This is a genomic window from Streptomyces sp. NPDC058051, assembly GCF_042885475.1.
In the GTDB taxonomy this organism is placed as follows: domain Bacteria; phylum Actinomycetota; class Actinomycetes; order Streptomycetales; family Streptomycetaceae; genus Streptomyces.
In genome coordinates this window covers 115,343-156,326 of record NZ_JBHVRW010000020.1, presented here as the reverse complement: position 1 = coordinate 156,326, position 40,984 = coordinate 115,343, and the positions used below count along the sequence as shown (strand labels likewise).

38 protein-coding genes (1 of these 38 only partly in view) are annotated in these 40,984 nt (G+C 69.8%); 8 read left to right on the top strand and 30 right to left on the bottom strand.

The genetic code is table 11. The features are described from left to right. Positions 1–89: 89 nt before the first annotated feature. The 7 genes from ACFVUT_RS27570 to ACFVUT_RS27540 form a co-directional block, all read right to left on the bottom strand. Positions 90–2,195, bottom strand: coding sequence for a putative T7SS-secreted protein (locus ACFVUT_RS27570; protein ID WP_389654651.1), 2,106 nt, complete (start codon positions 2,193–2,195; stop codon positions 90–92). After that, positions 2,195–2,842, bottom strand: a complete 648-nt coding sequence (locus ACFVUT_RS27565; protein WP_389654649.1) for a hypothetical protein — start codon at positions 2,840–2,842, stop codon at positions 2,195–2,197. The genes ACFVUT_RS27570 and ACFVUT_RS27565 overlap by 1 nt, the downstream gene beginning before the upstream one ends. Further along, positions 2,839–3,285 (bottom strand): SseB family protein, encoded by a 447-nt coding sequence (locus tag ACFVUT_RS27560; RefSeq protein ID WP_389671062.1) that lies wholly within the window; start codon positions 3,283–3,285, stop codon positions 2,839–2,841. Before ACFVUT_RS27560 ends, ACFVUT_RS27565 begins: the two co-directional genes overlap by 4 nt. Before the next feature lie 812 nt (positions 3,286–4,097). Continuing rightward, on the bottom strand, positions 4,098–5,426 hold the full coding sequence (locus tag ACFVUT_RS27555; RefSeq protein ID WP_389654645.1) for a class I SAM-dependent RNA methyltransferase: 1,329 nt from the start codon (positions 5,424–5,426) through the stop codon (positions 4,098–4,100). 271 nt (positions 5,427–5,697) lie between these two features. Then, complete coding sequence (locus ACFVUT_RS27550) at positions 5,698–7,746, bottom strand: APC family permease (protein ID WP_389654643.1); 2,049 nt, start codon at positions 7,744–7,746, stop codon at positions 5,698–5,700. 113 nt (positions 7,747–7,859) lie between these two features. Further along, positions 7,860–8,915, bottom strand: coding sequence for a 1-aminocyclopropane-1-carboxylate deaminase (locus tag ACFVUT_RS27545; protein ID WP_389654668.1), 1,056 nt, complete (start codon positions 8,913–8,915; stop codon positions 7,860–7,862). Between the two features lie 176 nt (positions 8,916–9,091). Then, on the bottom strand, positions 9,092–9,805 hold the full coding sequence (locus ACFVUT_RS27540) for a GntR family transcriptional regulator (protein ID WP_389654641.1): 714 nt from the start codon (positions 9,803–9,805) through the stop codon (positions 9,092–9,094). Positions 9,806–10,076: 271 nt separating this feature from the next. Between ACFVUT_RS27540 and ACFVUT_RS27535 the strand changes: the two genes are divergently transcribed. Together ACFVUT_RS27535 and ACFVUT_RS27530 are read left to right on the top strand one after the other, a co-directional pair. Beyond that, positions 10,077–10,745 (top strand): potassium channel family protein, encoded by a 669-nt coding sequence (locus ACFVUT_RS27535; protein ID WP_389654639.1) that lies wholly within the window; start codon positions 10,077–10,079, stop codon positions 10,743–10,745. After that, the gene (locus tag ACFVUT_RS27530; protein ID WP_389654637.1) at positions 10,745–11,422 is read left to right on the top strand and encodes a potassium channel family protein; all 678 of its coding nucleotides are present in this window, start codon (positions 10,745–10,747) and stop codon (positions 11,420–11,422) included. Before ACFVUT_RS27535 ends, ACFVUT_RS27530 begins: the two co-directional genes overlap by 1 nt. A 199-nt stretch (positions 11,423–11,621) precedes the next feature. Here the strand turns inward: ACFVUT_RS27530 and ACFVUT_RS27525 are convergent, their stop codons facing one another. The 12 genes from ACFVUT_RS27525 to ACFVUT_RS27470 all read right to left on the bottom strand — a co-directional run bounded on the left by ACFVUT_RS27525 (position 11,622) and on the right by ACFVUT_RS27470 (position 24,444). After that, positions 11,622–12,386 (bottom strand): DUF3159 domain-containing protein, encoded by a 765-nt coding sequence (locus tag ACFVUT_RS27525; protein ID WP_389654635.1) that lies wholly within the window; start codon positions 12,384–12,386, stop codon positions 11,622–11,624. A 3-nt stretch (positions 12,387–12,389) separates the two neighbouring features. Beyond that, the gene (locus tag ACFVUT_RS27520; RefSeq protein WP_389654633.1) at positions 12,390–12,806 is read right to left on the bottom strand and encodes an OB-fold nucleic acid binding domain-containing protein; all 417 of its coding nucleotides are present in this window, start codon (positions 12,804–12,806) and stop codon (positions 12,390–12,392) included. 273 nt (positions 12,807–13,079) lie between these two features. Next, the gene (locus ACFVUT_RS27515; protein WP_389654666.1) at positions 13,080–13,772 is read right to left on the bottom strand and encodes a response regulator; all 693 of its coding nucleotides are present in this window, start codon (positions 13,770–13,772) and stop codon (positions 13,080–13,082) included. Between the two features lie 130 nt (positions 13,773–13,902). Then, positions 13,903–16,446, bottom strand: a complete 2,544-nt coding sequence (locus ACFVUT_RS27510; RefSeq protein WP_389654631.1) for an ATP-binding protein — start codon at positions 16,444–16,446, stop codon at positions 13,903–13,905. A gap of 251 nt (positions 16,447–16,697) precedes the next feature. Beyond that, entirely contained in the window at positions 16,698–17,447 is a 750-nt protein-coding gene (locus ACFVUT_RS27505) for an ABC transporter ATP-binding protein (RefSeq protein WP_389654629.1), read from the bottom strand. 173 nt (positions 17,448–17,620) lie between these two features. Continuing rightward, entirely contained in the window at positions 17,621–18,289 is a 669-nt protein-coding gene (locus ACFVUT_RS27500; protein WP_389654627.1) for a potassium-transporting ATPase subunit C, read from the bottom strand. Positions 18,290–18,295: 6 nt separating this feature from the next. Further along, a complete protein-coding gene (kdpB, locus tag ACFVUT_RS27495) occupies positions 18,296–20,434 on the bottom strand; it encodes a potassium-transporting ATPase subunit KdpB (protein ID WP_389654625.1) in 2,139 nt (712 codons plus the stop codon). Beyond that, positions 20,431–22,104 carry a potassium-transporting ATPase subunit KdpA gene (gene kdpA, locus ACFVUT_RS27490; RefSeq protein ID WP_389654623.1) on the bottom strand — a complete coding sequence of 558 codons (1,674 nt, stop codon included), beginning with the start codon at positions 22,102–22,104 and terminating at the stop codon, positions 20,431–20,433. Before kdpA ends, kdpB begins: the two co-directional genes overlap by 4 nt. A 7-nt stretch (positions 22,105–22,111) precedes the next feature. Further along, complete coding sequence (kdpF, locus tag ACFVUT_RS27485) at positions 22,112–22,201, bottom strand: K(+)-transporting ATPase subunit F (protein ID WP_037701211.1); 90 nt, start codon at positions 22,199–22,201, stop codon at positions 22,112–22,114. Positions 22,202–22,548: 347 nt separating this feature from the next. Further along, positions 22,549–23,325, bottom strand: a complete 777-nt coding sequence (locus ACFVUT_RS27480; RefSeq protein WP_389654621.1) for a DUF3710 domain-containing protein — start codon at positions 23,323–23,325, stop codon at positions 22,549–22,551. Position 23,326: 1 nt separating this feature from the next. Beyond that, a complete protein-coding gene (dut, locus tag ACFVUT_RS27475; protein WP_389654619.1) occupies positions 23,327–23,860 on the bottom strand; it encodes a dUTP diphosphatase in 534 nt (177 codons plus the stop codon). Next, positions 23,860–24,444: a PaaI family thioesterase gene (locus ACFVUT_RS27470; RefSeq protein WP_389654617.1), complete on the bottom strand. Its 585-nt coding sequence runs from the start codon at positions 24,442–24,444 to the stop codon at positions 23,860–23,862. Before ACFVUT_RS27470 ends, dut begins: the two co-directional genes overlap by 1 nt. A 58-nt stretch (positions 24,445–24,502) precedes the next feature. Here ACFVUT_RS27470 and ACFVUT_RS27465 point away from each other — a divergent pair, with 58 nt between their 5' ends. Further along, positions 24,503–24,958, top strand: coding sequence for a DUF3093 domain-containing protein (locus tag ACFVUT_RS27465; protein WP_389654615.1), 456 nt, complete (start codon positions 24,503–24,505; stop codon positions 24,956–24,958). Positions 24,959–25,114: 156 nt separating this feature from the next. Here ACFVUT_RS27465 and ACFVUT_RS27460 read toward each other — a convergent pair whose 3' ends face one another. The 4 genes from ACFVUT_RS27460 to ACFVUT_RS27445 form a co-directional block, all read right to left on the bottom strand. Continuing rightward, positions 25,115–26,098: a hypothetical protein gene (locus tag ACFVUT_RS27460; protein ID WP_389654613.1), complete on the bottom strand. Its 984-nt coding sequence runs from the start codon at positions 26,096–26,098 to the stop codon at positions 25,115–25,117. 12 nt (positions 26,099–26,110) lie between these two features. After that, positions 26,111–26,407 carry a DUF4193 domain-containing protein gene (locus ACFVUT_RS27455; protein ID WP_003965732.1) on the bottom strand — a complete coding sequence of 99 codons (297 nt, stop codon included), beginning with the start codon at positions 26,405–26,407 and terminating at the stop codon, positions 26,111–26,113. Positions 26,408–26,811: 404 nt separating this feature from the next. Further along, the gene (locus ACFVUT_RS27450; protein ID WP_389654611.1) at positions 26,812–28,041 is read right to left on the bottom strand and encodes a sensor histidine kinase; all 1,230 of its coding nucleotides are present in this window, start codon (positions 28,039–28,041) and stop codon (positions 26,812–26,814) included. A 6-nt stretch (positions 28,042–28,047) separates the two neighbouring features. Then, positions 28,048–28,701 carry a response regulator transcription factor gene (locus tag ACFVUT_RS27445; RefSeq protein WP_389654609.1) on the bottom strand — a complete coding sequence of 218 codons (654 nt, stop codon included), beginning with the start codon at positions 28,699–28,701 and terminating at the stop codon, positions 28,048–28,050. Between the two features lie 370 nt (positions 28,702–29,071). On the opposite strand from ACFVUT_RS27445, the gene ACFVUT_RS27440 reads away from it, so the two are divergent. Next, a complete protein-coding gene (locus tag ACFVUT_RS27440; protein WP_389654670.1) occupies positions 29,072–29,248 on the top strand; it encodes a hypothetical protein in 177 nt (58 codons plus the stop codon). An 83-nt stretch (positions 29,249–29,331) separates the two neighbouring features. On the opposite strand, the gene ACFVUT_RS27435 is transcribed toward ACFVUT_RS27440, so the two are convergent. Both ACFVUT_RS27435 and ACFVUT_RS27430 read right to left on the bottom strand, forming a co-directional pair. Further along, the gene (locus ACFVUT_RS27435) at positions 29,332–30,150 is read right to left on the bottom strand and encodes an inositol monophosphatase family protein (RefSeq protein ID WP_389654607.1); all 819 of its coding nucleotides are present in this window, start codon (positions 30,148–30,150) and stop codon (positions 29,332–29,334) included. Between the two features lie 38 nt (positions 30,151–30,188). Continuing rightward, complete coding sequence (locus ACFVUT_RS27430; RefSeq protein WP_389654605.1) at positions 30,189–31,316, bottom strand: ferrochelatase; 1,128 nt, start codon at positions 31,314–31,316, stop codon at positions 30,189–30,191. Between the two features lie 153 nt (positions 31,317–31,469). Here ACFVUT_RS27430 and ACFVUT_RS27425 point away from each other — a divergent pair, with 153 nt between their 5' ends. Together ACFVUT_RS27425 and ACFVUT_RS27420 are read left to right on the top strand one after the other, a co-directional pair. Further along, positions 31,470–32,717 (top strand): MFS transporter, encoded by a 1,248-nt coding sequence (locus tag ACFVUT_RS27425; protein ID WP_389654603.1) that lies wholly within the window; start codon positions 31,470–31,472, stop codon positions 32,715–32,717. Continuing rightward, positions 32,674–33,996: a D-arabinono-1,4-lactone oxidase gene (locus ACFVUT_RS27420; protein WP_389654601.1), complete on the top strand. Its 1,323-nt coding sequence runs from the start codon at positions 32,674–32,676 to the stop codon at positions 33,994–33,996. The genes ACFVUT_RS27425 and ACFVUT_RS27420 overlap by 44 nt, the downstream gene beginning before the upstream one ends. A gap of 13 nt (positions 33,997–34,009) precedes the next feature. Here ACFVUT_RS27420 and ACFVUT_RS27415 read toward each other — a convergent pair whose 3' ends face one another. Further along, the gene (locus tag ACFVUT_RS27415) at positions 34,010–34,957 is read right to left on the bottom strand and encodes a hypothetical protein (protein WP_389654599.1); all 948 of its coding nucleotides are present in this window, start codon (positions 34,955–34,957) and stop codon (positions 34,010–34,012) included. Positions 34,958–35,454: 497 nt separating this feature from the next. Here ACFVUT_RS27415 and sepH point away from each other — a divergent pair, with 497 nt between their 5' ends. After that, positions 35,455–36,516 (top strand): septation protein SepH, encoded by a 1,062-nt coding sequence (gene sepH, locus ACFVUT_RS27410; protein WP_389654597.1) that lies wholly within the window; start codon positions 35,455–35,457, stop codon positions 36,514–36,516. A gap of 134 nt (positions 36,517–36,650) precedes the next feature. Here sepH and ACFVUT_RS27405 read toward each other — a convergent pair whose 3' ends face one another. Beyond that, a complete protein-coding gene (locus ACFVUT_RS27405) occupies positions 36,651–37,478 on the bottom strand; it encodes a sulfurtransferase (RefSeq protein ID WP_389654595.1) in 828 nt (275 codons plus the stop codon). Positions 37,479–37,711: 233 nt separating this feature from the next. Between ACFVUT_RS27405 and ACFVUT_RS27400 the strand changes: the two genes are divergently transcribed. After that, positions 37,712–38,488, top strand: a complete 777-nt coding sequence (locus ACFVUT_RS27400) for a VOC family protein (protein ID WP_389654593.1) — start codon at positions 37,712–37,714, stop codon at positions 38,486–38,488. A 14-nt stretch (positions 38,489–38,502) separates the two neighbouring features. On the opposite strand, the gene ACFVUT_RS27395 is transcribed toward ACFVUT_RS27400, so the two are convergent. The 3 genes from ACFVUT_RS27395 to ACFVUT_RS27385 form a co-directional block, all read right to left on the bottom strand. Then, a complete protein-coding gene (locus ACFVUT_RS27395) occupies positions 38,503–39,402 on the bottom strand; it encodes a PaaX family transcriptional regulator C-terminal domain-containing protein (RefSeq protein ID WP_389654591.1) in 900 nt (299 codons plus the stop codon). 20 nt (positions 39,403–39,422) lie between these two features. Further along, positions 39,423–40,073: a thymidine kinase gene (locus tag ACFVUT_RS27390; RefSeq protein ID WP_389654589.1), complete on the bottom strand. Its 651-nt coding sequence runs from the start codon at positions 40,071–40,073 to the stop codon at positions 39,423–39,425. A 66-nt stretch (positions 40,074–40,139) separates the two neighbouring features. Continuing rightward, a protein-coding gene (locus ACFVUT_RS27385; RefSeq protein ID WP_389654587.1) for an alkaline phosphatase family protein crosses the window boundary here: on the bottom strand, positions 40,140–40,984 show its 3' portion. Its footprint extends 343 nt past the window's final position; the window shows 845 of its 1,188 coding nt (coding positions 344–1,188); the start codon falls outside the window, past its right edge; its stop codon occupies positions 40,140–40,142.

The window sequence follows — 40,984 nt, the reverse complement described above, 5'->3', positions numbered from 1 at the left end:
CGGTCGAGTACCCACACCTTCTCGAACGGCCGAATCATCACACCGGTTACGGCCCACCAGGACGTTTCAGCAAGATCGTGTTATGAGCTCTAAGGATCGTATTCGAAATGGGTAGCTGCACCCAAGGCGTCGACCTCGGTAACGACCTGAGAGCGGTCGTTGATCACATATCGCGTGGTGCGGCCCATGCCGTCCGTCATAGACGTCATGTGCAGGCCAGTTTCGGGGTCGGTGTCGTCCCAGGTGAAGTGGGCTTCGAGGTGACCGTTGGTTCCTGCCTGGTACACGCAGCGGTCGTGCTCGTCGTAGACGTACTCGTACCGGCTGCCGTTGGTGTCCGTCCACGACGTGATGCGGCCCTGCTCGTCGCAGCCGAAACGCAGGGGCCTGCCTGAGGAGTTGGTGACTTCAGTGAGGTGGCCGTCGGTGTAGCCGTAGCGGAGGATTTCCTGATCGGTGCCGTCCGGTGCGGCGCCGGCAAGGTGCAGGGCGGTGATCCTGCCGTCGTTCGTGGTGAGTTTCAGGTGGTAGCCGCCGTGATGCACGATCGACGTCGGAGCACCGGTCTCGTCGTACTCGAAGGTGATCCATCGGCCGTTGCGGTCATCGATCTGGGCCAGAAGCGCCAGCTCCCCGTCCGCATGGTCGAGGAAGTGCCGGACCCTGCCGGTTTCCGGTTCGGTGACGGTGTAGCCGTCCTCCACCCGGTCAAGCGGCCAGCGCCGACCATGCGTCGGCATGACAGGAACGCCGGGCGCGGGATGCGGATAGGCCAGCAGGCTGCCCTCGTCGCAACTGAACACCACGCCTTCCGCGTCGATCTCAAGGCGCTGGTCGACCGTGCTCGACCAGCCGGTACCGAACCAGCGGCCAGATCGGGAGGAGGAGTCGAAGACGCGCGCGAAGACCAGGGGCAGCAATCCGGGCAGCGTGATGTCCGTCTGCGGGAGCAGCATGCGCCCGGTGGCGACGTCGACGGGGTCTCCGGCGCACTTGACCTCGCTGCACTTCCTGGCGTTGGAGTCGGGGTTCTTCTCGTGTCCGTGCCGGTTCTTGCCCTTCGGGCGTTCGAGGAGATCCTTCATCCCGGCGCGCAGACCGCTCTTGATCAGGCCGCCGCCCTTGGTGCCGGCCAGTTCGGGGACGAGTCGGCCGATGAATTCGGAGGGGTCTCCCTTGGCCGCGTCCCAGGCGTTCTTGAGGGCGCGGTCGGGGTTGGCGGCGGTGGAGACGAGGCCGGCGAGCGTCATGTTGACGCCCTTGTAATACTCGGCCGGGTGCGTCAGGTTGTACGGGTCTTGCGGGTTGACCGAGCGGACGAAGTTCACCAGGCCCGCGGTGCCCTTGATGACACCACCACCGAAATGGGCCAGCTCGATGCCCCGGCCGACCCCGTAGTCGAGGAACTCCTGCTTGGCGCGATCCAGGCCGGTGGGTTCCTTCGGCGCGTGCGCCATCGCAGCGGTGATCGCGCTCTTGGCCGCTTCGGCAGCCTCGTTCCGCGCCCGGCGGGCGTTCTCCAGGATCTCCTGAGCATGCTGCCGCTTCACCACACCCGGATCGCAGAAGGTCCCCGGATGCGGGAGCGAATGATCCGTGTCGCGGACCGCGTTGTACGCCGCCGCCTTCTCCCGGAACGCGGCCGCGGCCGTCTCGTAGTCCTGCTTGCCCTCCTTGTAGAGGGCGATCGCCTCACCGGCCTTGGCCTGCGCACTCGTGACCGTACCGGTGTACGTCTCCAACGCCGCGGCCGCGTCCCCGAACGCATCCGCCGCACGCACCCAGTCCGTGGGCAACGTCTGGAACTTCTCCCGGAACGTGTCGGCGGCCTCACCCTTCCAGTGACCGGAGTCGAGCTTCTTCATCCCGCCACCGACGAGATCGAACGCACGCTGGAAGTCCCGGAGGTTCTTCACCGTGGCGGCGATCTTCTCCGGCCTGCCATGGATCAGCTCGTTCGCTTCCTCGCTCTGCCCGAGCTGCTGCTCACCGACCTCCGCACCCAGCGAGGACGCGGTCTCGTCCCCCCAGTCCTCGACCGCATCCGCCCACCCATCAGCGCCGACCTTCTCCAGACCCGAGCCGACGAGATCGGTGCCCTTGTCGATCCCCTCGCCGACGATCTCCTTGCCCTTGTCGACCAGCTCGCCCGCACCGTCGTAGAGATCTCCGCCGAGCCTCCCCCAGTCCACCATCAGCGGCTCTCCCCCCACCGCGGCTGCTCGGCCCGATCAACCGTCTCCTGCGACGGATCAAGCTGCTCCTTCAGCCGCTCATCCGCAGCCGCCCGCACCGCCGGATCCACCAGCCCCGACCGTTGCATCGAGTCGAGCGCGGCGTCCTCCACGTCGTAGGCGGTGTCCTTCCAGTTCTGCTTCACCTCTTCATTCGCCTTCGTCATCGACTCCCCACTCCAGTCCGGGTCGTCATACGCGGACTGACTGCGGATCGTGTCCCAGCCCATGACCTTCACCTCGTCCTCCGACAGATGCGGATTCCCGTTCAGGGAATTCACGCCGACCTTGAACGAGTCCTTGACGTACTGCTCCTGCTCCGCGAAGGCACCCGCCGACAACCCGACCCCCAGCGCGAAACCATTCCCCTTCTGCGTCAGCGCCCGCACACCCCACTCCCACCGGCTACAGAACGTCTCGAACTCCGACGCCAGCCCGCCGTGCCCCAACTCCAGCCCCGACAAAGCCAGATCCGAGAACCCCCGGCCCGTCGATGCCTGCCCGACCATGCCCAGATCCTTCAACTCCGCATGCGCCAGACCGATCCCCTTCGCGATCGCGGCCAAGGCCTCCGGCGGCACATGAAGATCAGAACCATCCCCGCTCATCGCGTCTCACCAAGATCGACCGCCGCAGCATCCGGCACGATGCCCGTCACCGGCGGGAACAACATCCCGTCCACACTGCCCGCATCCAGCGCCACCCCCGCCGGCCCCGGCAACATCGGCACGATCACATCCAACAAACGTGCACCCAACACCGCCCGATACACCCACTCCCGCCCGCCATCCCCACGAGCCCCCGCGAACCGGGCCAACGCCTCCTCATCCGAGAACGCACAGATCCAACGCACACCGTTCTGCTCCGCCGACCACAGATCCCCGGCCCCATCCAGCGGCACCAGCACCGCCGTACGCCGGAATTCCCCCAGCAACACAGCAAACTCATGCTGCGCCGGAGCTGTCCGATCTCCTTCCAGCGTCACGGCAAGGGCCGGCTCCAGCGCCTCAGGCGGTTTCGGCCGCACCTCGGGAGCATGCCAATCGGCCAAGTCCGCAAGCTTCGAACGCCTGACAGGCCGCTCCGCTATGTCATCCCCGTCATCGAACACGCGCCGAATGCTGTCACGGCACACTTCCCAGGAGCAACGAACAAAAATGGCCAGCCAGTCATGGTCCGGACTCGGCCCGACTCCACGCACGCCAGGGCGGGCCCGTACACGCCCCCCAGCAATGCTCCGCTGAGCCCCTCGGCTCGCATTCGCCCGGGAAACCGGGCAGAAAGTGACGCGTCGAAGCCCGGGGGACTGCGCCCGGACTGTTGTTGGCCCTCCGGGGTCAGGCCGCTGGGGTCGGGCAGGATGGTGGGGCATTCGGCGACAGTTCCCTGCACAGGCTGCAGATGCGCTGCGATTTCCTCGGCGACGTCTACGCCGCCGTCACCGGCCAGAACGGCGACGCCCGAACCTTCGTCGACAGGTGACTCGCCGTCTACCCCGCACACTGCGTCTACGATGCGCGCCGACGCCGACGGCCACGACCTCGCCCCGCCCACGACGCGGCTCACCGGCCGCCCGACCCGAAGCACATCAAGGGCTCCTGGAACTGAGCTGCCCGTCCTGGTCCCGATGCCCACATCGCCTCGTGATCGCCCCAGTGACCAGGGCCATGCGGCGGGGCCAGTACCTCATAGCAAGCGTCATCCGAGCGTCAACGTCTTCGAGCGAGGACCTGAAATCACCGACGCCGTGGTCGCTTCCGTCATGAAACCGCAGGTCAAGTCACGGACAGGGGACGATCTGTTCGCTCGACCGCTGCGCAGCCGAAAACAGGCCGAGCGGCTGACTCGCCACGAAACCGCAGGTCAGGCACCCTTAGCCATCGGCTCCAGAATCGCCACGCACTCCACGTGGTGCGTCATCGGAAACAGATCGAACGCCCGCAGCGTCCGCACCCGGTACCCGCCCTCGCGGAAGTACGCCAGGTCGCGAGCCAGGGCCGCCGGGTCGCAGGCCACGTAGGCGATGCGTCGTGCGCCCAGGTTCGCCAGGTGCTTCACCGTCTGCTTGCCCGCTCCCGCGCGCGGCGGGTCGAGGACGATCAGGTCGCACTCGGTGATGCCGGTGCGGGGCAGGATCTGGTCGACCTTGCCGTGCTCGATGCGGACCCGCTCCAGGTCGTTCAGGTTGTGCCGGGCGTCCTCCACGGCGCGCTTGCCGGACTCGATGCCGAGGACCGCGCCCTTCTCGCCGACGCGCTGGCCGATGGCGCCCGCGAACAGGCCGACGCCGCAGTACAGGTCGAGTGCGGTGTCACCCTTGCGGGGCAGCAGGCCCTGCATCACGGCGCGGACGAGGGTGTTGGCGGCCTGCGGGTGGACCTGCCAGAAGCCGCCCGAGCCGACCCGGTACGTACGGTCGTCTGCGCGCTCGCGGACGAACGCGCGGCCGTGCACCCGGTGGACGCCGCCGTCGCGCTCGTCGACGCGCATCACCGAGACGGGCCTGTCGAGTTCGACGAGGGGCAGCCGGCCGCCGGGCCTCGGGGTGAGGATGACCTGGCGGTCGTGGGAGCCGGTGGCGGCGATGGCCTCCACCGAGGCCATGCCGGGCCATTCCCGCTTCTCGATGCCGAGCTCGGTGACGCCGGGCGCCGCGATCAGGCAGCGCTCGACGGGCTCCACGTCGTGCGAGCGGTGCTTGCGCAGGCCGACCCGTCCGTCCTCGTCGATGGCGTACTGGACCCGGGTGCGCCAGGCCGGCACCTCGCCCGCCGGGAGCTTGTCGCCCTCGGCCGGCATGACGGTCCCGTCCCAGCCCGCCTCCTCGGGGGTGAGACCCGCCAGGTGCTGGAGCTGTTCGGCGATCACCTCGCCCTTGAGCCTGCGCTGGGCGCCGGGCTTGACGTGCTGCCAGTCGCAGCCGCCGCACTTGCCGGGACCGGCGTACGGGCACGGTGCCTCGACACGGTCCTTGGACGCCTCGATGATCCGTACCGCGTCGGCACGCAGGAAGCGCGAGTCGCTCTCGCCCTCGGTGACCTTGGCGATGACCTTCTCGCCGGGAAGCGTGTGCCGTACGAAGAGGACTCGTCCCTCCGCGGTACGGGCGATGCAGTGGCCGCCGTGTGCGACGGGCCCGATCTCGACCTCGTACTCCTCCCCGACCAGCGACGACGTGGGTTCGTTCTGCATGAGGGGGTGGCTCCAGGGGTCAAGAGACAAAACGGCCGGACAACAACCTACGAGTCTACGTGTGTGTCGTCCGGCCGTTCACCACGAGCGGGCGTGCGTGGTGAGCACATGCCCGTTCAGCGCACGTCGGCCAGCCCACGTCGGCCAGCCCACGTCGGTCAGCCCACGTCGGTCAGCCCATGCCGGTGAGCCCACGTCGGTCAGCCCACGTCGGTCAGCCCACGTCGGTGAGCCCATATCGCAGCAGCCCATGCCGGTGAGCCCATGCCGGTCAGCCCTTGTCGGCAGGTTCCCTGGGCCTGCGCTCCACGGGGCCCCGGCGCACCGAGCCCGGTGCGCTCCACTCGGCGCGCTTCCTGGCGCGCTTCTTCGCCGCCTCGGAGGACTCCAGCTGGTACGGCACGGACGTCACCATGACACCGGGCGTGAACAGCAGTCGCCCCTTGAGGCGCAGGGCACTCTGGTTGTGGAGCAGATGCTCGTACCAGTGGCCGACCACATACTCCGGGATGTACACGCTGACGACGTCGCGGGGGCTCTCCCGGCGCAGGCTCTTCACATAGTCGATGACCGGGCGGGTCACCTCTCGGTACGGGGAGTCGAGGATCTTCAGCGGGATGTCGATGCCGCGCCGCTCCCAGTCCTCCCTGAGCGCCTTGGTCTCGGCCGGGTCGACGCTGATGGAGAGCGCCTCCAGACGGTCGGAGCGGATCAGCTTGGCGTAGGCGAGGGCGCGCAGCGTCGGCCGGTGGAGCTTGGAGACCAGAACGATCGAGTGGACCCTGGAGGGCCGCATCGTCTCGTCGGCCGGAGTCTCCTCCGCGGCGATCTCCTCGGCGACCCGGTCGTAGTGCCTGCGGATCGCGGTCATCGTCCCGTAGAAGATCACCATGCCCAGCAGTGCGACCCAGGCACCGTGGGTGAACTTGGTGGCGAGCACCACGACGAGCACCAGGCCGGTGAAGAAGGCACCGAAGGTGTTGATCGCCCGGGAGCGGATCATGTGGCGGCGCTTGACCGGATCCCGCTCCGTCGCCAGGTGGCGGTTCCAGTGCCTGACCATGCCTGTCTGGCTGAGGGTGAACGAGACGAAGACGCCCACGATGTAGAGCTGGATGAGCCGGGTCGAGTCGGCGCCGTAGATCCAGACCAGCAGGATCGCCGCGCCCGCCAGCAGCACGATCCCGTTGGAGAAGGCGAGCCGGTCACCGCGGGTGTGGAGCTGACGGGGCAGGTAGCGGTCCTGGGCGAGGATCGAGCCGAGCAGCGGGAAGCCGTTGTACGCGGTGTTGGCGGCGAGGAACAGCACGAGTGCGGTGGCCGCCGCGAGGATGACGAAGAAGAACGTGCCGTCGCCGAAGACGGCGGCCGCGACCTGTGAGATCACCGGATCCTGCACGAAGCCGGAACCGACCGGGACTCCCTTGCTGATCAGGTCCTTGGCCGGGTTCTCCGCCATCTTCACGTCGGTGGCCATGGCCAGGCCGATGATGCCGCAGAACATGGTGACCGCCAGCAGGCCCATCATGGCGAGTGTGGTCGCGGCGTTCTTGCTCTTCGGCTTGCGGAAGGCGGGCACACCGTTGCTGATCGCCTCCACTCCGGTGAGGGCGGCACAGCCGGAGGAGAAGGCCCGCAGCAGCAGGAAGACCAGTGCGAAGCCGGCCAGTCCCTGGTGCTCGGCCTTGATCTCGTAGCCCGAGGTCGGGGCGTGCATGGTGTCGCCGAGGACCAGTCCCCGGAACGCCCCCCAGATGATCATGATGAAGACGCCGGCCACGAAGAGGTACGTGGGGATGGCGAAGAGCTTCCCCGATTCCTTGACACCGCGCAGATTCATCAGCGTCAGCAGCACGATGGCCGCGATCGCGCAGGTCGTCTTGTGCTCGACGACGAAGGGGATCGCGGACCCGAGGTTCTCCACCCCGGAGGCGATCGACACCGCGACGGTCAGCACGTAGTCGACCAGCAGGGCGCTGGCCACGGTCAGTCCGGCCTTGGGCCCGAGGTTGGTGGTGGCGACCTCGTAGTCGCCACCACCGCTCGGATACGCGTGCACGTTCTGTCGGTACGAGGCCACGACGGTGAACATCAGGACCACGACCGCGAGCGCGATCCAGGGGCTGAAGTGGTAGGCCGACACGCCCGCGACGGAGAGCACCAGGAGAACCTCACCGGGTGCGTACGCCACCGAGGACAGCGGGTCGGATGCGAAGACGGGAAGTGCGATGCGCTTGGGGAGGAGTGTCTCCCCCAGCTTGTCGCTGCGCAGCGCCCGTCCGATCAGAATCCGTTTGGGCAGGTCGGTCAGTTTGGACACGCTGAGGATCGTAAGCGTTCCGTATGGAAGCCGCAGACCCGCACATCGCGTGGCCCCGCAATCTCCTGCGCTCGGCCGAAAACGCCACGAAATCCTTAACGAAATCCTTGCGCTCAGGCGTCCGCGAACAGGGCGCTGTAGCCGTTGAGAGCAGGCTGACCACCGAGATGGGCGTAGAGCACGGTGGAGTCGCGGGCGATCTCGCCGCGCGCCACGAGGTCGATGGTTCCGGCCATCGACTTCCCCTCGTACACAGGGTCGGTGATCATGCCCTCGGTACGGGCGGCGAGCCGCATCGCGTCAAGGGTGGTGTCGTCGGGGATACCGTACGTGCCCGCGTGGTAGCGGTCGTCCAGCTCGATGTCGTCCACGGTGAGTTCGCGACGGACGCCGATGAGCCGTCCGGTGCCGGCCGCGATCCGGGCGATCTGCTCGCGGGTACGAGCGGGGTCGGCGGAGGCGTCGATGCCCAGCACACGCCGCGGACGTCCGCCCGCTTCTTCGAGCGCGGCGAAGCCGGCGACCATGCCGGCCTGGGTCGAGCCGGTCACCGAGCAGACGACGACGGTGTCGAAGAACACGCCGAGTGAGCGTTCCTGCTCGGCCACCTCGTACGCCCAGCCCGCGAAGCCGAGCCCGCCGAGAGGATGGTCGGAGGCGCCGGCGGGGATGGCGTACGGCCGGCCGCCGCTCTCCTCGACCTCGCGCAGCGCCTGCTCCCAGCTCTCCTTGACACCGATACCGAACCCGGCGCGCACCAGGCGGACGTCGGCACCGGCCAGGCGACTGATCAGGATGTTGCCGACCTTGTCGTACACGGCGTCGGGCCACTCGACCCAGCTCTCCTGGATGAGCACGCACGTGAGACCGGCGCGGGCGGCGACCGCGGCGACCTGACGGGTGTGGTTGGACTGGACGCCGCCGATGGAGACGAGCGTGTCACAGCCCTTCGCCAGGGCGTCGGCGACGAGGTATTCGAGCTTGCGGGTCTTGTTGCCGCCGTAGGCGATACCGGAGTTGCAGTCCTCCCGCTTGGCCCAGACGGCGGCGCCGCCGAGGTGCTCGGTGAGCCGGTCCAGGCGGTGGACGGGAGAAGGGCCGAAGAGGAGCGGGTAGCGGTCGTACGAGGAGAGGGACGGTGAGGCGGGAGAGGGGTCGGGGGTGGAGATGGAGGTGGGGAGGGACTGGGCTGCGGGCTGTGTGGGTGTCACGTGGGCTTCCTCGGTCGGGGGCGGTGGGACAACAGGGCCGGGGGTGGCGGGGAGAGGTCGGGGCGTGGCGGGAGAGGTCAGGGTCGGCGGGAAGGGGCAGCTCGCACGGACCCGGGGTCGGGTCCGTGGCCCCCTCACTCGACGCGCGGCCCGGCGGCACGTCCGCTACCGGACCGGGCTCGGGTCGGTGGCTGGTCGGACGGTTCGTCGGCGAGCTCTTCGAGCGCCCGCCAGATCTCGGCGGTGACCCGCGCCGCCGCGTCGGCGTCGCGGGCCACGCACGCCTCGATCAGCCGGTCGTGCAGCTCCGCCGAGCCGTGCGCCGCGCTCGCCGTGCCGAACTGCCGCCATTCCAGGCGCCGGATCAAAGGGGTGTAGCGCTCGGCGGTGGCGGCCACGGCACGGTTGCCGCAGGCGGTGACGAGGACGTCGTGGAGCCGGTCGTCGGCGCGCAGCGCTTCCGCCACGTCCCCGCGGCGGGTCGCCTCCCGGAAGCGGTCGTTCGCCTCGCGCATCGCGGTGATGTCAGCGTCCGCCAGAAGGGGTACGGCGGTCCTGGCGGCCAGTTCCTGCATGGCCCGTACGACCGCCGCAGCGTCCCGGACATCGCGTGGCACCAGCCGGGTCACCCGGGTGTAGCTCTGCGGCTTGGACTCGACGAGGCCCTCGCCGGAGAGCCGGGACAACGCGTCGCGGACCGGGGCCCGTGACAGACCGAGGCGTTCGGCGAGATCGGCATCGCGGACGGGGGCACCGGGCGGAATGTCGCCGCGGACGATGGCGTCACGGATCGCCTCGTACGCGGTGTCCCGCAGCAGGGTCCGTCGGACGGGGCGCAAGGTCTCCATGAACTGACATGTTAGATGTCTGTGCTCGGCTTGCTCAAGGGCCCGTACCGCGGTGGTCCGCAGTGGCTGTGGCTCGCGGCCGCTCCGCCGCACCGCTGAGCGCGGCGAAAGCACACGCGGATGAGGCTTCGCATTCCCGGCCGCATAAGCTCATCCTGGGCAACGGGACGGACCGTTGCCCCGTTGTTTGCCCCGGCAAGCCGAGGAAGAAGAGTGAGCAGGGTGTTTTCGCAGGTCAGCCGGACGACCAGGACTGCGAGGTAGGCGCAAGGTGCACATCGTCATCATGGGCTGCGGGCGAGTAGGAGCCGCTCTCGCTCAGACCCTGGAGCAGCAGGGGCACACGGTCGCCGTCATCGATCAGGACCCCACGGCGTTCCGGCGCCTCGGGGCCGGATTCGGTGGGCGGCGCGTCACCGGTGTCGGCTTCGATCAGGACACCCTCCGCGAGGCGGGGATCGAGGAGGCCGGTGCGTTCGCCGCGGTGAGCAGCGGCGACAACTCGAACATCATCGCCGCCCGGGTCGCCCGGGAGATGTTCGGCATCGAGAACGTCGCGGCGCGGATCTACGACCCTCGGCGCGCCGAGGTCTACCAGCGTCTCGGTATCCCCACGGTCGCCACCGTCCGCTGGACCGCGGACCAGATGCTGCGTCGGTTGCTGCCTTCGGGCGCCGAGCCGCTGTGGCGGGATCCGAGCGGCGGTGTACAGCTGGCGGAGGTGCACACCACGCCGTCCTGGATCGGCCACAAGATCAGCACGCTTCAGGAGGAGACGGGCGTTCGCGTGGCGTTCCTCACCCGGTTGGGCGAAGCCATACTGCCCACCTCGCAGACGGTGCTGCAGGAGGGCGACCTGGTCCACGTGATGATGCGTACGGACGAGATCGCCAAGGTCGAGGCGGCCTTCGCCGAGGGCCCTGAGGAGGGCGGTCACTGATGCGTGTCGCGATTGCCGGGGCCGGTGCGGTGGGCCGCTCCATCGCGGGCGAACTGCTGGAGAACGGGCATGAGGTGCTGCTCGTCGACAAGGCACCGACGGCCATTTCCGTGGAGCGGGTGCCGATGGCCGAGTGGCTGCTGGCGGACGCCTGCGAGATCACCTCGCTCGACGAGGCGGCACTTCAACGCTGCAACGTCGTGATCGCCGCGACCGGCGACGACAAGGTGAACCTGGTCGTCTCGTTGCTGGCCAAGACCGAGTACGGCGTGCCGAGGGTCGTCGCCCGGGTCAACAACCCGAAGAACGAGTGGCTGTTCAACGAGGCATGGGGCGTCGATGTGGCGGTCTCCACGCCGCGCCTGATGTCGGCCCTGGTCGAGGAGGCGGTGAGCGTCGGCGATCTGGTCCGGTTGCTGCGCTTCAGTCACGGCGACGCCAACCTGGTCGAGCTGACCCTGCCCCCGGAGTCGGCACTGGCCGGCACCCAGGTCGGCGAGGTGGCCTGGCCCGAGGACACCTCGCTGGTCACCATCATCCGCGGGCAGCGCGTGCTGACGCCGGGTACCGAGGAGACGTTGGAGGCCGGTGACGAGCTGCTGTTCGTGGCCGCACAGGCCCGCGAGGAGCAGTTGGAGGACCTGCTGTCGGTGCGCCGGGGCGATACGGAGGACTGACCGCTGACCGGAGCAGGCGCCGCGGGCAGATGAAGACGCGGGTGGATGAAAAGGGGCCCGGAACCGTTGCACACGGTTCCGGGCCCCTTCCGTTCCGCCTGCGGACCCTCCGGACAGTGGACCTTCCGGGCCGGCCCAATGAGCCCTTCCGGGCCGGTGGGCCCTCCGGGCCCGGTGGCCCGTCCGGCCCACGGGCGGTTCAGAACTCCTGTTGGCGCGCCGCGCCGACGGCCGCTTCCGCCGTACGGGCCTTCTCGGCCTGTTCCTCCGCCTCCATCTCGGCGAAGACATCGATGGGCGGCGGCGCCTTGGCGAGGAAGACCCAGGTCAGATAGACCGCGAGCAGGAACGGCGGGATCTTCAGAGCGACCAGGACCCAGCCGAACTGGGTGGTGTCGGCCCACCAGTAGAGCGGGAAGAGGATGGCGCACTTGGCGAGCAGGATGAGCCCCCAGGCGTAGCTGGCCTTGGCGTACGCCTTCTTGCGGCCGGGGTTCCTGGTGCGCCAGGAGAGGTTCTCCTTGAACACCGGGCCCAGGATCAGTCCGATCAGCGGCACCCCGGCGAGGGTGGTGATCAGGTAGGCGAGGGCCAGGCCGAGCGTGTAGAGCATGCCCGGAAGATAGAAGTCCTTGGCATTGCCGGTCATCATCGCGAAGACGACACCGAAGGCCACACCGAAGACGCCGCTGAAGGCGTGCTTGACGGTGTCCCTGCGGATCAGCCGTACGACGACGAGGACCAAGGACACCGCCAGGGCCGCGATGGCCGAGCTGTGCAGATCCTTGTTGACCGTGAAGATCGTGACGAAGAGCAGCCCGGGAAGGACTGTCTCCACCATCCCCCGGACGCCGCCGAACGCCTCGAAGAGCGCTGCCTCCGTGACCGCCCTCGCGGCGGCCTCCTGCTGATCTGTGTGGGTGGTGCGGTCCGTGTCGGACGTCGGCTTGTCGAGAGACGTCACCGGCTACTCCTTGCCGAGCGGTCGGAGTTCGTATTTGGGGTTGAACAGCACCCGGCGTCCATGACTCATGGCGATCCGGCCGGAGGCGATGAGCTTGCGACCCGGTTCTATGCCCACGATGGAGCGTCGGCCCAGCCAGACCACGTCCAGCGGCGCGGTGCCGTCGAAGAGCTCCGCCTCCAGAGCGGGAACTCCGGCGCGCGGCCGCAGGGTGACGGTCCGCAACGTACCAGTCACTTTGACGATCTGACGATCGGTGCACTCGGAGATCCGCGTGCACCCCGAAGCCTGCGAGTCCTCCTGCAGCTCCTCGGACTCCAGGTCCTCCTGGGAACTGGACAGCCGGTCGAGCATGCGCCGGAAGCGGCCTGACGGCTTCGCCGCCTTGCCTGGCTTCTCGAATCGAGGAACATCACTCATAACCGAAGGGTACCGGTCTCCCGTGCTCCGAGCGGGTGTCCCGAGTCTCACTCGAACGGATTACTCACCACGAGCGCGGGGGCCGAGCACGACGATCGCGGGGGCCGAGCACGACGGTCGCGGGGGCCGAGCACGACGGTCAAGGGGCCCAGCCCGAAGATCGCGGGGCCCAGCCCGACGGGCGCGCGGCTGAGCCCGACGGCCAGGTAACCGGGTCCGCCCCGCAGGTACGACGCGCGTCCTGCGCGGCGCGAGTCCGGCGATCCGTTGCGATCAGCCGCGTTCGAAGCGGTAGCCCATGCCCGGCTCGGTGACGAAGTGCCGGGGATGGGAGGGATCGGCCTCCAGCTTGCGCCGCAGCTGCGCCATGTAGACCCGCAGGTAGTTGGTCTCGGTGCCGTAGGAAGGCCCCCAGACCTCCTGGAGCAGCTGCTTCTGGCTGACCAGTCGGCCGCTGTTGCGGACGAGGACCTCCAGCAGATGCCATTCGGTGGGCGTGAGGCGTACGTCGCGTCCCGCGCGGTGCACCTTCTTCGCCGCCAGATCGACGGTGAACTCCTCGGTCTCGACGATCACGACATCGTCGGAGCCGTGCTGTCCGACCGGTTCGGCGCGGCGGACGGAGGCGCGCAGCCGGGCCAGCAGCTCGTCCATGCCGAACGGCTTGGTGACGTAGTCGTCGGCTCCGGCGTCCAGCGCCTCGACCTTCTCGTCGGAGGTGTGGCGGGCGGAGAGCACCAGGATCGGTACCCGGGTCCAGCCGCGCAGCCCCTTGATCACCTCGACGCCGTCCATGTCGGGCAGGCCGAGGTCGAGAACGACGACGTCGGGGTGGCGGGCCGCGGCGAGCTGGAGGGCGGTCGCGCCGTCGGGCGCGGCGTCCACCTCGTACTTGCGTGCCTTCAAATTGATCACGAGGGCACGTACGATCTGCGGCTCGTCGTCGACCACAAGCACCCGGGTCATGGGAGCCCTGCCTTTCTCCTGTACGGCGATCTCCTGGGACGGTGCGGAGATCATGAGGTGACCTGCGAGATCACGGGGTGGCCCACGAGGCCGTCGGACGACCGGCGAAGCCGTGGGACGGTCTGCGCGGTCATGAGACGACCTGCGCGGGCAGGTCGGGGCTGACGGGAACGTGCCCCGGCGCCGCCTTGAGGGTCAGCACCATGGTGAGGCCGCCGCCGGGCGTGTCCTCGGCATCCAGCGTGCCGCCCATGGACTCCACGAAACCGCGGGCGACGGCGAGGCCCAGTCCGACGCCCGCGCCGCGCGGTGCGTCGCCATGGCGCTGGAAGGGCTCGAAGATGCGCTCCTTGGCTTCGTCGGGGACGCCGGGGCCGCAGTCGACCACGCGGAGCTCGACGCGTGCGCCGAGCGCACTGGCGGCCACACTGACGCGTTCTCCGTAGGGGCTGTACTTGACGGCGTTCTCGACGATGTTGGCGACGGCCCTCTCCAGCAGTCCCGGGTCGACGTCGACCATCGGCAGAGACTCCGGGATGTCCAGGTCCACGCTGCCCTCGGGAACGCCGCCGAGCGCCATCGGAACCACTTCGTCGAGGTCGATCTCGCGGATCAGCGGCGTGACGGTGCCGGTCTGGAGCCTGGACATGTCCAGGAGGTTGCCCACGAGGTGATCGAGGCGGTCGGCGCCGTTCTCGATGCCCTCCAGAAGCTCGGCCTGGTCCTCGTCGGACCAGGCGACGTCGTCGGAGCGCAACGAGGTGACGGCGGCCTTGATGGCGGCGAGCGGGGTACGCAGATCGTGGCTGACGGCGGCGAGGAGCGCCGTCCTGATCCGGTTTCCCTCGGCGAGCCGCCGCGACTCCTCCGCCTCGTCGACGAGACGCTGGCGCTCCAGCACGACGGCGGCCTGGGCGGCGAACGCGCCGAGGACCCTGCGGTCCTCGGCCGGCAGCACCCGGCCGGAGAGTGCGAGCGCCATGTGGTCGCCGACGGGCATGTCCACGTCCCCATCCTCGGGCCGGGCCACCGGACCCGGTCCGACGCTCCCCGCGCACGTCCACGGATCGACGTCGCTCCGCCGCTCCAGCAGGGCGACGGACTCCATGCCGAAGGTCTCGCGGACCCGGTCCAGGATGGCGTCCAGGGTCGTCTCGCCGCGCAGGACGCTCCCGGCCAGGAAGGAGAGGATCTCCGACTCGGCGCGCAGCCGGGCCGCCTGGTGGGTGCGGCGGGCCGCCAGGTCGACGACCGAGGCGACCGAGACCGCCACCGCGAAGAAGATCACGATGGCGACGAAGTTCTCCGGGTCCTGCACGGTCAGGGTGTGGGTGGGCGGCGTGAACCAGTAGTTCAGCAGCAGCGAGCCGGCCGCGGCGGAGGCGAGGGCGGGCAGGAGCCCACCGAGCAGGGCCGCGGCAACGGTCAGGAAGAGGAAGAGCAGGACGTCGTTGGCGAGCCCGGGACCATGGGTCAGCTGGGTCAGGAGCAGTGTGAGCAGGGCCGGGCCGCCCACACCGACGAGCCAGCCCCAGATGATCCGGACCCGTCCCAGCCGGGCGCCGCGGGCCATGGGCAGCCCCCGGCCCTTGGCGACCTCTTCGTGGGTGACGATGTGGACGTCGAGGTCGGGGCCGGAGTCGCGGGCGACGGTGGCGCCCACGCCCGGTCCGTAGATGTACTGCCACGTCTTGCGCCGGCTGGAACCGAGGACGATCTGCGTGGCGTTCACGCCGCGGGCGAATTCGAGGAGGGCCGACGGTATGTCGTCTCCGATGACGTGGTGGAACGTGCCGCCGAGGTCCTCCACGAGGGTGCGCTGGAGGGCGAGCTCCTTGGGCGAGGCGGAGGTCAGTCCGTCGCTGCGGGCGATGTAGACGGCGAGGATCTCGCTGCCGGAGCCCTTGGCCGCCATCCGGGACGCGCGGCGGATGAGCGTACGGCCCTCCGGGCCGCCGGTGAGGCCGACGACGATCCTCTCCCGTGCCTGCCAGGTGGTGCGGATGTTGTGCTCGCCGCGGTACTGCTGAAGGTATTCGTCGACCCGGTCGGCGACCCAGAGGAGGGCCAGCTCGCGCAGGGCGGTCAGATTCCCGGGGCGGAAGTAGTTGGACAGGGACGCGTCGATCCGGTCGGGCTTGTAGATGTTGCCGTGGGCCATCCGACGGCGCAGCGCCTGGGGCGACATGTCGACAAGTTCGAGTTGGTCGGCCCTGCGGACGACCTCGTCGGGGACGGTCTCGCGCTGACGTACGCCGGTTATGGCCTCGACGACGTCGCCGAGTGACTCCAGGTGCTGGATGTTGACGGTGGAGATCACGTCCGTCCCGGCCTGGAGGAGTTCCTCGACGTCCTGCCAGCGTTTGGCATTGCGGGAGCCCGGCACATTGGTGTGCGCCAGTTCGTCCACCAGGGCGACGGCCGGGGCGCGCTCCAGGACCGCGTCGACGTCCATCTCGGTGAAGACGGCGGAGCGGTATTCGATCTCGCGGCGCCGGATCTGCTCCAGGCCGTGCAGCATCACCTCGGTGCGCGGGCGGTCGTGATGCTCCACGAAGGCCACGACGCAGTCCGTGCCGCGCTCCACACGGCGGTGGGCCTCCGAGAGCATCGCGTACGTCTTGCCGACGCCCGGTGCCGCACCGAGGTAGATCCGAAGCTTGCCGCGTGCCATAGCCCCATTGTCTTCTCTGAACGGGCTGCGGCCGATGCGGCAGCCGGTTCGAAGCTACCCCGAAGATTCCCGACAAATGGAACGGTGGGCTGGGTGAGGGGCCGAATTGACAGGATTCTGACGCCGGAGCGGGGGCCGGGGCGGGGGCGGGACAGGGACAGGGGCGGGGACAGGGGCAGGGGCGGCCGGGCTCACCCGTGCCCCCTCCCCCGCCCCGCCTGCCCCACCCGTACTCGACTACTCGTGCTCGACTACTCGTGCTCGACGATGTGCCCGTCGCTCAGCTCCAGTACCCGGTCCGCCAGCCCCAGCAACTGTGCGTCGTGCGTCGCCACCAGCGCGGTGACCCCCTCGCTCCGTACCACCGCCCGCAGCAGCTCCATCACCGCGAGTCCTGTCTCCGCGTCGAGCTGCCCGGTCGGCTCGTCCGCGATCAGCAGGGCCGGCCGGTTGGCGAGGGCGCGGGCGATCGCGACGCGCTGCTGCTGGCCGCCGGAGAGTTCACCGGGGCGCTGTGCGGCGTGGTCGGCGAGGCCGACCATGGAGAGCAGCAGCGCCACCCGGTCCTCGCGCTCGCGCGGGTCCGCCCTGCGCAGCCGCATGGGCACGCCGACGTTCTCCGCGGCGGACAGGATCGGGATCAGGCCGAACGACTGGAAGATGAAGCCGATGCGGTCCCGGCGCAGCTCCAGGAGCCCGTTCTCACCGAGTTCGGCGAGGTCCGTGCCGTCGACGGTGATCCGGCCGCTGTCGGGGCTGTCGAGGCCGCCGACGAGGTTGAGGAGCGTCGTCTTGCCGGAGCCCGAGCGTCCCTTGAGCGCGACAAGTTCGCCGCGCGGCACGTCGAAGGAGACGCCGCGCAGCGCGTGCACGGCCGCGGCGCCGGTGCCGTACGAGCGGTGCAGGTCCTCGACCCGGACCATGGGCCCGCGGGCGGGGTCCTCGGCGACCGCCGTACCGCTCTGCCCGCCGGTGCCGGTCCGGCCGGTGCTGTCGGTCATGCTCTTCTCCCCCGCGCGTCATCGGTCCTGTCGGCCGCCAGTATGTGCATCGCGCACGGGGCTCGGCAATGGCCGGAGGACGCCGGGGCGGACCCGTCGGGCAGAAGCGGCACCGACCACGGCCTGGGGCCGGCCCGCACGGACCGGCCCCAGGTGTCCTCGCCCTCCATGCCTCAGCTCGCGTCCACCAACTCCTTGAGAGCGATGTTGAGCCGGAGGACGTTGACCGTCGGCTCGCCCACGAAGCCGAGAATGCGGCCGTCGGTGTGCTGGTCGAGAAGCTTCTGGACCTGGGCGACGCCGAGGTGGTTGCGCTCGGCGACACGGCGCACCTGGAGCTGTGCGTACGCCGGGGAGACGGCGGGGTCGAGGCCGGAGCCCGAGGACGTGACGGCGTCGGCCGGCACATCCGCGGGGCTGACGGGGTGGCCGGGGACCGAGTTGTCCTTGATGACGGCAGCCTTGGCGGCGGTGACCCAGTCGATGAGTTCCTTGTTGTCACCGGAGCGGTTGGTCGCGCCGGAGAGGATCAGTGCGTACCGGGTGTTGACGCTGTTGGTGCCCAGGCCGTTGGAGGGGCGCGGCTGGAACCACCTCAGGTCCGGGGCCGCCGTGTCCTGCCCCTTCTTCAGGGGCAGGTCGTAGCGCTGGCCGATGAGTTCGGAGCCGACGACCTCGCCGTTCGCGGTGATCTCGGAACCGTTGGCCTTGTCGGGGAAGATGCCCTGGGCGACACCGGTGACGGCGAGCGGATAGAGCACGCCGCACACGGCGGTGAGGACGAGCAGGGCGCGCAGCCCGGCCCAGAGCGTCCGGGCGGTGTTTCCTACGGAGTTGTTCATGGCAGGTCAGCCGATTCCGGGGATGAGGGAGATGATCAGGTCGATGATCTTGATGCCGATGAACGGGGCGACCAGGCCGCCCAGTCCGTAGATCCCGAGGTTGCGCCGGAGCATCGAGTCGGCGCTGCTCGGGCGGTAGCGCACGCCCTTCAGGGCGAGCGGCACCAGCGCGATGATGATCAGCGCGTTGAACACGACGGCCGACAGGATCGCGGACTCGGGCGAGGACAGTTGCATGATGTTCAGCTTGTCCAGGCCCGGATGGGCGACCGCGAACATCGCCGGGATGATCGCGAAGTACTTCGCGACGTCGTTGGCGATCGAGAACGTCGTGAGCGCACCACGGGTGATGAGGAGTTGCTTGCCGATCTCGACTATCTCGATCAGCTTGGTGGGGTCGGAGTCCAGGTCCACCATGTTCCCGGCCTCCTTCGCGGCGGAGGTGCCGGTGTTCATCGCGACACCGACGTCCGCCTGAGCCAGCGCCGGGGCGTCGTTCGTGCCGTCCCCCGTCATCGCGACGAGCTTGCCGCCGGCCTGCTCCCGCTTGATGAGGGCCATCTTGTCCTCGGGCGTGGCCTCGGCCAGGAAGTCGTCGACCCCCGCTTCCTCGGCGATCGCCTTCGCGGTCAGCGGGTTGTCGCCGGTGATCATGACCGTCTTGATGCCCATGCGGCGCAGTTCGTCGAAGCGCTCCCGCATGCCTTCCTTGACGACGTCCTTGAGGTGGACGACGCCCAGGACACGGGCGCCCCTCGCGTCCTCCACGGCGACGAGCAGCGGCGTCCCGCCGGCTTCGGAGATCCTCTTCGTGACCGCGCCGGCGTCCTCGACGACCCGGCCTCCGCGCTCCTCGACCCAGGCGGTCACGGAGCCGGCCGCCCCCTTGCGGATCCTGCGGGCCTCGCCGTTCTCGGAGAGGTCGACGCCGGACATACGGGTCTGGGCGGTGAACTCCACCCACTCGGCATGCCGCAGCTCGCCCTGGTGCCGCTCGCGCAGCCCGTACCTCTCCTTGGCCAGCACGACGATCGAGCGGCCCTCCGGCGTCTCGTCGGCCAGCGAGGAGAGCTGGGCGGCGTCCGCCAGCTCGGCCTCGGCCGTGCCCCTGACCGGGACGAACTCGGCGGCCTGCCGGTTGCCCAGCGTGATCGTGCCCGTCTTGTCGAGCAGCAGCGTCGACACATCGCCCGCTGCCTCGACCGCCCGGCCCGACATCGCGAGGACGTTCCGCTGCACCAGCCGGTCCATACCCGCGATGCCGATCGCGGAGAGCAGCGCGCCGATGGTCGTCGGGATCAGGCAGACCAGCAGGGCGCTCAGCACGATCAGCGACTGCCTGGCGCCCGCGTAGATCGCGAACGGCTGGAGGGTGACGACGGCGAGCAGGAAGACGATCGTGAGGGACGCGAGGAGGATGTTCAGCGCGATCTCGTTGGGCGTCTTCTGCCGCGCGGCGCCCTCGACCAGGGAGATCATCCGGTCGATGAAGGTCTCGCCGGGCTTGGTGGTGATCTTGATGACGATGCGGTCGGAGAGCACCTTCGTACCCCCGGTGACCGCACTGCGGTCGCCGCCGGACTCCCGGATGACCGGAGCCGACTCACCCGTGATCGCGGACTCGTCGACGCTCGCGACACCCTCGACGACGTCTCCGTCGCCGGGAATGATGTCACCGGCCTCGCAGACCACCAGGTCGCCGACGCGCAGGCCGGTTCCCGGCACCCGCTCCTCGTCGCCGCCGGTCAGCCGCCGGGCGACCGTGTCGGTCTTGGCCTTGCGCAGCGTGTCGGCCTGCGCCTTGCCGCGCCCCTCGGCGACGGCCTCCGCCAGGTTGGCGAAGACCGTGGTCAGCCAGAGCCACGCGGCGATCGCCCAGCCGAACCAGTTTCCCGGGTCCAGGCACGCGAGCACGGTGGTGACCACCGAACCGATCAGCACCACGAACATCACGGGCGACTTGACCATCACCCGGGGATCGAGCTTGCGCACGGCATCGGGGAAGGACGTGAGCAGTTGTCCGGGGTCGAACAGTCCGCCGCCGACGCGTCCTTCGCTCTGGTGCCCGGTCGACGCGTCCTGGTGGGGCGCCCGGGTGGGGGTGACAGTGGACATGGAGTCCTCATGCTTCGTACGAGTGGTCATGACGCCAGCCCTTCGGCCAGCGGCCCCAGCGCCAGGGCCGGGAAGTAGGTCAGGCCGGTGATGATCAGGATCGTGCCGACCAGCAGCCCGCTGAAGAGCGGCTTGTGTGTGCCGAGGGTTCCCGCGGTCGTCGGTACGGGCTTCTGCTCCGCGAGCGAGCCGGCCAGGGCGAGGACGAACACCATCGGCAGGAACCGGCCGAGCAGCATCGCGAGACCGATCGTGGTGTTGAACCACTGCGTGTCCGCGTTCAGACCGGCGAACGCCGAACCGTTGTTGTTGGCGCCCGAGGTGTACGCGTAGAGGATCTCGGAGAATCCGTGCGCGCCGGTGTTGGTCATCGAGTGGGGCGGGGTGGGCAGGGCCATCGCCACGGCGGTGAAGCAGAGCACCAGCGCGGGGGTGACCAGGATGTAGCAGGCCGCGAGCTTGATCTCGCGGGTGCCGATCTTCCTGCCGAGGTACTCGGGCGTGCGGCCGACCATCAGGCCCGCGATGAACACCGCGATGATCGCCACGATCAGCATGCCGTACAGGCCGGACCCGACACCGCCGGGCGCGATCTCGCCGAGCTGCATGCCCAGCATCGTGATCCCGCCGCCGAAGCCCGTGAACGAGGAGTGGAACGAGTTCACCGCCCCTGTGGAGGTGAGCGTCGTGGCCACGGCGAAGATCGACGAGCCGGCGGTCCCGAACCGGGTCTCCTTGCCCTCCATCGCCCCGCCCGCGATGTCGAACGCGGCCCCGTGGTGCGAGAACTCGGTCCACATCATCAGGGACGTGAAGCCCAGCCAGATGACGCCCATCGTCGCCAGGATCGCGTACCCCTGCTTCAGCGAGCCGACCATCCGGCCGAACGTGCGCGTCAGTGCGAACGGGATGAGCAGGATCAGGAAGATCTCCAGGAGGTTGGACAGCCCGTCGGGGTTCTCGAACGGGTGGGCCGAGTTGGCGTTGAAGTAGCCACCGCCGTTCGTACCCAGCTCCTTGATGGCCTCCTGCGAGGCCACGGCGCCGCCGTTCCACTGCTGCGAGCCGCCCATGAACTGGCCGACCTCGTGGATGCCGGAGAAGTTCTGCATGGCTCCGCGGGCGACCAGCACCAGCGCGCCGACCACGGAGATCGGCACCAGGATCCGCACGGTGCCGCGCACCAGGTCGGACCAGAAGTTGCCCAGCTCACCGGTGCGGGTCCGGCCTGTTCGGGCGAAGCCCCGGACCAGCGCCACCGCGACGGCCATGCCGACGGCGGCCGAGACGAAGTTCTGCACCGCGAGGCCGCCGGTCTGGACGACATGGCCCATGGCCTGCTCGCCGTAGTACGACTGCCAGTTCGTGTTCGCGACGAACGACGCGGCGGTGTTGAACGCCTGGTCCGGGTCGATCGAGACGAAGCCGAGCGAGCCGGGCAGGCTGCCCTGGAGCCGCTGCAGCAGGTAGAGGAAGAGGACGCTCACCACGGAGAAGGCGAGCACTCCCCGCAGATACGCGGGCCAGCGCATCTGCGTGTTCGGATGGGCGCCGATGGCCTTGTACATCCACTTCTCGACGCGCAGGTGCTTGTTCGAGGAGTAGACGTCGGCCATGTAGTCGCCGAGCGGACGGTACGCCAGCCCCAGCGCCACGACGAGCGCGAGGACCTGGAGCACACCAGCGAGGACGGGGCTCATATCGGGCTCAGAACCTCTCCGGGTACAGGAGGGCGAGGACGAGATAGCCCAGCAGGGCGACGGCCACGATCAGGCCGACGATGTTCTCGGCAGTCACAGCTTCGCCACCCCCTTTGCGACGAGAGCCACCAGCGCGAACACCGCGATCGTGGTGACGACGAAGGCCACATCGGCCATCGTGTGCTCCTAGATGAGGTACGAATTTTTGGACCTCTTGAGCAAACCTTGCCGCTCGGCCGTCCCGACCTGCGTTGATGGCTTCCTTACGGGAAGGAGCGGGCCCTTGACGGTGCATATACGTGCCCCATACGCGCCCCATACGTACCGCTGCCGCACGCCCCCGGAGGCCCGCCCCGGCGCGGAAAAAGGCCGGTGGGCCGTGCCCCTGGGAAGGGGACACGGCCCACCGGCCTTCGCTTGTGACGGGTGGCTGCCCGTCTTCGTTCAGCGCACCTCGGTGATCTCGGGACCACGCTGGAGCTGGCCCATGCCGCCGGAGAACTTCGAGCCCTCCTCCTGGCTGTCCTGCTGGAGGCCCTCGGGCACCATCTGGGCGTCGTTGGGGAGCTTGAGGACGATCGGGTCGCGCGGGGCCATCGGGCCCTCTCCGCGGACGACCACGGTGTCCCGGAAGATCGTCTCCAGCAGCCCCGCGGCCTCCGGCTGCACGGCACCCTGGCCGGAGATCACTCCGCGCAGGAACCACCGCGGCCCGTCGACGCCGACGAAGCGCACCAGCTGCACACCGTTCGTCCCGTCCGGGAGCTGTACGGGGACCTGGGCACGCAGCTCCCAGCCCAGCGGGCCCTCGACCTCGTCGATGATCCCGCCCTGCTGGGTGATGCCGGAGGCGATCTCCTCGCGGACCTCGCCCCAGATGCCCTCCTTCTTGGGGGCGGCGAAGGCCTGCAGCTGGATGGCGCTGTCACGCAGCACCACGGTCGCGGCGACGATCGCGTCACCTGCCACCTCGACGCGCAGTTCCATTCCCTCGACGCCGGGCACGAAGATGCCGCCGAGATCGACCCGGCCCTCGCCGGGCTGGGAGACCTCGGAGACGTCCCACGGCCCGTCCGGCCGCGGCGCCGGCGGGAGATTCACCCGACGCGAGCCGGTATCGGCCCCATCGGCCTCATCGAGCTCGTCGACGACCTGCTCGGCCTCGCGCGCTTCGTCCGCCACGTCCTCGGCGGAACCACTCTTCTTGCGACGTCCGAACACGTCACTGTCCTTCCCGGTCGGGTACGACCGAAGCGTAGCTGTTCCCGCCCTGGGTGATCCCGCCCCTGACACCATCGACATCACCGGAAGCATGGCCTCCGGTCGATCCGAAACCTCCCGCGCCGCGAGCCGAGCCGGGAAGCTCGGCCACCTCGTGGAAGCTCACCTTCTCGACCTGCTGGACGACCAGTTGGGCAATCCGGTCGAACCGCTCGAACCGCACGGGCTCGCGCGGGTCGAGATTGATGACGATCACCTTGATCTCTCCACGGTACCCGGCATCAACCGTCCCCGGGGCATTCACCAGAGCGACTCCGCAGCGCGCGGCGAGACCGGAGCGCGGGTGCACGAACGCGGCGTACCCGTCGGGCAGGGCGATCGCCACCCCGGTGGGCAGCACGGCACGCTCGCCCGGAGCGAGTTCGGCGGCCTCGGTGGTCACCAGATCGGCCCCGGCGTCCCCCGGATGCCCATAGGACGGAATCGGCACCTCCGGATCGACGCGGCGGATCAGCACGTCCACGGGGCGGCGCATCAGGGGTTCACCTCGAAGGCGCGGACACGCTTGGCCTGGTCCGGATCGGCCATCGCCGCCTCGATCTCGGCCGGGCGGCCGTTCTCGATGAAGTGGTCGACCTTGACCTCGATGAAGAGGGCCTCGGCGCGGACGGCCACGGGGCCGTCGGGGCCCCCTGTCCGGCCGGTCGCCCGGGAGTAGATCTTCCGTCCGGCCACCGCGGTGATCTCGGCGTCCACGTACAGCACGGTGTCCACCGGCACCGGACGGACGAAGTCGGTCTCCAGCCGCCCCGTCACCGCGATCACACGCAGCAGCCAGTTCAGCGAGCCGAGCGTTTCGTCCAGCGCGGTGGCCAGAATGCCGCCGTGGGCGAGGCCCGGAGCACCCTGATGAGCGGACTTCACGATGAATTCGGCGGTGACCGCGACACCCTCGCCGGCCCGCGCCTGGAGGTGCAGGCCGTGCTGCTGCCCTTCGCCGCACCCGAAACAGTGTTCGTAGTGCGAGCCGAGGAGTTCGCCGGGGGCCGGGGCGTCGGGGTGCCGAACCGGTTTCACCGCGTCGGCCGGGGGCTTCAGAGCCGCAGATGTTCCACTCACAGGCGCAGACCTTACCCGCGCGGCCGGCCGCGGTCGGCACCGTGCCAAGCTTGGGTCCATGCAGCCTTCCACCCCGCCCTTCGACGAACGACTGACCGCGCCCCGTTCGTGGTGGCTCATCGCCTTCCTGATCGGCATCGCCTGTGCCCTGATGCTGCTGCCGCTCGGCACCCTCCCCCTGCTGGCCGGCCTGGTGGGCGGCACGGCCCTGTCGGCGGTCGCGGTGAGCTCGTACGGCTCGGCCAGGATCCGGGTGGTCGCGGGCGCCCTGGTGGCCGGCGACGCGCGGATTCCGGTGACGGCGCTCGGCGAGGCCGAGGCGCTGGACGCGGAAGAGGCGCGCGCCTGGCGCTCGTACAAGGCGGACACCCGCGCGTTCATGCTGCTGCGCAGCTACATTCCGACGGCGGTGCGGGTCGAGGTCACCGACCCGCAGGACCCGACTCCGTACGTCTATCTGTCAACCCGCGAGCCGCAGGCCCTCGTCGCGGCCCTCAGCGCCGTGCGGCCCTGAGGGTTCTCCGCTCTCCGGCTCCGGAAGGCTCCTCCGGGCCCTTGGGGCGGCCTCTCACGACCTCACGGGATCGCGGGGAGGAACCGGCCTCACAGGCACCGCGGGGCGGAACGGGTGGCCCCTCAGGACGAACGCGTCGGTGGGCGACGGGGCACCTCAGGTGCCCAGCTCGCCCGGCAGATCCTTGTGCCGGCCGCTCGGCCGCTCCAGCGGCGGCAGCTCCGGCAGCCGGTCCCAGGGGATCTGGCGCTCGCGCAGATCCTTCCTGACCCGTTCGGCGAGCTTTCTGGTGTCGCGCCGGTTCATCATCGCGCCGACGGCGGCGCCGACCATGAACGGGACGAGATTCGGCAGATCACGCACCATGCGCTTCGTGATCTGCTGGCGCAGCTCGCGTTTCATCTGGCCGCCCAGCGCCGCGTTGACCGTCGCCGGCCGGGTGACATCGATACCGCGCTCCTCCGTCCAGGACGTGAGGTAGGCGGTGGAACGCCGGGGCAGCCCGCCCGGCGGGCGCAACCCGTAGACCTCGTGGAGCTCCGCGAGGAGCTTCATCTCGATCGCGGCCACGCCGGTGATCTCCGCCGCCAGCTCGGCCAACATGGCGGGCGGTACGGGCATCATGGCCGCCGCGCCGATACCGGCGCCGACGGTGGCTGTCGCCCTGCTCGCGCCCGCGATGAGCTTGTCGGCGAGCTCTTCGGGCCCGAGGCCCGGGAACTGCCTGCGCAGCGTCGCGAGATCGCGCACAGGGATGCGGGGAGCGGATTCGATGATCAGGTCGGCGATGCGACCGATCACTGCCTTGGCGCCCTCCCCGCCCTTGCGTACTCCCCGTTTCATCGGACTCGGACGGCCTGCCCCGGTCACGGGCTCCGTCCTGTCGGCCTGTCCGGCCCCATAGGCCGTGCCGACTCCTTCGACGCCGACCTGTTCGACGTCAACGCCTTCGAACGCCGTGACCGCTTCGAGCGACGCGGACCGGCCCCGCTCGCCGTCCCGCTCGCCCGGGGAGGGTGGCAGGGCGGACCGCTCGGCAGGCGCTGCTACGCCTTCCGCCGGGCCTGTACCGCCCTGATTCGCCTCCGACGACCTCTTGCGCCGCAAGCGTCGCTTCCGGAACGGTGTGTCGCCTGCCACGGCCTGCTCGAATCAGTCGCAGTCGCGGCAGATCGGCTGGCCGTTCTTCTCGCGTGCCAGCTGGCTCCTGTGGTGCACGAGGAAGCAGCTCATGCACGTGAACTCGTCGGCCTGCTTGGGCAGGACCCTTACGGCCAGTTCCTCGTTGGACAGGTCTGCGCCGGGCAGCTCCAGTCCCTCGGCCGCGTCGAATTCGTCGACGTCGACGGCGGACGCCGTCTTGTCGCTCCGACGGGCCTTGAGTTCCTCAAGGCTGTCCTGGTCTACGTCGTCGTCGGTCTTACGTGGGGTGTCGTAATCCGTTGCCATGTCGCTCTCCCCCTCTGGGTGTCTGCGGTGTCTCAGCGCACGTAACGCGTGAGAGGCCGGACTTGTGCCCGACCTGAGGCGGAGATTTTGCCTCACATCAAGGTCTGTTACTCAATCGACACCCAAAAGGGCCGCTCAGGAGTGGCCGGCTTGGGTGGCGAAGGGGACCGTACACGGTCCCGGTCTTGCGTTTCACGGGCGCCACCCCGTGTACTTCCCGTGATATCGCACCCTGAAAACCCCGATTTTTGCAGGTTTTCCGGTGATATCCCTGATCACGGAGCGTTGGCGTCCCGCGATTCACTTCTGTGATCGATCACACACGACCGCGTCGGCCTCAGGTCACGAAAATTCCGCTCAAAGCGAACAAAGTCATTCGCCGGCGGATCGTCCCGCCCGACCCCTCAGACCGGCAGGGAGACACGCATCACCAGACCACCGCCCTCGCGGGGCTCCGCGACGATACGGCCGCCGTGAGCCCGCGCCACGGACCGCGCGATCGACAGGCCGAGCCCCACGCCCTTGTCGCTGCCTGTTCGCTCCGTACGCAGCCGCCTGAAGGGCTCGAAGAGGTTGTCGATCTCGTACGCGGGCACCACCGGCCCCGTGTTCGAGACGACGAGCAGGGCCTGGTCGGACCGCAGCTCGGTCGTGACCTCCACCCAGCCGTGCTCCGGAACGTTGTAGCGCACGGCGTTCTGCACGAGGTTCAGGGCGATCCGCTCCAGCAGGACGCCGTTGCCCTGGACGACGGCCGGGGCCCGCTCACCGCGGATCTCCACACCCCGCCCCTCCGCCTCGCCGCGCGTCTGATCGATCGCACGCGAGGCCACCTCCGCGAGGTCGACCGGCTTGCGCTCGACGATCTGGTTGTCGCTGCGGGCCAGCAGCAGCAGACCCTCGACCAGCTGCTCGCTGCGCTCGTTGGTGGCCAGCAGCGTCTTGCCGAGCTGTTTGAGCTCCGGCGGGGCCTGCGGATCGGAGAGATGGACCTCCAGCAGCGTGCGGTTGATCGCAAGCGGGGTGCGCAGCTCGTGCGACGCGTTCCCGACGAACCGCTGCTGGGCGGTGAAGGCCCGCTCCAGGCGGTCCAGCATCTCGTCGAAGGTGTCGGCGAGCTCCTTCAGCTCGTCGTCCGGGCCGTCCAGCTCGATCCGGCGGGACAGGTCGGTTCCGGCCACCCGGCGTGCGGTGCGGGTGATCCGGCCCAGCGGGGAGAGCACCCGGCCCGCCATGGCGTAGCCGAAGGCGAAGGCGATGACGCTGAGGCCGACCAGGGCCAGCAGCGACCGGTTCAGCAGGGTGTCCAGCGCCTGCTGGCGCTGATGGTTGACGCAGGAGTTCATGGCGGCGTTGAAGGCGTCCGGCGTGGACTTCTCGTTGAAGTTGCACACGTCACTGGTGACGCTGCCGCTCACGATCTTGAACGGCAGCTCACTTCCCACGTGCAGGGCCTGGGCGGCCAGCATGTAGATGATCGACAGCAGCAGGATGCCGGCGATCAGGAACATGCCGCCGTAGAGCAGCGTGAGCCGTATCCGGATGGTCGGACGCAGCCAGTAGGGCGGCTCCTGCTGTTTGGGCTCCCAGGTGGGCTTCGGGGGCGCCGTGGGCGGCGCGGGAACGGAGGGCATCGCCGGTCAGATCCGGTATCCGGAGCCCGGCACGGTGACGATCACCGGCGGCTCGCCGAGTTTGCGGCGCAGGGTCATGACGGTCACCCGGACGACATTGGTGAACGGGTCGGTGTTCTCGTCCCAGGCCTTCTCCAGGAGCTGCTCGGCCGAGACGACGGCGCCCTCGCTGCGCATGAGGACCTCCAGCACGGCGAACTCCTTCGGCGCCAGTTGGATCTCGGCTTCGTCGCGGAAGACCTCGCGACGGTTGGGGTCGAGCTTGATTCCGGCGCGCTCCAGGACGGGCGGCAGGGCCACCGTCGTACGCCGGCCGAGTGCCCGCACCCGTGCGGTGAGCTCGCTGAAGGCGAACGGCTTGGGCAGGTAGTCGTCGGCGCCCAGCTCCAAGCCCTCCACCCGGTCGCTGACGTCCCCGGACGCGGTGAGCATGAGCACCCTGGTGGGCATGCCCAGCTCGACGATCCGCCGGCAGACGTCGTCGCCGTGCACCAGGGGGAGATCCCGGTCCAGCACCACGACGTCGTAGTCGTTGACCTCGATGCGCTCCAGAGCCGCGGCACCGTCGTACACGACGTCGACGGCCATGGCCTCACGGCGCAATCCGGTCGCCACCGCATCGGCGAGCAGCTGCTCGTCCTCCACGACGAGTACGCGCACGGCGCTGTCCTTCCTTAGAAACTGCAAGTACGTCAGAAGCTTCAGACCGTCCCGATGCGTTGACGGTCCGTGATCGGAGCCATTCATCGGCAGGGTCTGTGCGGCTCCATCCTGCCCGCAACGCGTATAAACCGGCGGTAAGACGGCGCTGGCCGGCTGCGGCTCCGGAGAAGGCATCGGATTTCCGGGCCAGTTGAGGTTTCTCTGAGCATCGGGTTGGGGAGGACGCATTCACACCCGCGATCACGCCTTGAATGTGGCGTACCAAGGCCGCTCCGTCCCCGGAGAGGTGTGATCACCGCCCTACCGTCTCCGTGCGGAGGGAAACCCGGGCACACCCCCGTGCCACCGACCCACGATGAGGGGGCGCATGATGGACGCTTTCACCGCAGGTTTGCTGCAACGAATCAAGACCACCGAGTCCGACCTCACGAAAGCTCGGGAGACAGGCGACGACTTCCTCGCGGATGTCGAGCAGGGCGAGCTGGACGACCTGCACCGCCTTGCCGCTGAGCACGGCGTCGAAATCCGCGCCACAAGCGTCTGAGCCGCGCGAGAAGGGCCCCTGATGCCGCCACCGGCGTCAGGGGCCCTTCACGCATGCCGGAAGAGGACCCGGTGGACCGGCCGTCAGTCGTGCCAGGCGCCGAACTCCTCCAGGAGGCCCTGCAGCGGCTCGAAGACACCCGGCGTCGCGGCGACGGTCAGATCACCGTCGGCGGGCAGCCCGGGGCGGCCTCCGGTGTACGCCCCCGCCTCGCGGGCGATGAGGTCGCCCGCCGCCAGGTCCCACGGGTGGAGCCCGCGCTCGTAGTAGCCGTCCAGACGGCCTGCCGCCACATCGCAGAGGTCCACGGCCGCGGAGCCGCCGCGCCGGATGTCACGCAGCCGCGGGATCAGCTTCTGGGCCACGTCCGCCTGGTGGGTACGAACGTGGCTGACGTAGTTGAAGCCGGTCGAGACGAGCGCCTGGTCGAGCGGCGGCGCGGGCCGGCAGCGCAGCGCGGTGCCTTCGCCGTACGCACCGCCCTTCGCGTACGCGCCGCCGCCGAGCACGGCCCGGTACGTCTCACGGCGCATCGGGGCCTCCACGACGCCCACGACCCGCTCGCCGTCCCGTTCGGCGGCGATGGAGACGGCCCAGGTCGGCAGTCCGTACAGGTAGTTCACGGTGCCGTCGAGCGGGTCGATGACCCATCGGACACCACTGCTGCCCGCCGTGCTCGTCCCTTCCTCACCGAGGAAGCCGTCCTGCGGGCGGCGCTCGGCGAGGAAGCCGGTGATCAGCTTCTCGGCGGCGAGGTCCATCTCGGTGACGACGTCGATCGGGCTGGACTTGGTCGCGGCCACCCCCAGATCGGCCGGGCGGCCGTCACGGAGCAGCGCACCGGCACGGCGCGCGGCCTCCAGGGCGAGGTCGAGCAGTTCGGACAGGTTCGGGTCGGTCACGGTGCTCCAGGGGCTCTAGGCGTTACGGCCGGGCTTCTTCAGGCGTACGGGCTGTCGGCGCCCGCCGCGGCGGGCTTGGGGGCGCGGGCCGGGCAGCAGCCGACCGGGCAGAGGTCGTGGCCGGGGCCGAGTGCACCCAGCGCGCACCGCGGTGCGGCCTGTCCCCGCTCGGTGGCCGCACGTTCCAGCACGAGTTCGCGCACGGCCGCGGCGAACCGCGGGTCGGCGCCCACGGTCGCGGACCTGCGCACCGGAAGTCCGAGTTCGGCGGCCTTCGCGGTGGCCTCCGTGTCGAGGTCGTACAGCACTTCCATGTGGTCCGAGACGAAGCCGATGGGGGCCATCACCACGGCGGGGACGCCTTCGCCGTGGAGCGCCTCCAGGTGGTCGCAGATGTCGGGCTCCAGCCACGGGATGTGCGGGGCGCCGCTGCGCGACTGGTAGACGAGCCGCCACGGGTACGTGATCCCGGTCTCCTCGCGCACCGCGTCGACGATCAGGCGGGCGACGTCGAGGTGCTCGGCCACGTAGGCGCCGCCGCCGCCGTGCTCCTCCACGGGGCCGGAGGTGTCGGCGGCGGAGGTGGGGATGGAGTGCGTGGTGAAGGCGAGGTGCGCCCCGGCCCGTACGTCCTCGGGAAGGTCGGCGAGGGAGGCGAGGACCCCGTCCACCATGGGCCGGACGAACCCGGGGTGGTTGAAGTAGTGACGGAGCTTGTCGACCCGGGGCACCGTCAGCCCCTCGGCCTCCAGCGCCGCCAGGGACTCGGCGAGGTTCTCGCGGTACTGCCGGCAGCCCGAGTAGGAGGCATAGGCGCTGGTGGCGAGGACGGCGATCCGGCGGTGTCCGTCGGCCGTCATCCGACGGAGGGTGTCGGTGAGGTACGGCGCCCAGTTGCGGTTGCCCCAGTACACCGGCAGATCGAGTCCGTGCGCCGCGAAGTCCTTGCACAGGGCGTCCAGCAGGGCTCTGTTCTGTGCGTTGATCGGGCTGACGCCGCCGAACAGGAAGTAGTGCTTGCCGACTTCCTTCAGCCGCTCCTCGGGGATGCCGCGGCCACGGGTCACGTTCGCCAGGAACGGGACCACGTCGTCCGGGCCTTCGGGGCCGCCGAAGGAGAGCAGGAGCAGAGCGTCGTACGGAGCGGGATCGCGCAGATCGGACATGGCACCGATCCTGCCACTCGCCTCGGACGGCGCTCCCACCGACATCGGCCTCCCGTCCGGCCCCGGTGTCGGACGGACCGCCGCGACCGTAAGCTGTATCGGCTACGTTCACGCATTACCGGCGCGTGCGATCAAGCCGTTGTGGAGTCCTCCTTGCCCAGTCCCTACCGTGCGATTTTCGCCGCCCCCGGCGCCAAGGGGTTCTCGGCGGCCGGATTCCTCGGCCGGATGCCGCTGTCCATGATGGGCATCGGTGTGGTGACCATGGTCTCCCAGCTCACCGGCCGCTACGGACTCGCCGGTGCGCTCTCCGCGACGCTGGCGCTGTCTGCGGCGGTGCTCGGGCCGCAGATCTCCCGGCTCGTCGACCGGCACGGGCAGCGCCGCGTGTTGCGTCCCGCCACCCTCGTGGCGCTGGCGGCGGTGGCGGGTCTCCTGGTCTGCGCACAGCAGCGGCTGCCCGACTGGACGCTTTTCGTCTTCGCTGCGGGCGCGGGCTGCGTCCCCAGCGTGGGTGCGATGATCCGGGCCCGCTGGGCGGAGATCTACCACGGTTCACCGCGGCAGTTGCACACCGCGTACTCGTGGGAATCGATCGTCGACGAGGTGTGCTTCATTTTCGGTCCGATCATCTCGATCGGCCTGTCCACCGCCTGGTTCCCGGAGGCGGGGCCGCTTCTCGCTGCCGGGTTCCTGCTGGTCGGTGTCTTCTGGCTGACCGCGCAGCGCGCCACGGAGCCGGTGCCGCATCCGCGCGAGCAGCACACCGGCGGCAGCGCGCTGCGCTCCCGGGGCCTCCAGGTCCTCGTGGTCACCTTCGTGGCGACCGGAGCGATCTTCGGGGCAATCGACGTGGTGACGGTGGCCTTCGCCGAGGAGCGGGGCCACAAGGCCGCGGCGAGCCTCGTGCTGGCCGTGTACGCGCTGGGGTCCTGCGTGGCCGGTGCCGTCTTCGGTCTGCTGCACCTGACGGGGAAGCCGTCCACCCGGTGGCTGGTGGGTGTGTGTGCGATGGCCGTGAGTATGATCCCCCTCCAACTGGCCGGGAACCTTCCGTTTCTGGCCGTGGCGCTCTTTGTCGCGGGCCTCGCCATCGCACCGACGATGGTGACCACCATGGCCCTCGTCGAGCAGCACGTACCGCGCACGCAACTGACCGAGGGCATGTCCTGGACCGGCACCGGGCTCGCCGTCGGTGTGGCGCTCGGCTCGTCGGCCGCCGGCTGGGTGGTCGACGCGTCAGGGGCCGGAGCGGGGTACGCGGTGCCCGGTGTGGCGGGAGCGCTCGCGGCCGTTGCGGCGTTCCTGGGGTACCGCCGGCTCAGTGGGCCGGTTCCTACGGAAGGGCGCGGGGAAGATGACCGACACCGACGCACGGAGGACGACGAGCGCGTGGCGTAACTGGGCGGGGAACGTCAGTGCCCGTCCCGTACGGACCGTGTCACCCGCCTCCGTGGCAGAGCTCGCCGCGGTCCTGCGCGACGCTTCCGAGGACGGTCTGAGGGTGAAGCCGGTCGGCACCGGGCACTCGTTCACCGCGACGGCGGCCACCGACGGTGTGCTGATCCGCCCGGATCTGCTCACCGGCATCCGGGAGATCGACCGCACGGCGATGACGGTGACCGTCGAGGCAGGCACCCCGCTGAAGCGGCTGAACACCGCCCTGGCCCGGGAGGGCCTGTCGCTCACCAACATGGGCGACATCATGGAGCAGACGGTCGCCGGTGCCACCTCGACCGGCACCCATGGCACCGGCCGCGACTCGGCGTCCATATCCGCGCAGATCCGCGCGCTCGAACTGGTCACCGCCGACGGCACGGTGCTGACCTGTTCGGCGGAGGAGAACGCCGACATCTTCGCCGTCGCCCGCATCGGGCTCGGCGCCCTGGGGGTCGTCACGGCGATCACCTTCGCCGTGGAACCGGTCTTCCTGCTGACGGCCCGCGAGGAACCGATGGGCTTCGACCGGGTCACGAACGACTTCGACGAGCTGGTCGCCGAGAACGAGCACTTCGAGTTCTACTGGTTCCCGCACACCGGCAACTGCAACACCAAGCGCAACAACCGCAGCGCGGGCCCCGCCGCCCCGCCCGGAAAGGTCAGCGGCTGGGTCGAGGACGAGCTGCTCTCCAACGGGATCTTCCAGGTCGCCTGTTCACTGGGCCGTGCGGTCCCCGCCACCATCCCGTCGATCGCCAAGCTCTCCAGCCGCGCCCTGTCGGCCCGTACGTACACCGACATCCCCTACAAGGTCTTCACCAGCCCGCGCCGGGTCCGCTTCGTGGAGATGGAGTACGCGCTGCCGCGCGAAGCCGCCGTGGAGGCGCTGCGCGAGCTCAAGGCGATGGTCGACCGGTCGCCGCTGCGGATCAGCTTCCCGGTGGAGGTCCGTACCGCCCCCGCGGACGACATCGCGCTCTCCACGGCCTCGGGCCGCGAGAGCGCGTACATCGCCGTCCACCTCTACAAGGGCACGCCCTACCAGTCGTACTTCACGGCTGTCGAACGGATCATGACCGCGCACGCCGGCCGCCCGCACTGGGGCAAGGTCAACACGCGTGACGCCGAGTACCTCGCCGGGGTGTATCCGCGCTTCGGTGAATTCACCGCCGTACGCGACCGGCTGGACCCGGACCGCCTCTTCGGCAACGACTATCTGCGCCGGGTCCTGGGCGACTGAGCGTCGCGGCCGTTCACTGCCCGGTGTCCGTACCCGTGGTGGCACGGTCGCCCTGCACCGTCGCGTCGCCCGCACCCGTGGGGTTCGGGTCGGCCGTGCCGCCGCTGCCCGGCACGGCCGGGGAGGGCGTGGCCGCCGGTGACGGGCTCGTCCCGCCGCCGGTGCTGCCGGACGGGGTGGGAGTCGGATCGGCCGAGGAGGCGTCGCTCCGGCCGGAGTCCGGGCTCTGGCTCTGCCCACCCTGCGAGTCCGTGCCGGGCGTCGCCGGGCTCTGCTGACCGGAGGTCTGCCCCGTACCGGGGTCGGTGCTGGTCGTCGGTGTCGGGTCGGCCGCCCCCGAGCCCCCCGTCCCGCCGCGTACGACGGAGCCGACGGTCGTCCCCTCGCCACCGCTCAGACCGCTGCCGGAGACCAGCTCGAAGGTGGTGATTCCGGCCATGGTCACGGCGAAGACCACGACCGCGCCGAGCGCCGGGCGCTTCCAGCCCCGGATCCGGGTGCCGTGGGTGGTGGCTTCGGTGAACTCCTCATCGGGGCCGGCGCCGACCGTGGCGAGCGGCCGGGTCCTGTCGAGCTGCCCCAGCGGTCGCGTACGGTCCGGGTCCTCCGGCACGGTGCGCAGGACCGTGGTGGCGTCGTTCTCCCGCGGCACGGCCTCCGCGTCGCGTCCGCCGATCGTCTCCCGCGTATGCACGGTCACCTCGCGGCCCGGGTGCTTCACCTGGACCGTGACCTCACGGATCTGCTCCCCCGTGCGGCGGAAGAAGTGCTGGAAGACCGAGCCGCCGCAGGTGGCGACGACGCTCATCACTCCGGCGCCGAGGATCGTTCCGTACACGCCCAGCTGGGAGGCCGCCACCGCTGCGGCGACCGCCGCCACGGCACTGCCCGCCACCTGGGGCACGCTGAGGTCTATGCGCCTTCTCTTGGGTTCTATGTCGCTTTCCGGCTTCTGCACCATTCCTGGCCCTTGATTGACATCTCTCCCACCATGCACCAAGAAAGGACATGCGAGCGAAGTGAATAGTTCCGCTTCGGGAGATTCTGTGAAGCAGGACACGTGGGAAGGTCATTCCGGCCGCGGCTGGGTAACTCAACTCCCGCACCTCACGAGAACTTCAGCGGCGCGGCGGTCCACTCACGTGGCCCGAATGGAGTACTGTGGCGAGCCCTGGGGCCGGACTCCCACGCGGGTGTCCGGGATCTTCGGGAGGGGGCCGAAGGAGGCACTCGATCCGGCGGCGCCACGGCATCGCACGGCGACTGGCTACATGAAGCGACCACAGGTCACTTTGTGTTGCACAATAGGTCACCGTGTCATACCGGCGATCAAGGGCTCACACCCGACACGCCGGGCAACACGGCAATGTTGTGGCAGGCTGCACCCGGGCAGGCCACACTCGACTAGCGGAAGCAGCGACGCACGTGACGTCGGCAGGCACCACCCGGGAGGTCCCCATGCCCGAACTGCGTGTCGTGGCCGTCTCCAACGACGGCACACGACTGGTGCTCAAGGCTGCGGACAGCACGGAGTACACGCTTCCGATCGACGAGCGGCTGCGAGCCGCCGTGCGCAACGACCGCGCGCGTCTCGGCCAGATCGAGATCGAGGTGGAGAGCCACCTCCGTCCCCGCGACATCCAGGCCCGGATACGAGCCGGCGCCTCCGCTGAGGAGGTCGCCCAGTTCGCCGGTATCCCGGTCGACCGCGTCCGCCGTTTCGAGGGCCCCGTGCTCGCGGAGCGCGCCTTCATGGCCGAGCGGGCCCGGAAGACCCCTGTACGGCGCCCCGGCGAGAACATCGGCCCCCAGCTCGGTGAGGCGGTGCAGGAGCGGCTGCTGATGCGCGGCGCCGACAAGGAGACCGTCCAGTGGGACTCCTGGCGCCGCGACGACGGCACCTGGGAGGTCCTCCTGGTCTACCGGGTCGCCGGCGAGCCGCACTCGGCGAGCTGGACGTACGACCCGCCGCGTCGACTCGTCCAGGCCGTGGACGACGAGGCGCGTTCGCTGATCGGCGAGACCGACGACGTCGCCGCGCCCGAGCCGAGCTTCCCGTTCGTGCCCCGGATCGCCCGGCTGCCGCGCGACCGTCCGCTGGACCGCAGCCTGGACCGCCAGTTGGAGCGCCCCCCGGTCCCCGCGCCCGAGCCGGAGGAGCACATCGGCGGCATCTCGGCCAGTGAGCGCGATTCGCTGACCAGCCTGCTGGAAGCGGTACCGAGCTTCCGCGGGGACATGGTGGTGCCGGAGCGGCCCGCGCCGCCCGAGCCTCCGGCCATCGAGCCCGCCACGCAGGAACCGGAGGCCGATGAGCCACCGGCCGCGGCAGCCTCCGCGGGCGCCGGTTCCGCATACGCGGATGTGCTCATGCCACGAGCGGTGGCCGGTCATCGCGAGCGGCTGACCGGGACGACGGACCGCCAGGCCGAGGCGGACGGCGTCCGGCCCGGTCGCCGGGCCGCGGTGCCGAGCTGGGACGAGATCGTCTTCGGTACGCGCCGGAAGAAGCAGGACTGAGGCGGGGTGACCGCAGCATGACGAGGGCCCGTACGTCGCGACGTACGGGCCCTCGTGCGGCATACCCGTCCCGCACCGTGCGCGCACGGCATCCGCCGCGGCGGCCCGGGACGCCCGGTGCCGGACGTGCTCCGTTACTGGGATTCCGGGCCCTTGGCGACCGGGCGGGACTCGTCTCCGGACCACTCGGACCAGGAGCCCGCGTACAGCGCGGCCGGAATCCCGGCGACGGCCAGGGCCAGCACCTCATGCGCGGCGGAGACCCCGGAGCCGCAGTAGACGCCCACGTCCGGCGCCCGGTCGGCGCCGAGCGCCTCGAATCGGGCCGCCAGCGACTCCGCGGGCAGGAACCGGCCGTCCTCCCTCACGTTCTCGGAGGTCGGGGCAGAGACGGCACCCGGGATGTGGCCACCCACCCGGTCGATCGGTTCCACATCGCCCCGGTAGCGTTCGGCCGCCCGTGCGTCGAGCAGCAGGCCCGAGCGGGCCATCGCAGCGGCCCCGTCGGCATCCAGCAACGGCAACGCGGCCGGCATCGGCCGGAAATCGCCCTCGGCCGGGGTCGGAGTCCGAGTCTGGAGCTCTCCCTTCCAGGCCGCGAGACCACCGTCGAGGACCCTGACATCCTCGTGTCCCGCCCAGCGCAGCAGCCACCAGGCACGCGCCGCCGCCCAGCCCAGGCCGCCGTCGTACACCACCACCGGCGTGTCCCGGGAGACACCGGCCCGACGCATCACCGCGCCGAACTCCTCCGGATCGGGCAGCGGATGACGGCCACCCCTTCCTGCCGGACCGGCAAGTTCCGCATCAAGATCGACAAAGACCGCGCCGGGGATGTGCCCGGCCTCGTAGCCGGGTCGGCCGTTCGGGCCGCCCAGCTGCCAACGTACGTCCAGGAGCACCGGCGGACGTGGCCCCGCCGATTCGCTCGCACATTCGGATGCGGTGATGATGGGCTTCATGGGTGCCATCCTCGCGCAGGAGCAGCCTCACCCGTAGCACGTTTGAAGCGGATGTATCACATCAAAACGGACTCTCTCCGTCGAGATCCCGGAAAGTGCGGCGCGGCCGGGGCACAACACGCGCCGGGTGGTGCAAGCATCTGCACGGGGCGTACACATCCTGTACCGCACAACGGCACAACGGCCCCGTTCCCCCCGTACGGCCACCACGATGGTCCGAGGAGAGAGTGACGATGACCGAGGCTGCCGCCCGGCGCACACCCGGCACACCATGCTGGGTGAGCCTGATCGTGCATGGCCTGCGCACGACTCAGGAGTTCTACGCCGATCTGTTCGGCTGGGAGTTCGAGCCGGGACCGGACCAGTTGGGTCCGTACGTCCGCGCCCTGATCGACGGGAGGGTGGTCGCGGGCATCGGGCAACTGCCGCCCGACCGCCATCTGCCGGTCGCCTGGACGACCTATCTGGCCACCGACGACGCCGACGTCACCGCAGAGGTGATCCGTTCCTGCGGCGGGACAGTGGCCGTCGGACCGCTCGACGCGGGAGACGCGGGGCGGCTCGCGATCGCCTCCGACCCCAGCGGCGCGGTCTTCGGGATCTGGCAGGCCGCCGCGCACGGCGGCACGGCGCTCGCCGGAGCCCACGGCACCCCCGTCTGGAATGAACTGGTGACCCGCGAGACCTCGACGGTCTGCAAGTTCTACCAGACGGTTTTCGGCTACGAGGCGGAGGCTGTCGTCTCGGCCGACTTCGACTACCAGACCCTTCATCTGCGCAGCCGTCCGGTGGCCTCGCTGCACGGCGTCGGCCATGCCCTGCCGCGCGACCGCGGCCCGCACTGGATGACGTACTTCGAGGTCGACGACGCCGACGAGGCCGCGCATCGCGTGGTGGAGCTCGGGGGTTACATTCTGCAGCCGGTACGGGAGGGGTCGAACGGCCGGGTGGCGACCGTGGCGGACCCGGAGGGCGCGGCCTTCACGATCATCCGGACGGCCACGGACTGAGCCGCCGGGCGGGGTCAGCGGGCCCGGACCCGTTCGACATGCAGGTGGGCGGGGCCTGCCAGTCGGGCGTGCAACTCGTCGAAGAGCTCGGATGCCTCGGTTCCGCTCCACTCCTCGGGCAGCAGTTCACGGGCGACCCCGGGGTCGAGGTAGACGAGCCGGCGCCAGTCGGTGATGACCCTGATGTACGTCGTGAACGCCTCGCGGTCCGTCACGGGGCTTCCGCCCGCAATCCGCTCGGCCACCGGACGGTGCGCCGCCAGGAACTCGACGTACAACCGCTGGAGCCGGACGGTGTCCCACCAGGAGCGCACCTTCGCGGGCAGGTCCGTGTTCCCGTCCTCGCCCGTGTCCCCCTCGCCATGCGCAGCACCGCCCGGCAGGTAGTGGGAGCGGAAGAGGTCGGCGTACGAGCGCAGCCCGTGCCGGGCCAGCATGTCCTCCGCCTCGTCGTGCACGTGCGCCGGTGCGATCCACACGCCGGCGGAGACGGAACCGAAGCCGAGACGGGTGAGCTGGGTGCGCAGGGTGTGCCGCTTGGCACGTTCGGACTCGGGCACGGAGAAGACGACCAGTACCCAGCCCTCCTCGACGGTGGCCCGTCGGGCTGCGAAGATCCGCGGATCACCGTCGCGCAGGATCTGCTCGGTCTCGGGTGAGATCCGGTATCCGGCCGCTCCGGAAAGCGACTGGGCTTCGAGCAGTCCGGCGCGCTTCAGCCGCGAGACCGAGGAGCGTACGGTCGGCGCTTCGACGCCCAGGTCGGCGAGCAGATGAATCAGCGAGGCCACGGACATCCAGCCGCCGGTGTCGCGCGCGTACAGCCCGTAGACCGTCACGATCAGCTGCCTCGGCTGCACCTTGCCCGGCGGGCCCGACGCGGGTTCGGGCTCGATTCCGCTCACCGTGTTCACGGCGTCATCCTAAGCATCATTCAGGCGCAGGTGACGGGCAGCACGTCGGGTGAGAGCTGGCCCGCGCGGGCGCTCGCGCTGGTCATCCTGCGCTGGTGGTGACGTCGGCACAGCACCTCGTAACCGACCTCGCCCGCCTGCTCGTTGACGTCGCCCACGACCACCTGGGCGCCTTCGACCACCATCTCGGCGCCGACCGTCCGGGCATTGTGCGTGGCCCGCGCACCGCACCAGCAGAGCGCCTCGACCTGGAGCGTCTCGACGCGGTCGGCCAGTTCGATCAGCCGCTGGGATCCGGGGAACAGCTTGGTCCGGAAGTCGGTGGTGATGCCGAACGCGAAGACGTCCAGGCCGAGGTCGTCGACGATGCGGGCGAGCTGGTCTATCTGGACGGGGGCGAGGAACTGCGCCTCGTCCACGATCACATAGTCCGCCCTGCCTCCCCGGCTGACGAGATCGACGAGGTGAGCGTAGAGATCCATGCCCTCGTCGGCCTCCACGGCCTCGGTGACCAGTCCCAGACGCGAAGAGAGCTTCCCCTCCCCCGCCCGGTCGTCACGGGTGAAGATCACGCCCTGCAGGCCGCGCGCCGAACGGTTGTGGCCGATCTGCAATGCCAGTGTGCTCTTTCCGCAGTCCATCGTTCCGGAGAAGAACACAAGCTCGGGCATGAGGGACTGAGCACCTTTCGGGCGGGCGAGGCACACCGGCGGGGAACACCGGGAGCGGAAAAACGGTTACGAGCGTACTTCGAGCAGGGGTACGAGCTGCTCGACAGGGGTCATCGAGCCGTGCATGCCGACCATCGCGGACTCGTGCGGCTCATGCACGGACGCGGTGATCACCACGTCGTCGTGGGCCGCCGCGACGACGTCGCCGATCCTGCCGCGGACGCGTTCGTCGATCTGCGGGCCGAACCAGCCGGCCGCGATCGCCTCGTCCCGGCCCGCCACCCAGAACTGCTCGCCGAGCACTTCCTGCCAGACCGTCAGCACGTCGTTCTCGGCTCCGGGGACGGCGTACACGTGGCGGGCCCGGCCTTCACCGCCGAGCAGGGCGACGCCCGCGCGCAGCTCCCAGTCCTCGTCGAAGTCGATCCGGGACTGCTCGTCGAAGGGGATGTCGATCATGCCGTGGTCGGCGGTGATGTACAGCGCCGAGCGGGGCGGGAGCTGTTCGGCCAGCCGCCGCGCCAGGCCGTCCACATACATCAGCTGTCCGCGCCAGGCGTCGGAGTCGACGCCGAAGCGGTGGCCCTTGCTGTCGACCTCGCTGTAGTACGTGTAGACGAGTGACCGGTCGCCTGCGGCCAGCCGTTCGGCGGCGGTGTCCATCCGCTCCTCACCGGACAGCCGGCCGAGGAACGAGCCCCCGCTCAGCGCGATCCTGGTGAGCGGAGTCTGCTCGAAGGCGGGAGCCGAGACCTGGGCGGTGCGCACGCCCGCGGCGTCGGCGAGCTGGAAGACGGTGGGATACGGCTGCCAGGCCTTCGGCGAGGTCCACGGCTGCCAGCGGAGCTGGTTCATGAGCTCGCCGGTCGCCGGATCGCGCACGGTGTAGCCGGGAAGACCGTGCTCTCCCG

Excerpts from the sequence above, each read along its gene's own strand:
- ACFVUT_RS27565 (WP_389654649.1), bottom strand. The coding sequence starts at position 2,842 with ATGAGCGGGGATGGTTCTGATCTTCATGTGCCGCCGGAGGCCTTGGCC.
- kdpA (WP_389654623.1), bottom strand. The coding sequence starts at position 22,104 with ATGAGCCCCGTCCTCGCTGGTGTGCTCCAGGTCCTCGCGCTCGTCGTG.
- ACFVUT_RS27405 (WP_389654595.1), bottom strand. The coding sequence starts at position 37,478 with ATGAAGCCCATCATCACCGCATCCGAATGTGCGAGCGAATCGGCGGGG.
- ACFVUT_RS27510 (WP_389654631.1), bottom strand. The coding sequence starts at position 16,446 with ATGGCACGCGGCAAGCTTCGGATCTACCTCGGTGCGGCACCGGGCGTC.
- ACFVUT_RS27540 (WP_389654641.1), bottom strand. The coding sequence starts at position 9,805 with ATGGAGACCTTGCGCCCCGTCCGACGGACCCTGCTGCGGGACACCGCG.
- dut (WP_389654619.1), bottom strand. The coding sequence starts at position 23,860 with ATGCGCCGCCCCGTGGACGTGCTGATCCGCCGCGTCGATCCGGAGGTG.
- ACFVUT_RS27505 (WP_389654629.1), bottom strand. The coding sequence starts at position 17,447 with ATGACCGACAGCACCGGCCGGACCGGCACCGGCGGGCAGAGCGGTACG.
- ACFVUT_RS27530 (WP_389654637.1), top strand. The coding sequence starts at position 10,745 with ATGCGTGTCGCGATTGCCGGGGCCGGTGCGGTGGGCCGCTCCATCGCG.
- ACFVUT_RS27420 (WP_389654601.1), top strand. The coding sequence starts at position 32,674 with ATGACCGACACCGACGCACGGAGGACGACGAGCGCGTGGCGTAACTGG.
- ACFVUT_RS27415 (WP_389654599.1), bottom strand. The coding sequence starts at position 34,957 with ATGGTGCAGAAGCCGGAAAGCGACATAGAACCCAAGAGAAGGCGCATA.
- ACFVUT_RS27520 (WP_389654633.1), bottom strand. The coding sequence starts at position 12,806 with ATGAGTGATGTTCCTCGATTCGAGAAGCCAGGCAAGGCGGCGAAGCCG.
- ACFVUT_RS27500 (WP_389654627.1), bottom strand. The coding sequence starts at position 18,289 with ATGAACAACTCCGTAGGAAACACCGCCCGGACGCTCTGGGCCGGGCTG.
- ACFVUT_RS27465 (WP_389654615.1), top strand. The coding sequence starts at position 24,503 with ATGCAGCCTTCCACCCCGCCCTTCGACGAACGACTGACCGCGCCCCGT.
- ACFVUT_RS27570 (WP_389654651.1), bottom strand. The coding sequence starts at position 2,195 with ATGGTGGACTGGGGGAGGCTCGGCGGAGATCTCTACGACGGTGCGGGC.
- ACFVUT_RS27430 (WP_389654605.1), bottom strand. The coding sequence starts at position 31,316 with ATGTCCGATCTGCGCGATCCCGCTCCGTACGACGCTCTGCTCCTGCTC.
- ACFVUT_RS27400 (WP_389654593.1), top strand. The coding sequence starts at position 37,712 with ATGACCGAGGCTGCCGCCCGGCGCACACCCGGCACACCATGCTGGGTG.
- ACFVUT_RS27440 (WP_389654670.1), top strand. The coding sequence starts at position 29,072 with ATGATGGACGCTTTCACCGCAGGTTTGCTGCAACGAATCAAGACCACC.
- ACFVUT_RS27455 (WP_003965732.1), bottom strand. The coding sequence starts at position 26,407 with ATGGCAACGGATTACGACACCCCACGTAAGACCGACGACGACGTAGAC.
- ACFVUT_RS27450 (WP_389654611.1), bottom strand. The coding sequence starts at position 28,041 with ATGCCCTCCGTTCCCGCGCCGCCCACGGCGCCCCCGAAGCCCACCTGG.
- sepH (WP_389654597.1), top strand. The coding sequence starts at position 35,455 with ATGCCCGAACTGCGTGTCGTGGCCGTCTCCAACGACGGCACACGACTG.
- kdpB (WP_389654625.1), bottom strand. The coding sequence starts at position 20,434 with ATGACCACTCGTACGAAGCATGAGGACTCCATGTCCACTGTCACCCCC.
- ACFVUT_RS27555 (WP_389654645.1), bottom strand. The coding sequence starts at position 5,426 with ATGCAGAACGAACCCACGTCGTCGCTGGTCGGGGAGGAGTACGAGGTC.
- ACFVUT_RS27515 (WP_389654666.1), bottom strand. The coding sequence starts at position 13,772 with ATGACCCGGGTGCTTGTGGTCGACGACGAGCCGCAGATCGTACGTGCC.
- ACFVUT_RS27390 (WP_389654589.1), bottom strand. The coding sequence starts at position 40,073 with ATGCCCGAGCTTGTGTTCTTCTCCGGAACGATGGACTGCGGAAAGAGC.